Source organism: Streptomyces sp. NPDC050743 (genome assembly GCF_044456925.1).
In the GTDB taxonomy this organism is placed as follows: Bacteria; Actinomycetota; Actinomycetes; order Streptomycetales; family Streptomycetaceae; genus Streptomyces.
Map to the genome: position 1 here is coordinate 1 of NZ_JBITGJ010000055.1, position 55,342 is coordinate 55,342.

Below are 55,342 nucleotides of genomic sequence, written 5' to 3' on the forward strand. Positions count from 1 at the left end.
TGAAGTTCCGCGGCCACCGTTGGCGGCCCATCGCCGAGATGGGTGCGGCCATGTACCTGCCCTTCCTGGCGCTGTTCGTACCGCTGGCACTCAAGGTCATCGACGCCGGCGCCCTGATGCTGTGGGGCCACCTGCTCATGCTCCCGGCGATGGCCGTAGCCATGTTGCTGCGTCCGCGCGAGTACGCCCACTGCTGATCACCGGCTTCCCGGCCTCGGCGCCCTGCTCGGCGGCCGCCACCTCGCACCCAGCGCCGTACAACAGCCGACTCCTCCACGCAGCAAAGAGAAAAAGGCCGTCCGTTGGCCGGCATGGGAAAGCCCCCTGACGGGGGCTTCCTGCACGGTCGGGACCGGGCCCCTGACGCAGAGCTTCGGCGTAGTCGCGAGACGTCCGTTTCAAGAACGGCCCTCCCGACATCGCTGCCGATCGAGACAGGCATTAAGCCATACCGCCGTCGAAGTCCCCACGGGCCTGCGATGCGCGCCCACCGCCCGCTGACGGCATAAGCTCGGTGAATGGCGAAGTACTTCGACGTGCACCCCGAGAACCCGCAGCCGCGCAGCATCGCCCAGATCGCCGACGCGGTGCGCTCGGAAGCACTCATCGCATACCCGACCGACTCCTGTTACGCGCTGGGCTGCCGGCTGGGCAGCCGGGACGGCATGGACCGGATCCGTTCCATCCGCCAACTGGACGACCGGCACCACTTCACCCTGATGTGCCGGGACTTCGCGCAGCTCGGCCAGTTCGTGCTGGTGGACAAGGACGTGTTCCGGGCCGTGAAGGCGTCGACGCCGGGCAGCTACACCTTCATCCTGCCGGCCACCCGCGAGGTGCCGCGCAAGCTGCTGCACCCGAAGAAGAAGACCGTGGGCGTGCGCATCCCCGACCATGTGGTCACCCAGTCGCTGCTGGCGGAGCTGGGCGAGCCGCTGCTGTCCAGCACGCTGCTGCTGCCGGACGAGGAGGAGCCGCTGACGCAGGGCTGGGAGATCAAGGACCGGCTCGACCACGTGGTGGACGCGGTGGTCGACTCCGGCGACTGCGGCACCGAGCCGACGACGGTCGTGGACTTCTCCAGCGGTGAGGCGGAGATCGTGCGGCGGGGCGCCGGGGACACCAGCCGTTTCGAGTGAGCGCGGGGTACTCCCGGTGCGGGGCTGCGGATCTTGCATGACAGCATGGGCCACAGCCGTGGCGTCGGGGGCCATCGCCGCCCGACGCCCATGTCCCCAGGGAGGCCTGCCCACCATGACCGATGTCCAGGCAATCGATGTCGACATCACGACCGAGGACGGCGTCGCCGACGCCTACCTCGCCCATCCCGCCGACGGCCGCCCCCGCCCGGGCGTGCTGTTCTACCAGGACGCCTACGGCCTGCGGCCACACCTGAGGTCGATGGCCGACCGGCTGGCCGCCGCCGGCTACACCGTGCTGGTGCCGAACGTCTTCTACCGCCTCGGCCGCACCCCGGTCGTCGAACTGCCCGAGTTCATCGACCCGGACGCCGATCCGACGATCTGGGAGCGGCTCGGCCCGGTCGTCGCCTCGCTGACCCCGGACCTGGTCAAGCGGGACGCGGGCGCCTATCTGCGATGGCTGGCCGACAGCCCGCTGGTCACCGACGGGCCGGTCGCGGTGACCGGTTACTGCATGGGTGCCCGTCTGACCCTGTGGACGACGGCCGCGCACCCGGACCGGATCGCGGCGGCGGCCGGCTTCCACGGCGGCGGCCTCGCCACCGACCAGCCGACCAGCCCGCACCTGGGCGCCCCGGACATCACCGCGGAGCTGTACTTCGGACACGCCGACAACGACCCGTCGCTGCCCCCGGAGCAGATCGAGCGCTTCGAGAAGGCCCTGACCGATGCCGGGGTCCGGCACACCTGCGAGGTCTATCCGGGCGCCTCACACGGCTACACGCAGGCGGACACCCCGGCGTACGACCGCAAGGCCGACGAGCGGCACTGGGCGGCCCTGCTCGACCTGCTCGACCGCACCTTCTGACACCGGCCCACGGCGCCTACCGCACGGCGGGCGCCGCAAGCCGGTCCGCTCCTTGCATTGACATGCACGCGTCTCGGTACGAGTCTGAGAGCGCTCTCAAACAGGTACGGACCAATACCCGTACGACCCCGACCCCACACGGAGGCAAGAGAGTGCCGCATCAACTCACCCGGTCCGCACTGCCCCTGGCCGCCGCCGCGGCCCTGGTCGGCGGAGTCCTCGTCCTCGGCGCCCCGGACCACGCCGGTGCCGCCGTACCGGACACCATCCCGCTGAAGATCACCAACAACTCGGGCCGCTCCGAACCGGTCTACGTCTACGACCTCGGCACCCAACTGTCCTCCGGGCAGCAGGGCTGGGCCGACGCGAACGGGGGCTTCCACGCCTGGCCGGCGGGCGGCAACCCGCCGACGCCCGCCCCGGACGCGGCGATCGCCGGCCCGGCCCCCGGACAGTCCAAGACCATCCGGATACCGAAGTTCTCCGGCCGGATCTACTTCTCCTACGGCCAGAAGCTCGACTTCCGGCTGACCACCGGCGGCCTGGTACAGCCCGCCGTGCAGAACCCCTCCGACCCCAACCGGAACATCCTGTTCAACTGGTCCGAGTACACCCTCAACGACTCGGGGCTGTGGCTGAACAGCACCCAGGTGGACATGTTCTCGGCGCCGTACGCGGTCGGCGTGCAGCGCTCCGACGGCGGCGTCAGCAGCACCGGGCACCTGAAGTCCGGTGGTTACAACGGCTTCTTCAACGCGCTGCGCAGCCGGTCGGACGGCTGGGCCGGACTGATCCAGACCCGCTCCGACGGCACGGTGCTGCGCGCCCTGTCCCCGCTGTACGGCGTGGAGACCGGCGCCCTGCCGGCGAGCGTCATGGACGACTACGTCAACCGGGTCTGGCAGAAGTACACGACGTCGACGCTGACCGTCACGCCGTTCGCCGACCAGCCGAACACCAAGTACTACGGCCGGGTCTCGGGCAACGTCATGAACTTCACCAACGCCTCGGGCGCGGTCGTCACCAGCTTCCAGAAGCCGGACGCGGACAGTGTCTTCGGCTGCCACAAACTGCTCGACGCGCCCAACGACACGGTGCGGGGCCCCATCTCCCGTACCCTGTGCGCCGGTTTCAACCGCTCGACTCTACTGGTCAACCCGAACCAGCCGGACACCTCGGCGGCCGCCTTCTACCAGGACGCGGTGACGAACCAGTACGCGCGTGCGGTCCATGCGCAGATGGCCGACGGCAAGGCCTACGCGTTCGCCTTCGACGACGTCGGCAACCAGGAGTCCCTGGTCCACGACGGCAATCCGCAGCAGGCGTATCTGACGCTGGATCCGCTGAGCTGACATGCCACGGCCCCGCACCACTCGGGTGCGGGGCCGCTCGGAACGGGGTGACTCAGCCGGTCGTCAGGGCGGTGTCGTCCACGACGAAGCTGGTCTGCAGCGAGGAGTCCTCCACGCCGTTGAACTTCAGGGTGACCGTCTGGCCCGCCAGCGAGGACAGGTCGAAGGTCTTCTGGCTGTACCCGGAGGCCTTGTTGAGGTTCGAGTAGGTCGCGAGGGTCTTCGAACCCGCGGTCACCGTCAGCTTGTCGTACTGGGTGCTGGTGGTGGTCTCCGCCGTGTCGATGTGCAGGTAGAAGGTCAGCGTCGCCTTGCAGCCCGCGGGGATCGTCACCGACTGGGACAGGGTGTCGGTGTGCGTGGTGCCGTAGCCGTCGAGCCAGGCCTTGTACGAGCCGCTGTGGGCCGCCTCACCGGTGTCGTTGGTGATGACGCCGCTGGTGGCGGTCCAGCCGGAGCTGCCGGACTCGAAACCGGGGTTGCTCAGCAGCTGGGTCGAGGTGCAGCCGCCGCCGCTGGTGCTGACCGTCCAGGTGAAGGTCGCGGTGCCGGTGGCGCCGGTGGAGTCGGTCACCGTCACCGTGGTGTTGTACGTGCCCGCCGTGGTGGGCGTGCCGGTGATCAGGCCGGTGGAGCTGTTGATCGACAGGCCCGCGGGCAGGCCCGAGGCGCTGTAGGTCAGGGCTCCGCTGTTGGTGCTGCTCGCCTGCACCTGGAGGCTGACGGCGGTACCGACGGTGGAGGACTGGCTGCCCGGGTTGGTGACCGTCACCCCGTTGCCCGGCGGGGTGACATGGCTGCCGACGTTGATGCCGGCGAAGGCGTTGGCGACTCCGGCGTACTGGGTGGAGTTGGCGCCGTACAGCGCGGTGGCCGCGTTCAGGGCGGCGGTGCGGGCGCCCGCGTAGTTGGTGCTCGACGTCATGTACGTCGTCAGCGCCTTGTACCAGATCTGCAGCGCGGCGGCCCGGCCGATGCCGGTGACGGCGACGCCGTCGGACGTCGGGCTGTTGTAGGTCACACCGTTGATGACCTTGGTGCCGCTGCCCTCGGACAGCAGGTAGAACATGTGGTTCGCCGGGCCGGAGGAGTAGTGCACGTCGAGGTTGCCGACGCCGGAGTACCAGCTGTCCGCCGAGCCGCCGTCCTTGCTCGGTTTGTCCATGTAGCGCAGCGGGGTGCCGTCGCCGTTGATGTTGATCTTCTCGCCGATGAGGTAGTCACCGACGTCGGAGCTGTTGTTGGCGTAGAACTCCACGCCGGTTCCGAAGATATCGCTGGTGGCCTCGTTCAGGCCGCCGGACTCCCCGCTGTAGTCCAGGCCCGCGGTGTTGGAGGTGACGCCGTGGCTCATCTCGTGGCCGGCCACGTCCAGCGAGGTCAGCGGGTCGTTGTTGGCGGAGCCGTCGCCGTAGGTCATGCAGAAGCAGCTGTCGTCCCAGAAGGCGTTGACGTAGTTGCTGCTGTAGTGGACGCGGCTGTAGGCGGCGACGCCGTCGTTGCGGATGCCGCTGCGGCCGAAGGTGTTCTTGTAGAAGTCCCAGGTCTCCTGCGCGCCGTAGTGCGCGTCGGCGCCCGCGGTGGCGGCGTTGGAATTGGTGCCGTCGCCCCAGGTGTCGCTGCTCTGCGAGAACAGCGTGCCGGTGCCCGAGGTGCCGTGGTTCAGGTTGTACGTCTTGTGACCGCCGCGCGTCTGGTCGTTCAGGGTGTACGTCGAACCCGACTGGGTCGTGGTCAGCGTGACCTGCCCGCTGTACCGGGTGTTGCCGACGCCGGTCTCGACCGCCTGGTACCGGTGCAGTTCCTTGCCGGTGGTGGCGTCGGTGATGACGTGCAGCTTGCTGGGCGTGCCGTCGTCCTGGAAGCCGCCGATCACCGTCTCCCAGGCGAGCCTCGGGGTGCCGGTTCCGGCCCAGATCACCTTGCGGGCGCTGTCCGTGGTGGGCTTCTTGGCGAGGGACTTGGCGGCCTTCAGCGCCTTGGACTCGGCGGCCGACTTGGTGAGGGTCGCGGTGGTGGAGGCGACCTTGATCCTGTGCTTGTTGTTGTAGGTGGTGCTCACGGTGCCCGCGGCCAGGGAGGCAGGCGGGGTGTGCACGACGAGGTCGCCACCGAGGACGGGCAGGCCGGCGTAGGTGCGCTCGTACCGGGTGTGCAGGGTGCCGTCGTTGTCCTTGACGACGTCCTTGACGACCAGCTTCTCCTTCGCGCCGAGTCCCAGGGTGCGGGCGGTCGCGGCGGTCTGCTGCTGGGCGCTCTTGATCAGTGCCTGGTGCTGGGCCGGGCTGAGCTTGGCCTCCAGGCCGCCGGTGCGCAGCGGGCTGGGGTGGGGAGCGGCAGGCTTGGCGAGGGCCGGGGTGGCCTGCATGCCGAGGGTGAGCAACGCCGCGGTGGAGACCAGGGCGGCTCCGACCGTGGCACGCTTGTGGGGAAGGCGTCTGTGGGGTCTCACTCGTACTCCTCCTGCTGCGGCCGCCGGGTCGCGACCGGTGACAGACGGGCAGACGGGTCTGCTGCCCGGGCGAGCTGAGCTGTGCGGGACCGTGATCCTTGAACACACCGGGGATGTGCAGTGCGTGGAGGAAGGATTCCAGCCTTGTCCCGCGCATGTCAGTCATAGGGAGGTCATTCGAGGGTTTTCCCTATGCCGGTGGGCGCGGGGTGAGCCGACCGCGGCTGGTCGAGCGGGGTCGTACGGCGGTCCGCCTACGTGGCGTCGGGTGAGCGGAGAGGTCCGGGATCGGGCGGCGCCGCTGCCAAGTGGCGCCGCAGGAAACGCGCCTGGTGCCGCAGCAGGTCGTGCGTGACGTCAGTGCCGACCGGCTGGTGCCCCGTGCCGGGCAGGAGCAGGACCTCGTGCGGCCGGCCCGCGGCGAGCAGCGCGTCCGACAGGCGGAGGGTGTGGGTGGGCGGGACCTTGCGATCCGCGAGGCCGTGCACGAGCAGCAGGGGACGGGTGAGCCGGGGCGCCTCGCGGAGCAGGGAGTTGGCCTCGTACCGCTCGGGATAGGCCTCCGGATGACCGAGGAACCGCTCACGCCAGTGCGCGTCGTAGAGCCGCTGGTCGCTCACGCCGGCGCCGGCCACGGCGGCGCGGAAGACGTCCGGGCGGCGCAGCACGGCGAGCACGGCGAGCGAGCCGCCGAAGGACCAGCCGCGGATGCCGACCCTGCGCAGGTCGAGCACGGGGTGCGCGCGGGCTGCCGCCGGCAGCGCGCTCACCTGGTCGTCGAGCGCGGGCCCGAACAGATCGCCGTACACCTCGCGCTCCCAGTCCGGCCCGCGCCCCGGGGTGCCCCGGCCGTCGGTCACGAGCACCGCGAAGCCCTGCTCGGCGAACCACTGCGACACCAGCGTCTTCCAGTCGTGGGCCGCGGTGACCCGCTGCCCGCCCGCGCCGCCGTAGGGGTCGAGCAGCACCGGAAGCGGGCCGTCCTGGGCCGGCCGGTGCCAGGACGGCAGGTACAGGGCGGCCCGCAACTCCCGCGGGCCGAGCCGCAGCATGGTCCTGCGCACGCCGAGGACGGGCGACTCCGCGTACGACGGGACGGACACGGCCCGCCGCCCGGCGCGCAGCACCTCCGCGGCCGGGGTCGGGCCCGTGGTGCCAGTGCCGGTCCGGACGAGGGTGCCGCCGCGCAGCACTCCCCCGTGCAGCCCCGGGCCGGTGCTGCGCCGGCGCGGTTCGGTCCCCGGCCGCCAGGACCACAGATCGACCTCGGTGGGCTCGTCGGACGCCGTGAACAGCACCTCGTCCCCGTCGACGGCGAGGACGGCGCGCAGCTGACGGCCCGGCGGCGTGACCCGTTCGCCGTCGGCCGTGAGGTGCCGGGTGCCCCGCAGGTCCGCGTGGGCGAGGACGGCACCGGAGGCGGTGCGGGCCGGCAGCCCCGGCACCAATTCCACCCAGTGGGCGTCCCGTTGCTCCTGCAGGACCGTGGTGCGGCCGTCCGCCGGGTCGATGCCGAGCAGCCGGACGGTGCGCTGGTCACGGGACTGCACGACGGCGAAGGGACCGTGCGCGTCCCAGCCGGCGCCGACGACGTACTCGAAGGCGTCGCGGTCCCAGCGGACCGGCGTGAGCGGGCCGTTGGGCTCGACCGGGGCCAGCCAGAGGGTGACGTCGGGGCTCGGCGTGCCGGCGAAGGCGTGGTGATGGACCGTCGGCGGGCTGTCCGGCGTGGCCGGGTCGGTGCTGAACCAGCGCCGCACGCGCCGGAGATCGGTCCGGGCGCACAGCAGGGCGGTGCCGTCGGGCGCCCACCAGTGCCCGCGCGGACCGTCGGCGAGCGTGGCGGCGGTGTGCGCCGCGACCCCGAACTCCACTTCCGCCGCGTCAGGTTGGGCGATCGCACGGTCCCCCCTCCCGTCCGCTCCGATGACGCGGAGCGCACCGCGGCAGAGGTAAGCGATACGACGACCGGTGGGATCGGGGCGCGGATCGGCGGCGGGGCGAGCGGCCGGCAGCCGCCGGGGTTCGCCGCCGCCGATCGGCACGGTCCACAGCCCGCCGCCCAGCGGGAAGACGACGGTCCCGGTGGCCTCGTCGGTGGCATACCCCTCGATCCCGCGCGGTCTGCGCCCGGCACCGAGCAGGCGCACCGGATCGGCCAGCAACCGCTCCACACCCGAGTCGAGTTCGAGCCGCCACAGACAGGCGGCGGGGTCGTCCCCCGTACGACCCCGCAGATACAGCACGGTCCCGCCGTCCGCGGTCACGGTGAACCGGCCGGGGACACCACGGGTGAAGCGGGCCGTGCGGACGAGTTGGGCGGGGAGGAGATCGGGGCGCACGTTCCGGTGTCTTCCCCTAGACCCGTTCTCGTACACATATTCGATTTTCGGCTTGGCTCGAACTGCGGTCCCGAGACAGCGTCCTGCCGGCTGCGGACCACTCCGGACGAGTGAGAGGGACGTCGTGCGGGTTCAGGTACGTGGGCAGCGTGCTCGCCGGTGGCTCACCTTCGGGGTGACGCGTTCGGGGCCCGAGGACGTTCCGGGACTCCACGGGCAGCAATCCACCGTCGTATCGGGCTTCTCGCCGCCGGGATCGGGACGGCCGTCGCGCTGGCGACCCGGGGGCGTTCCCGGGCCGTGCGGTCAATGCCAGGTCCGTGATCCCGAACGGTTCTCCCCCGTTCGTGAGCGTGGCACCATGGACGCCATGACGACCAACCGAAAGGCCTGTGCCGCGTAGACGGCCGGGACAGCTCCGGGGCCGCCTTCGCGACCACCGGGCACGAAACGCGAGAACGGACATCGACGGCCTGCCGTCCCGTGCGCTGTTCGAGATCCGCCGCCTCGAACACACCCGCAACTACCTCCAGCCAGGAGACGTCGGCGCGGCCCTGCGCCTGTAGCGGGACTACGTGCACCGCCCCGAGCGTGAACTGTGGCGGGACTACGAGTGGGGCAACCCGTACTGGTACTGCTGCGAACCCCGACCCCCTCGAAGCCCGCGCTCTCCTCGACACCGTGATGCGGGCGATGTCACCCCGAAGCGCACGCGAACTCCGGCGGATCGTCGGCCGGTTCGACGCTGTCTGGAACCGGACGCCGCCGTACGACCCGGGCTGAGACCGAAGGAGACTCCGGGGCACGGCTCCGCGCGCGGAGCCGTGCCAGAATCGTGATCATGGCGATCCATCGCTCTTCGGCTCAACGCCGCGCGGAGCTGCGAGGAGCGACGGACCGTCAGGTCACGCGTCAGGGTTCGCCGAAGGCCTACAGACGTACGGTCATCGCGACGCTCACCTCGTCACCCGCCGCGAGCCCCTCCGGCCGGCGCACGGCGCTCTTGAGCGGCAGCAGATACCCGCCGTCCTTGGGGAAGAGGGACGTGGTGAAGTCCGTGCCGCCGATCCTGGCCTCGACCGGGATCACGCCCCAGCCGTAACTGGCCAGCGCGGCCACGTCACGGATGTCGGCGCACTCCGCGTCCGGCACGGCGACGAAGTAGTAAGGCGCCGGACCCCGCCACTCCACGACCCGTCCGGCGAAGGCGAGTTCCATGGCCTGCCTCCTTCCGCAGCGGCTCCCCAGCGTACCCGCGCACCCGAGACGCCCCGGCCTTTCGGGAGCCGGTGGTGAACGACCAGTGTGACGCTCATGTACGCCGGGTCCCGCCAACCGCCGCCGGACGGGTCGTTGTTACCGTGCACCGCGTGTCTGACTCCTCACGCGATACCGCACAGGGTGCCGGCTGGGGCTCGGCCGAGCCCGGTACCTACAAGCAGCTGATGCCGGACCACGTCGAGAAGCTGTCCTGGCTGAGTCCACGGACTTTGTGGGCCGCCCGCAACGGCGTGCTGGCGTCCTGGTTCGGCGACCCGACCGGCCGTACCCGCAGCCGCTGGGTGGCCCGCCGGGCAGCGGCCGGGGCGCCCGCGGACAAGGTGATCGCGCGGGAGACCGCGGACCGGTTCTCGTTCATGGTCATCGGGGACACCGGCGAGGGGGACGACTCGCAATACGCCGTCGTGCCGGGATTCCTGACGGCAAGTCAGGGCACGGACTTCGCGGTGATCGCGAGCGATGTGATCTATCCGGTCGGCGGAGCGGACGACTACGGCAGCAAGTTCTTCCGGCCCTATCAGGACTACCCGGCGCCGATTTACGCGATACCGGGCAACCACGACTGGTACGAGGACCTGGGCGCGTTCATGCGCGTCTTCTGCGCCGACACCCCACCGCTCGAACCCGAACCCCGGCCGCGCCCGTTCAGCCGCGGCTGGTGGCGGGACCTGCTGTGGCACCGGCCCCGGCCGGCCGACGAGCAACGGCTCGCCGCCGCACGGAGCCTGCGGGCGGCACCCGGCCGGCGGGCCGTGCAGCCGGGGCCGTACTGGGCGATCGACGCGGGTCCGCTGCGGATCGTCGGCATCGACACCGGTCTGCTCGGCACAATCGACGCCGAACAGGGTGCCTGGCTGCGCGAGGTGTCCCGGGAACCGCGGCCGAAGATCCTGATCACCGGTTCACCGCTGTACGTGGACGGCGAGCACCACCCGTGCGCGATCGAGGGCGGTGGGACGGTGGACGACATCGTCCGGGACCCGGAGCACCGCTATGTGGCCGCGATCGGCGGCGACATCCACAACTACCAGCGCTACCCCGTCGACGTGGACGGCCGGACCATCCAGTACGTGGTCGCGGGCGGCGGCGGGGCGTTCATGCACGCCACGCACACCATCCCGCGCATCTCGGTCGCGGGTGTCACCGAGCGGGACTTCCGCTGCTATCCGCTGCGCGGCGACTCCCTGGCCTTCTACAGCCGCCTGTACGGCCACCGGCTGCGGCTGCGCCGCTTCTTCACCCTGACCGAGGCCGAGGCGACGGCGGTGGTCGCCGAGCGCCTCGGCATCGAGCCGGGCCGAAGGCCCGGCCCCGACACCCGGATCACCCGGCGCACCCGGCTGGTCGCGAGCCTCCTCGGCACCGGTGGCCGCCCGGACCGTACGTCCCGGTTCCGGCTGCCCGTGCGCAAGGTCTACACCCAGCTGTTCTCGCCCGGCTCGGCCACCTACAGCCCGCCGTTCTTCAAGAGCTTCCTGCGGCTGGACGTCACTGCGGAGACGGTCCGGCTGCGCTGCTTCGCCGCGACCGGCAACCGGGCGCAGGAAGTCCATCCGCCGGTCGAGGACGAGATCGTCATCCCGCTGAACTGATCACACGGTTGTCACACTCGCCTGCAAGAATCGTCGGAGGGAAGCGACGTACGACCGCTGGAGGAGCCCGTGCCGCCCACCGCCCGCCCGCTGCGCAAGCTGGGCTTCCTCACCATCGGCCTGTTCGACCCGGCGCGTCCGGGCCAGGGCCACGAGTCCACGCTGGAGATCATCGAGCTGGGCGAGCGGCTCGGCTTCGACAGCGCCTGGCTGCGCCACCGCCATCTGCAGTACGGCATCTCCTCCCCGGTCGCCGTCCTCGCCGCCGCCTCCCAGCGCACCCGCCGTATCGAGCTGGGCACCGCGGTGACCCCGCTCGGCTGGGAGAACCCGCTGCGCCTCGCCGAGGACCTGGCGACGGTGGACGTCCTGTCCGGAGGCCGGCTGAACCCGGGTGTCAGTGTGGGGCCGCCGATGCACTTCGAGCAGGTCAAGGACGCCCTGTACCCGGACACGGCCGACGCCGAGGACTTCGGCTACGAGCGGGTGCGGAGGCTGCTGGACCTGGTGCGGGGCAAGCCCGCCAGCGACTTCAGCGGGGTCGAGGGGTTCGAGGTCTTCTCCGACGTGGTCCAGCCGCACTCCCCCGGACTCGGCCGGCGGATGTGGTACGGCGGCGGCAGCCTCCGCTCGGCGCGCTGGGCGGGCGAGCACGGCATGAACTTGCTGACGAGCAGCGTGGTCAGGGCGGAGGACCCGGAGGGGCCCTGGGACTTCGCCGAGATCCAGCTGGCCCTGGTCCGGGAGTTCCGCGCCCATCACCCCGACGGCGAGGCGGCCCGCGTCTCGCACGGCCTCGTGGTGATCCCCACGGACTCCGCGAGCCCGGAGCAGCGCGCCAAGTACGAGGCGTACGCGGCACAGCGCCTGCCGCGCACGGCCTCCCCGCAGGGGCCGGGCCGACTGCTGTTCGCCCCGGACCTGGTCGGCACCTCCGAGGAGATCGCCGAACGGCTGCGCGCGCACGCCGCGTTCCGCGAGGTGGACGAGGTGGCGTTCGCGCTGCCGTTCACCTTCGAGCACGAGGACTACGTACAGATCCTGACGGACATGGCGACGAAGCTGGGGCCGGCGCTGGGGTGGCGGCCTGCGGGCTGACCGCCAAGTTCGATGAACGAGCAGACAGTGAGGCCGGCGCGAGATGCGGGCGAGCCTCGTCGCGTTCGTCGCCATCGTCGCGGTCGTGGTCTCACTCATCATCGGCATGCCCCTCCGGCTAACACGGATCGCGTGCGTGGCATTCGCTCCCCTCCGTGCGGACACGCGGCCCGCAGGAGGGTATGAACCCGCCCTGCCGGGCCCTTGCGCAGCGTGCACCCTGATCCGCTGTGTGGACAGGCGACCGTGGGCGAGGTGGCCCACAATGAGCAAGGTGACGACGATGCGCGCGATCAGCCAGGACGTTCTCGGTGGTCCCGATGTCCTCAAGCAGGTCGAGTTGGAGCGGCCGGCCCCGCGCTCGAACGAGGTGCTGGTCCGGGTGCGTGCCGCGGGGGTGAACCCGACCGACTGGAAGCACCGGGCCAACGGCGGCGAGCTGGGCAGTCCGCCGTTCGTCCTCGGCTGGGACGTCTCCGGCGTCGTCGAGGAGACCGGCATCGGCGTCGCCCTGTTCACGCGCGGCGACGAGGTCTTCGCCCTGCTGCCGTACCCCTTCGGGCACGGCTCGCACGCCGAGTACGTCACCGGCCCCGCCCGCGCCTTCACGCTGAAGCCCTCCGGGATCGACCACATCCAGGCGGGCGCGCTGCCGACGGTGTCGTTGACCGCGTGGCAGGCGCTGGTGGAGCTGGCCGGACTGCGGGCGGGGCAGCGGGTGCTGATCCACGCGGCGGCCGGCGGGGTCGGCCACGCCGCCGTGCAGATCGCGAAGGCGCGGGGCGCGTACGTGATCGGCACCGCGAGCGCCGGCAAGCACGACTTCCTGCACCAGCTCGGCGTCGACGAGGCCGTCGACTACCGGACGACCGACTTCGCGGAGGCCATGCGGGACGTCGATGTGGTGCTCGACACCATCGGTGGCGACACCTCCGTCCGCTCCCTGCGCGTGCTGCGCCCGGGCGGAATGGTGGTCTCCGTGCTGCCGGTCGGGCCGGACGAGTTCTACGCGGACGCCGAACGGCTCGGCGTCCGCGCCGTCAGGATGCTCGTCGACGCCGATCACTACGGAATGAAGGCCGTCGCGGACCTCGCCGAAGCGGGCACACTGCGCGCCACGATCGCCGGGACCTTTCCGCTGGCGGAGGCCGCAAGGGCACACGCCCTGGGCGAGACGGGCCACACCTCGGGCAAGCTGGTCCTCGTGGTCGACTGATCCGCCAGGCGCACGAGGGGGCTCGGCTCCGCCAGGCCCTGACCCGGACGCGATCGGCCCGGCCGACCGGCACCCGGACCTGGTAAAGCCCGAGTGCTCCCTGCCGCCGGCGAAACCGGCGGAGCCCTTGCCGTGCCTGAGGTGTCGCGACCGCGGTGATCTCCCGGCCTCCGCGACGCAGCACGGGGAGCCCAAGCCGCTGCCCTGCCCGCAGTGCAACTCGTCGGACGTCCTGCAGCGACCGCCAAGCCGCACGCCTGTACGGCACGTTTCGCTGCGGCCGGCCGGGTACCACGACGTGACGCTGATGCCCGTGGGCGGTGGTGCCGTCAAGGTGCCGGGCGGCCGGCACTACTCCGCAGCGACGGCCAGTTCCTCGGAGGGGGCCACGGCCACCAGGGGCCCGGCTGCGCGCCTGCGGACGGCGGCTCCGACGACGGCCAGCAGCGCCAGCACGATCACCACGGCGCCGTACCACATCGTCGTGGCGCGCAGACCGAGGGACGGTACGGCCAGCCCGGCCACCACGGCGGGAACGCTGAAGGCGAGATAGCTGACGACGTAGACGGAGGCGAACAGCTTCGCCCGCTCCGTGGGGCCGGCCAGTGCCGCCAGCGAGCCGAAGGAACCCAGGAAGGAGGTGCCCCAGCCGACGCCGGCGAGGGCGGTTCCGAGGAAGAACAGCGGCGTCGAGGGTCCGACGAGGGCAAGCAGGGTCAGAGCGGTCCCTACGGCGAGGGCCACGCAGCCGACGGCCATCACCCGCTGCGGCGCCAGGTTGCGCGCCAGCAGTGAGGCGACGGTTCCGGCGCTGTAGAGCGTGGTCACCACCAGGGCACCGACCAGATGGCTGCCGATGTGCAGGATCCCTACGGCCAGCGAGGGGCCGAGCGAGAGGTAGAGCCCACTGATCGCCCAGGTGGCGACGAGGCAGGGCATGGTCGCCAGGAAGGTCCGGCGCACCTGGGGCGGCACGGCGATCCGCGGCCGCAGCGAGGCCCAGGCGCCCGGACGGGGTGTGACCGGCTCGGGCAGGAAGTACACAGCCGCGGTCAGCAGCAGGAAGACGGCGATGAGCAGGACGAAGACCAGCGTCGTCGGGGCGGGGGCGTACTGCACCAGCAGTCCGGTGCCCAGCGCCCCGAGGGCCAGCCCGGCGGCCGGGCTGGCGCTGTTGAGCAGCGAGCCGAGGCGTGATGTGGGGGATGGCTGCAGGTCCATCAGTCCGGCGCTGATGGCTCCCGTCGCCGCACCCGTTGCCAGCCCCTGCAGGATGCGTGCGACCAGCAGCAGGCCGACACCGTTGGCGGTGAGGAACACGGCCATGGACGCGGCCTCGACGACCAGCGCGGCGGCGAGTGCGGGCCGCCTTCCGATGTGGTCGGAGAGTCCTCCGACGATCAGTAGCGCGACCAGCAGGGCCAGGGCGTAGACCGCGAAGATCGTGGTGAGCACGGTCGGCGAGAAGCCCCACCGGTGCTGGTACACCACGTAGAGCGGGGAAGGCGCGCTGGCGGCGACGAAGAGGGCGAACAGTGTGACGGCCTTGAGCCAGAAGCCGACCGGGCGTGAAAGGCGCCCCGGCTGGCGCCGGTGCTGGGTGTGCATGCGGGTGGTTCTCCCAGGTTGGTGGTGGGGCGATTCGCTTCGGCGAGGGTGCGGGCGGGCGCGGGGCGGCGGCGTCACCGGGCCCTGAGGACAGGACCGACCAAGTACAACGATCGCTTTACTTTGACCCTAGTGCTTCCACCCACAGAAGTAAAGCGATCGATATACTTGCGTCATGGAGACGGAGAGCACACCTGGGACGCGGCGCCGTGGCGGGCGGGGGGCGCGCGAGCGCATCCTGCAGGCGGCTGCGGCCCTCTTCTACGAAGAGGGCATTCACGCCACAGGCATCGCGCGCCTGGTCGAGACCGCCGAGGTCTCCACGCGCACCTTCTACCAGCACTTCCCCACCAAGACGGCGTTGGTGGAGGAGTACCTGCGCGACTACGAGGCCGGACTGGCGCGGCGCATCGAAGAGAATCTGACCCGCGAGGGACTCACCCCCAAAGACCAGTTGCTGGCGTTGTTCACCATGATCGCCGAGGCGACCTCGGGACCTTCGGGGCGCATGACCAACCGCGGCTGTCCGCTCCACAACGCCGCCGTCGAAGCCGCTGGACACATGCCCGCCGTGCAGGAACTGGTCCACCACCACAAGAGCGGCATCGCCCGGCAACTCACCGGCATCGCCGCGCGCGCAGGTGCCTCAGACCCGGAACAGCTGGGCCGTCAACTGACCGTCCTCCTCGAAGGCGCCACCGCTCTGTCGACCTCCCTCGACAGCCCCTGCCCCCGCCACGACGCCGTTGCGGCCGCCCGCGTACTGATAGAGCACGCCCTTCCCGAAACACAGATGGCCAACTGACGCTCAGTTGCGCCTCGTTCAGCCAGGAGGAGACTCACACGAAAACAGAGAGAAAGATGACGGCTTTCCGTGATCCTTCGATGCACGGCGCATGCGGAAATTTCGGAACTTCACAGCCGTCGAGCAGTCACCGGATGAACGCCCCCATTTCCTGAGCTGCCTCCAACAACAAGGGGGCCAGCTCGTCGACACGCGGAGGGGGAAGCCGGTCGTTGACCGCCGAGATGGTGATGGCCATATACGGCTCAGCGGTCTTCGAAGGGATCGGCGCAGCCATTCCGGAGACGCCTTGCAGCACGGTGTCCTTGTCGAAGAAGTAGCCACGCTCGTGCACTTGCCTGATCGCCTGACGTACGGCGGTGACGGTGTCCTGGATATCCGGGATCTCCACAGCCTTCATCGTGCGCCGCAGACGCTCGTTCGCCAGCAGCTGGGCCTCGACCGCTTCCGGTTCATGCCAAGACAGCAGGGCGATGCCGGCAAAAGTAACCCCCAAAGGCACCGTCTCGCCCACTTCCACGATCTCCGCCCTGATGGGGTAGGAGCCGTCGGCGCGCATCAGATAGTGCACACCGTCGAGCCGCCGCATGGCGACATACACCGCGTCTCCGGTCCGATCGGCCAGGCGGCGGGCCACCTTGTGGATACCGGCGAAGTCATTGATGGGTGAGGGGGCGCCCAACCCCAGCAAGTACAGGGCGGAGCCGAGGCCGTACCGCCGGGACGCGCGCCGTTCGACGAAGCCGGCTTCGGCCAGCTCCTGAAGGATCCGGTGCACCGTGGGCCGCGCGATGCCCGTCTCCTGGGCGAGATCCAGCAGCCGCGCGCCCTGCGCTCCGTGCAGCGCGATCGCGTTGAGAATGGCGGCCACTCGCGTGACCACCTGTGTCTTTCCCGACTCCATGAAGCCCTCCGCTGCAAACCATGCTGCTACGGCAGCGCAGCCAGAAGCAAATAAGTCCGTGCAATGGACTTTAGCATTGCCGGTGATGTGCACACTTGACAGGGACATTCTGCAGGAGTCTTATTGGGACTTCAGTGCACAGGGCAATTAATATTGAGCTCGAACTCGAAGAAGTGTGCGCTTCGATCTAGACCCGGAGTCCATTCAATGGACTTTCTGCCGGGCGTCACATTGCAAGGAGCCGTCATGAGCAGGACAGAGTTGGCCGACGGAGTCGTAGAAGGGACCGTCACTGTCGACGGGGTCGAGGTGCGCTACTTCGATTCCGTCGCAGACCGCTCCGCGGCCGGGGAGAGCAGCCGCATTCCGATCGTGCTCGTGCACGGAACCGGCGGGAGCACCAGGGCGCACTACGGCTACCTGTTTCCGCTGCTGGCCGGGCGGCAGCGGGTCGTGGCAGTCGATTTCGCCCAACCGGTCCCCCTACAGGGTTCGCTGACGTTGGAGCAGTTGGAGCGGCAGGTCGTCGCGGTCCTCGACGCGGTACTTCCCGGCCGCCCGGTCACGCTCGTGGGCTACTCGCTGGGGGCCGTCGTCGCAGCCGCGGTCGCCGCCCGCCGACCCGAGTCGGTGCGGAACCTGGTGCTCGTGGCCGGCTGGATGAAGACCGACGCACACCAGGAGCTCCGCAACAAGGTGTGGCAGCGACTGCGCACGGAGCGCTCCCAGGCCCTCGGCGACTACATGGCCTTCTGTGCCTTCTCGGGGCCGTACCTGGTGGCGGCCCAGGCTTTCGGGGGCTCCGCCCCCGCTCTCACGGCCTTCCGGCCCAGCGCCTTCACCGACGCGCAGATGGAACTGAACCGCACGATCGACATCTCCGACCTGGTGCCTTCCATCACAGCCACGACCCTGGTCATCGGCTGCACCCACGACCAGATGGTGCCGAAGTGGCACAGCAAGGCGCTGTTCGCCTCGATCCCGGATGCCCGCTACACCGAAATCCCATCGGGCCACGCCGTCGTCATCGAGCGTCCCGCCCAGCTCGTCCAGGTCATCGACCAGTTCGTCGACGCGCCATCGCGGCACGCCGGCGGCGACATCATCGCCACCTCCCGCCCGTAGCAGCCGATCGCAGAGAGAGCACCCACGTGAACCCCGGCACCGAACCGCAGCAACCCGACACCACCGACGTGGCCAAGAGCCCGACCGACCGGAAGGACGCCATGACCGCCTACGCCATAGCCCACCTGCAGGAGGCCACCCCGCACCTGGAGATCGCCGAGTACCTCGAGCGCGTCACCGCCACCTTCGAGCCGTACGGCGGCCGCTTCCTCGTCCACGCCACGCAGCACGAGGTGAAGGAGGGCAACTGGCCCGGCGACGTCGTGGTCATCGGCTTTCCCGGGGTCGCCGAGGCGCGGGCCTGGTGGGACTCGCCCGCGTACCAGGAGATCGCACCGTTGCGCTCGCGGCATGTCAAGAGCGACATCATCCTCGTCGCAGGCGTCCCCGAGGGCTACGACGCGACTGCCACCGCAAAGGCGATACGAGAAGCCCTGCCTTCCCGGGAGCCCTCGGGGTCCGGCCGCTCGCAGCAGGGCCCGGTCGCACGGCCGGGACATGCCACCGGCGACGTCATCGCCACCGCCCGTCCGTAGCAGCCCGATCGCACAGGGAGGATTCACATGAACCCCAGCACTGAACCGCAGCAGTCCGGCACCACCGACGTCGAGATCGTCATCATCGGCACCGGCTTCGGCGGCCTCGCAATGGGCGCTCAGCTCAAGCGTCACGGCCGGGAGTCCTTCGTGCTCCTGGAGCGTGCCGATGACGTCGCCGGCACCTGGCGCGACAACACCTACCCGGGAGCCGCCTGTGACGTGCCCTCGCACGTCTACTCCTTCTCGTTCCGCCCCAACCCCGAGTGGTCGCGTTTCTTCTCCCCGGGCCCGGAGATCCTGCAGTACCTGCGTGACACCGCACGCGAAGAAGGACTCCTGCCGCACATCCGGGTCGGCACCGACGTCGAGGACGCCCGCTGGGACGCCGCCGCCCAGCGGTGGACGGTCAGCACGTCCAAGGGCGTTTTCACCGGGCGCTTCCTGGTGACCGCGACCGGACACCTCAGCGACGAGGCTCTTCCCCCGATCAAGGGCCTGGACGGCTTCACCGGCGAAGTCTTCCACTCGGCCCGCTGGAACCACGAGGTCCCCTTGGAAGGCAAGCGGATAGGCGTCATCGGGTCAGGAGCCACGGCGGTGCAGGTCGTGCCCGAACTCGCCAAGACCGCCTCCGAGCTGGTGGTGTTCCAGCGCAGCGCCCAATACATCGTCCCGCGCCCGGACCGCGCATACACCGAGAGCGACAAGCGGCTCTTCCGCCGCGACCCGGACGCCATGGCCCACCACCGTGCGGAGATCTTCTGGTTCCTGGAGTCCAGGTACGCGGAGCGGCGTGCCGTTCCCGGCGTCCTCGACAAGGCGAGATCAGAGGCGCTGGAGCACCTGGGGCGGCAGATCGAGGACCCGGAGCTGCGCGCCAAGCTGACACCCGACTACGAGTTCGGCTGCAAGCGCGTCCTGATCTCCGACACCTACTATCCGGCGCTGACCCGGGACAACGTCACGCTGGAGGCGTCGGCCCTCGACCACGTCGAGGGCAGCAAGGTGGTCTCCACGGACCGTCGCGCGTACGAACTCGACGTACTGGTCTTCTGTACCGGCTTCGAGACCTCCGAGCCGCCCTACGCGCGCCTCGTCCACGACGCGGACGGCATCTCCCTGTCGGACCACTGGGCTCACGGCATGGAGGCATACGCGTCGACCACGGTCGCCGGCTTCCCCAACCTCTTCATCATCAACGGGCCCAACACCGGCCTCGGACACAACTCGATCGTCTACATCATCGAGGCACAGGTCGACTACATCCTGGGCGCTCTCGACTGGAGCCGAGCAGGCGGCAACCACGTCCTGGACGTGTCCGCCGAGGCCCAGGAGCGCTACGTGGACGAACTCCAGCAGCGCAGTGACGGTACGGTCTGGCTCGGAAGCGGCTGCAAGAGCTGGTACATCGATCCGCGAAGCGGCCGACTGACCCTGATCTGGCCGAACTTCGCACACGAATTCCGTTACCGCAACGGCACGTTCGACTCAGCCCCGTACACCCCGTCCCAGACCGCAACAGCACGATAGCCGCCCGCCCTGTTCCAGGCCGGGCCGCCCAGAGCTGCCGACGCGCCCGTCGACCGCTCACCAGCGGCCCGGCTCCGTGCCCACCACCGCCTCCGAAGGCTTGCCGTCCACCCCCACCGGTACGTCCCCCGCGAGCATCACCCGGTGCATGATCCGGGGAAAGCCCAGGTGGGCGTTGTCGCCGGGGGCGAGGTGGATGGTGGCCCGGTTGTCCCAGAAGGCGACGCTGCCCGGCTCCCAGCGGAAGCGGACGGTGTACTCAGGGCGGACCGCCTGCTCCACCAGCATCTCCAGGATCGCCGTGCTCTCCGGACGGGAGAGGCCGACGATCTCCTCCACGTAGTAGCCGTTGACGAACAGCACCCGCTCCCCCGTCTCCGGGTGCACCCGTACCAGGGGGTGCTCGGAGACGACCTGGTGGTCCAGGAGGTGACGGACGTAGGCGTCGTCTCCGGGCCGGGGCTGGTAGCCCACGCCGAGGCGGTGCTCGGCGCGCAGACCGTCCACGAATGCCCGGACCGGCGCCGACAGGCCGGCGTAGGCGGCGGCCAGGTTGGCCCAGGTGGTGTCGCCGCCGTAGGGCGGGACGGTCTCGGCGCGCAGGATGGTCGCGGCCGGCGGGTCGATGCGGGTCCCGTAATCGCAGTGCCAGCCCCGCAGCAGGGTGTGCCGGCGGCGGTGCAGCCACTCGTCGTGCCCCATGCCGTAGCGTCCGGCCAGTTCCAGCCGGTCGGCCGTCGTCTCGACCTCCGGGAAGTCCGGCGGCGAGTGCGGACCGCGGCGCGGCAGCACGACCGGCTCACCGAAGCGGCGGGCGAAGGCGACGTGCCCGGCGTGGTCCAGGTCCTGTCCGCGGAAGAACACCACCTTCCAGCGCAGCACGGTCTGCCGGATCAGCGCCACCACGGCGTCGTCGAGCGGCCCGGCGAGGTCGACGCCGGTGATCTCGGCCCCGATGTGCCCGGCGACCGGCTTCACCTCCACGCCTGGAACCCTCACCGCCACGCCCTCGACCCGCTCCGTCTGTTCCGCGGTGGCCCTGTGCGTCGTCATGCGCGCTCCGATGCTCGTCCGAACCGGCTCCGCATCGATCCTGGCAGCCCGGGCCTCACACGGCGAACTCCCGCACGACCGTGTGCCGGAACACCGCCGTGCCGCCCGCCGCGAACAGGGCCGGCCGGTCCTCGACCAGGAACATCCGGTAACTCAGGCAGGCCCGAGACGACTTGGGCTTCCGCACCGGTCCGGCCCCGGCGGGCACCGTGGGCAGCAGAGTCGCGGCGGTGTGCGAGACGCCGGCGCGCCGCGCGACGTCCCGCGAGGTGGGCCGTCCGCCGCCCCTGCCGTCCGCTGCCCTCTCCCCGCCCGTGCGGTTGATCACCGCTCACCCTATCCGTGAGGCTGGGAGGACGACACAGTCGAGGGAAGGTCCCATCTTGAAGGCTCCCCTCCCTGAAGGGAGGGGATGCCTCACCCTCCAGGGCTGAGCGGGGATTTACGGCTCAGGCCGCCGCCGGAGCCGGCGGCCCCGGTGGTCTTACGCCCTCGGCACCGTCCGGGTTCCAACCTGCCCGGACCAGCATCACGCGGGCGGAGTTCTTGTCCCTGGGGGACACGGCTGCGCACGCGGTGCAGGTATACGTTCTCATCGACAGAGGTAGTGCGTGCTTGGTTCTCGCTCCGCACCGCGCACAGTCCATCGTGGTGTGCGCCGGGTGCACGAGACGGACCTCCCGCCCGTGCTTGCGGCCCATCTCGACCAGGGCACGCTTCGTCGCGGCGATGGCGGCATCGGCCGCCTTGCGGGCCATGGTGGTCTTCGTGAGGAACTTCGCCCTGAAGTCCTCCACCGCAACCCCGTCGTGGCCGCGCATCACGGACTTGGCCCACTTGCGGCCGGTGTCCTCCCGCTGCCTCGCCACCTTCTTGTGCAGCTTCGCCGCCTGCGCCTGCGCCTTCCGGTAGCCGGCGGATGCGGGCTGTCCCTTCGGACGCCGACGCCGGGCCATCATCCGCTGATACCTCGCCAGCCGCTGCGCGGCCCGCTTGCCGTGCTCGGCATGCGGCAGATCGTAGGCGTCGTCCGTGGTGGTGGCGGTCTCCGTCACACCCCAGTCCACCCCGAGCACGCGCCCCGTCGGGGCGAGCGGTTCGCTCTGCGCGGCAACGACGAAGGACACGTACCAGTGGCCAAGGCTGTCCTGGTACACGCGCACACTCGACGGGTCGGCCGGAAGGTCCCGCGACCACACCACCCTCAGCACGATCTGGCCCGCAAGGTGCAGGCGGCCGTCCCTGAGGCGGAAACCGCGCTTGGTGTAGTTGAGGCTGGGCCGCGCCTGCCGCTTCTTCTTGAAGCGGGGCATCTGGGCCCGGCGCTGCTGCGGCAACCGGTCCCCGATGTCCTTCAGCGCTTTCGCCCTCGACCTGGCGAAGTCCCGAATCACCTGCTGCTGAGGCACGCTCGCGCCCTCAGCCAGCCAGGGCGTCACCCCGCGTGCCTCGGTCAGCATCTTGTCCAACTGCCCCGGACCGCAGGTCACCTTCTCGCCCGTCGCCCGGCTCTGCGCGTGGGCCTGCTGGGACTTCGCGACGCACTCATTCCAGATCCACCGGCAGCGCGCCCACTCCGCTTCGAGTGCGCGCCGCGCAGTAGCCGACAGGCGCACACGGAAGGTGTACCGGGCATGCCCGGCGTCCTTCGTGGTCGCCTCTGTCGTCATACATCCGAACCTACCCGAGAGCACTGACAGTTGAGAGTTCTTGATCATGGTGGGCGACGTCACCGCCGTGCGGGGCGGACGCCGGACCGCCCTGACAGCGATCCGGCTATCCCTGCCCTGCTCCGCAGGAGTCCGATTCCTCCCCGGCCTGAAGGCCGGGGCATCCTCGGAGGAACCCGGTGAACGGCATTCCGGCGCACACGCTCAACGACGGTACGACGATCCCGGCCATCGGCCTCGGCACCTGGCCACTGGACGACACGGCCGCCGAGCAGGCCGTACGCTCCGCGCTCGACCTGGGCTACCGGCTGGTGGACACCGCGACGAACTACCGTAACGAGACCGGTGTCGGGCGGGCCGTGGCGGGCAGCGGCGTGCCCCGTGAGGAGGTGGTCGTCACCACCAAGCTGCCCGGCCGCCACCACGGCTACGAGGAGACGCTCGCCTCCTTCGAGGAGTCCCGGCGGCGGCTCGGCCTGGAGTACGTGGACCTGTATCTGATCCACTGGCCGAATCCCCGGGTCGGCAAGTACGCCGAATCCTGGAAGGCGCTGATCAAGCTGCGCGAGGACGGGCTGGTCCGCTCGATCGGCGTCTCGAACTTCACTCCGGAGCACATCACGCGGCTGGAGAAGGAGACCGGGGTGCTGCCGTCGGTGAACCAGATCGAGCTGCACCCGCTGTTCCCGCAGGAGGAGCTGCGCGCGTTCCACGCGGACAAGGGCATCGTCACCGAGAGCTGGAGCCCGCTGGGCCGGGGCACCGCCCTGCTGGACGACCCCGCGGTCGCGCAGGTCGCGGCGGCGCACGGGGTGACCCCGGCGCAGGTGCTGCTGCGCTGGCACCTCCAGGTCGGCGCGCTGCCCATCCCGAAGTCGGCCGACCCGGGCCGGCAGCGCGCCAACCTGGACGTCTTCGCTTTCGAGCTGGACTCCGACCAGCTGGCGGCCATCGGACACCGCTCCCCGCGCAGGCTCGGCGGCGATCCCGACAGGCACGAGGAGTTCTGAACCGACCGGGCCCCTACTGCTCCTCGATCCGTTCCTGCGCGCCGTCCGGGCGGGCGCGGTGGCCGGGCGGCGCGGCGAGGCTGCCGAGGATGTCCAGTAGTTCGGCGCTGCGGCTGCCGGGCTCGGCGTGGAAGACGACCAGGGTGAGTCCGTCGGTGCCGTCCACGGACAGCTTCTCCGACTGCAGGTCGAGGTCGCCGACCTGCGGATGGGTCAGGTGGCTCACCCGGCCGCGGCGGGGCCGCACCTCGTGCCGGGCCCACAGGGTGCGGAAGCGTTCGCTGCGCAGGGACAGCTCGCCGACCAGGTCGCGCAGCCGCGGGTCGTCCGCGTCCGCCCCCGCCTCGGAGCGCAGTACGGCCACGCCCTCCTCGGTGAGGTCCTCCCAGTCCCGGCGCAGCTCGCGCTCTGCCGGGTCGAGGAAGACGGCCCGCAGGAGGTTGACGCCGCGCCGGTAGTTCGGGGTGAGCGCGGTGGCGAGGGCGTTGGCGGCGAGGCAGTCGGTGTAGCGGTTCTGGACGTAGGCGGGGTTGCGGGGCCAGCCGTCGATGAGCTGGAGCAGGCTCGCCGGGACCCGCTGGGTGCGGCGCCCGGAGCGTACGCCGGGGCTGGGCCGGTCCTGGGCGAGGCCGACGAGGTGGGAGGTGGCGTCGGCGTCGAGTCGCAGCACGCCGGCGATGGCCTGGAGGACCTGCACGGACGGGTTGCGGTCGCGGCCCTGCTCCAGCCGCAGGTAGTAGTCGGAGCTGATCCCGGCCAGCATCGCGACCTCCTCGCGGCGCAGCCCCGGCACCCGGCGCAGCCCTCCGCCGGGCAGCCCCACGTCCTCGGGCCGCACCAGCGCCCGCCGGGCGCGCAGGAACTCGCCGAGGGCGTTCGTTCGGTCCATGGCCCCACCGTACGGCGGCCCGGCCGGCGGTGACTGGCCCTGTCACTCCCAGGATCGACGGGGTACTGCATCGGCGGGCGCGGGGGGTGCAGGGTGGAGATCGAGGCCGCCGGCGGGACCGGTGGCCAGGACGTCTTGAACATCATCTGGAGAGGTACGACATGACCGCACAGCTCGGCGGCACCCTCACCCCGGCCGACGGCCTGACCCTGACCCGCGTCGGCTACGGCGCCATGCAGCTGGCCGGGCCGCACGTCTTCGGTCCGCCGAAGGACCGTGACCGGGCGGTGGCGGTGCTCCGTGCGGTGGTCGAGGCGGGCATCACGCACATTGACACCGCCGACTTCTACGGGCCCGTGGTCGTCAACGAGCTCATCCGGGAGGCGCTGCACCCCTACCCCGAGGAACTGCACATCGTCACCAAGGTCGGCGCCCGCCGGGGAGCCGACGGCAGCTGGATCCTGTCCCGGCACCCGGAGGACCTCAAGGCGCAGGTGTACGACAACCTGCGGAACCTGGGCGTGGAGTCGCTGGACGTCGTCAATCTGCGGGTCGGTGACGTGGACACCCCGAACGACGACTCCCTGGCCGAGCAGTTCGGCGCGCTGGCCGAGCTGCGGGAGCGGGGGCTGATCCGGCACCTGGGGCTGAGCACGGTGACCGCGGCGCAGCTGGACGAGGCGCTGGCGATCGCGCCCGTGGTGACCGTGCAGAACCTGTACAACCTGGCCAACCGGCAGGACGACGCCCTGGTGGAGCGCACGGCGGCCGGGAACATCGCCTTCGTGCCGTACTTCCCGCTCGGTGGTTTCAGCCCGCTGCAGTCCGAGACGCTGGCGAAGGTCGCCACCCGGCTGGGGTCCTCGCCGCAGCAGGTGGCGCTGGCCTGGCTGCTGCGCCGGTCGCCGAACATCGCGCTGATCCCCGGGACCTCCTCGCCCGAGCACCTGCGGGAGAACATCGCCGCCGCGTCCCTGGTGCTGCCGGACGGCGCGGTAGCCGAGCTGGACGGCATCGCGGGCTGACCGGCGCGCTCGGGGGTACTCGGGGGCCGTGAGGCGGACGTACGGAAGGAGCCGCAGGTGGCAGCGGAGGACCGGCTGCGGACGTACCGCGGCAAGCGCGACTTCGAGCGGACCCGCGAGCCGTCGGGGCGGGAGCCCCGGGCCGGCGGTGACGAGCCGCATTTCGTGGTGCAGATCCACGACGCCAGCCGGATGCACTTCGACTTCCGGCTCCAGGTCGACAATGTCCTGAAGTCGTGGTCGATCCCGAAGGGCCCGTCCACGGATCCCGGGGACAAGCGGATGGCCGTGCCCACCGAGGACCATCCGCTGGAGTACGAGGACTTCGAGGGAGTGATCCCGAAGGGCGAGTACGGCGGCGGGGCCGTGATCGTCTGGGACAACGGCACGTACGAGCCGCTCAGCCACGACCGCAAGGGGCGGCCGGTGGACTTCGCTGAGTCGCTGGAGCGCGGGCACGCCACCTTCCGGCTGCACGGCAGCAAACTGCGCGGCGAGTACGCCCTGACCCGCTTTCGGGGCGAGCAGGGTGAAAAGGAGGCCTGGCTGCTGGTGCGTAAGGGCCCGGCGCGGTCGGCCGGGCACGGCACCCCGGATCCCCGGCGGGCCCGGTCGGTGCGCAGCGGACGCACCCTCGCGCAGGTCGCGGCCGACGGCGAGGAGTGAGGGGCGGTGCCGGGGCTGCTGGAGGCGCTGCCGGCCGAGCGCCGGGAACTGCTGCGCCCGGCCGGGCCGGGCGCGGAGCTCGCGGCGGCCCCGATGCTGGCCACGCTCAGCGACCGGCGGGACTTCGGCGAGGGCTGGCTGTTCGAGCGGAAGCTGGACGGTGTCCGCCTGCTGGCGGTGCGCGAGGACGGCCGGGTGCGGCTGCTGTCACGCACGGGTCAGCGGCTGGACGACACCTATCCCGAGATCGTGGCGGCGCTCGAGGCGCAGGAGTGCACCGACTTCACGGTGGACGGCGAGGTCGTCGCGTTCAGCGGCGGCCGTACCGACTTCGCGCGGCTGCAACGGAGGATGGGGCTGACCCGGCGCCGGGACATCGAGGCGTCCGGGGTCGCGGTGACGTACTACCTCTTCGACCTGCTGCGCCTGGAGGGCGCCGACACCCGGCAACTCCCCTTGCGCGTCCGCAAGTCGCTGCTGCGGCGGGCGCTGTCCTTTCGCGCGCCGCTGCGGCTGACCCCGCATCGCAACGCGGGCGGCACCGAGTTGCTGGCCGATGCCTGCGCCCGGGGCTGGGAGGGGCTGATCGCCAAGCGGGCCGAGGGGCCGTACCGGACGCGCCGGTCCCCGGACTGGCTGAAGCTGAAGTGCGCGCGAGGGCAGGAGTTCGTGGTCGGCGGCTTCACCGAACCGGCGGGCAGCCGCGTCGGGTTGGGGGCGCTGCTGCTCGGCTTCTACGACGGTGACCGGCTGCGGTACGCCGGGAAGGTCGGCACCGGATTCGACCGGCGCACCCTGCTGGATCTGCGCGGGCGGCTGGACGGGCTGCGCCGGGACGCCTCGCCCTTCAGCGGTGCCGTCCGCGAGGCCCGCGCCCGCTGGGTGCGGCCGGAGCTGGTCGCGCAGATCGCCTTCACCGAGTGGACCCGGGATGGGATGCTGCGGCATCCCCGCTTCCTGGGGCTGCGCGAGGACAAACGGCCACGGGACGTGGTCCGCGAGGGCGCGGCGGCCTGACACCCGCGGTCACGTACGCATACGGATCGCCGGGTTCCGCTCCCAACCCGCCTGCGGTGCCCTTATGTTCACGGCGACACCCCGCTCGCCTCCCGAAAGGGTCTCGCATGCGTACCGCCCTCCGCGCCGCCGTCACCGGCGCGCTGACCGTCGCCACCGTTCTGACCTGCGGCACCGCGCAGGCGACCCCGCCGGGGCCGGGTGTGACGGCCCGGATCATCAGCCAGACCACCATCGGCGACACCGACTACACCCTGCGGGAGATCACCGTCCCGCCCGGCCAGAGCACCGGCTGGCACTACCACGACGGCCCGCTGTACGGCGTGGTGAAGCAGGGCACCCTCAGCCACTTCGACTCCGGCTGCGCCTCGGACGGCGTGTACCGCAGGGGTGCGACGATCCAGGAGCCGGCCGGTGCGGACCATGTCCACATCGGGCGGAACCTCGGTGACACCCCGCTCGTGCTCGATGTGCTGTACGTGCTGCCGCACGGCGCCCCCTTCTCGGAGGACGCACCGAACCCGGGCTGCCCGTTCCAGTGATCGGTGCCGGGGCGGACGGTCAGGTGAAGGGCAGCGCCTGCTCGGCCCAGATCGTCTTGCCCCGGCCCGTCTGCCGGCTGCCCCAGCGCTGGGTGAGTTGCGCGACCAGCAGCAGTCCGCGGCCGCCCTCGTCGTAGACGTGCGCCCGGCGCAGGTGCGGTGAGGTGGAACTGGCGTCGGAGACCTCGCAGATGAGCGCGCGGTCGCGGATCAGCCGGAGCTGGATGGGCGGTTCGCCGTAGCGGATGGCGTTGGTGACGAGTTCGCTGACGACGAGTTCGGTGACGAAGGCGGCCTCGTCCAGTCCCCAGGCGGCGAGCCGTTCGCCGGCGGCCTGCCGGAGGACGGCGACCTGGGCGGGGTCGGACGGGACATCCCAGGTGGCGACCCGGTCGGCGCCGAGGGCGCGGGTGCGCACCAGCAGCAGGGCGACGTCGTCGCCGGGCTGGTCGGGCAGGACGGCCTTGAGGACGTCGTCGCACAGGGTCTCCAGGGAGCCGGCGCGTACGCTGAGGGCCCGGCGCAGCTCCTCGGTGGCTCCGTCGACGTCCCGGTCGCGGTCCTCGACCAGGCCGTCGGTGTAGAGCGCGACGACGGAGCCCTCGGGCAGTTCCAGCTCCGTCGCCTCGAACGGCAGCCCGCCGACGCCGAGGGGCGGTCCGGCGCTCATGGGGATGGCCTGGGCGGTGCTGCCCGGCAGGACGACGGCCGGGGCCGGGTGGCCGGCGGCGGCCAGGCCGAGCCGCCGGGAGACGGGGTCGTACACGGCGTACAGGCAGGTGGCGCCCAGTTCGGCGATCTCCTCGCGGCAGTCCTCGGCGGCGAGGTGGGTGACCAGGTCGTCGAGGTGGGTGAGGAGTTCGTCGGGCGGCAGGTCGACGTCGGCGAGGGTGCGGACGGCCGTCCGCAGCCGGCCCATGGTGGCCGAGGACTTGATGCCGTGGCCGACCACGTCACCCACGACCAGGCCGACCCGGCCGCCGGAGAGCGGGATGACGTCGAACCAGTCGCCGCCGATGCCGGCCAGCGATCCGCACGGCAGATACCGGTGGGCCACCTCGACGGCCGCCTGCCGGGGCAGGCCGCTCGGCAGCAGGCTGTGCTGCAGGGCGAGGGCGGTGCTGCGTTCGCGGGCGAAGCGGCGGGCGTTGTCGATGCAGACGGCGGCGCGGCTGCCGAGTTCCTCGGCGAAGACGGCGTCGTCTGGGCCGTAGTCCTCGGGGTGGGCCATGCGGACGCAGACCGCGACGCCCAGGGTGGTGCCGCGGGCCCGCAGGGGCACCGCGATCAGGGAGTGGGCGCCCTGCCGGTACGCACGGCCTTCGGGTGAGCGCGCGTTGCGCTCGGCCAGCCACTTGACGAACTCGGGCTCACCGGCCTGGCTGAGCACGGCCCGGCCCTCGCGCAGGGCACGGGTGGGCGGGGAGTCCGGCGCATAGACGTCGGTCTCGCCGATGGGGACGGCCGCGCCGGGGTCGCCCTCGCGGGTGGAGCCGTGGGCGATGCGGTGCAGGACCACACCGCCGCCGGGGACCATCGGCGGCTCGTCCGCGCCGAGCACCCAGTCGAGCAGGTCGACGCTGGCGAAGTCGGCGTAGCCCGGGACCAGGACGTCGATCAGTTCCTCAGCGGTGCGCACCACGTCCAGGGTGGTGCCGATGCGGGTCGACGCCTCGTTCAGCAGGGCCAGGCGGCGCCTGGCCCAGTACTGCTCGCTGCTGTCGAAGGTCGCCATGGCGACCCCGGTCAGCTCACCGGAGCCGGCGCGCAGCGGCCACATCTCGATGCTCCAGAGATGTTCCCGGTTCAGTGCGGGGGCGCCGGCCACGCTCTCGTAGCGAACCGGCCGGCCGGTCTCGACGACTTCCCGGAGGTGGCGCAGGAAGCCCACGTTGTATTCGGCTTCCTCCACGGTGTCCAGGAAGAACCGGCCCGTGAGCGCGGACTCGGGGACGCCCATCACCTTGCAGGCGGCCTCGTTGAGCCGCAGATAGCGCTGCTCCAGGTCGAACACCGACATGGACATGGAGGCCTGCTCGAAGGCCTCGCCGGCCAGGGTGCTGCCGGGCGGGCAGGCGGTGACGACGAATCCGGTGGGCTCTCCGTCGGCTCCGGCGACGGGGCAGGCGGTGAGGGCCACCTCGACGCGGTGGCCCTCACGGTGGCGCAGCGCGACGGTGCCGGCCCGCGCGGCGAGTGCGTCGTCCGGGAGGTCCCCGGCGAGCAGTCCGGCCGCGGGCCGGCCCACGACGTCTTCGGCCGGGTGGCCCGTGAGCCGCCGCGCGCCCTCGCTCCACCCGGTCACCGTACCCAGGGCGTCGATGATCGCCACGGCGGCGCCATGCTTCATATGCCCAAGCATGTTCTGATTGGTCCGCCTCATCAAGCGCGCGGATGTTCCCGTGCGCCGCGCGGGGCGGGCGCCGTTCAGCCCCGGTGGGCGCGCAGGGCGGCGAGAGCCCGGTCGGCGTGGGTGTTCATGCGCAGTTCGCTGCGGATGACCTCCAGCACCGTACGGTCCTCGGCGATCACGAAGGTGACGCGTTTGGTGGGGGCGAGGGAGAAGCCGCGCTTGACGCCGAACCGCTCGCGGACCGCGCCGTCGACGTCGGAGAGCAGCGGCATGCCGAGGCCATGCCGTCCGGTGAACTCCTGCTGCTTGTCGACGGTGTCGCCGCTGATGCCGACGGGCCGGGCGCCGACGGCGGCGAACTCGGCGGCCAGGTCGCGGAAGTGGCAGGCCTCGGCCGTGCAGCCGGGGGTGAGCGCGGCCGGGTAGAAGAAGAGGACCACCGGCCCGTCGGCCAGCAGCTCGGTGAGCCGGCGGGTGGTGCCGGTCTCGTCGGGCAGGGCGAAGTCCTCGGCCTTGCCCCCGACCTCGATGCGTTCCGTCATGACCGTCCCTCTCCGTTCCGGGCGACTCCACGGGCCCACAGCACCAGCGGCAGCTGCAGCGGCAGCCGCGCGAGGGCGGCCGTGCGCAGCGGCGCGGGCCGGTGCCGCCAGTCCACGGCCATCTGCACGTTCGCCGGGAACACCCCGACGAAGAAGGCCGCGGCCGCCTTCGCGGCGACCGCGCGTGTCCGGGGTGCGGCGATCCCGGCCGCCAGCGCGAGCTCCACAGCGCCGCTGCCGTACGTCCATGCCCGGGGCGAGCCCGGCAGCGCACGCGGTACGAGCGCGTCGAAGGGGCGCGGCGTGGCGAAGTGGGCGACCCCGGCCGTGGCCAGCAGGCCGGCGAGCAGCAGGGGTGAGCGTTCGGACCGGGACACGGTTTCTCCTCTGATGGCCTGCCGCCGGATATTACTGGACGGTACGCGCGAGGGTGGCCCGTTGCCGCAGGACGTCGGAGGTCACGCCGTGGCGACGGTGTCGTCCGCCTCCCGGCCGGAGTCCTCGTCGGTCGTGTACGCGAGGAAGTCGTCGACCATGCGGTGGAAGAGGGCAGCCATCTGCCGCAGGTCCTCGGGCCGCCAGTCGGCGAGGGCGAGCTGCATGCCCCGGGCCCCGGCCTCGCGGACCCGCTCGACGGCGTCGCGGCCCGCGTCGGTCAGCCGGATCCGCTGGGCGCGCCGGTCGACGGGGTCGGGGACGCGTGTGACGTACCCGGCCTTCTGCAGTTGCTGCACGGTCCGCGTCACATGGGAGGCCTCCACGCCCAGGCGCTGTGCCAGCTCCCCCGGGCGCAGCGGCTCGGAGTCGGCGATCTGCCGCAGCAGGGCCACCGCGGCCCGGTCCAGCGGCACCCCCGCCAGCGCCATCAGCCGCTCGTGCTGCCGGGCCCGGCTGCCGAGGTAGGTGATGCGCGTCAGGGCGCGCTCTATCTCGGTGACCTCGGGGGACGCGACGGGCAGGTCGGACAGCGATTCCGTGGGCATACCCGCCAGTTTAGCAGCTCGTTGCGTAAGTCAAGTAAGTTCCAGCCCGCCTCTCGGTTCCCTCGGCGGCCGGCCGTCCGCGGGACATGGCCGCCTGACGTACGGCCGCGTGTCGTACGGGCCGCACCGCGGCAGGAGCGTGCTGGAATCGGCGAGTCCGCCCGCCTCAGGAACACCGGAGGAATGCCATGGCCTTCGCCGTCGTCGCCCAGTACCAGTGCGCCCCCGCCGACGCCGACACCGTGCGTGCCGCGCTGCGGAAGATGCGCGAACTGGTCTCGTCGGAGCCCGCGAACCTCGCCTACGAGGCACATGAGGTCGTCGACCGACCGGGGGCGTTCGTGCTGTACGAGCGCTACACGGACCGCGCCGGCTTCGAGGCGCACAAGGAGACGGACCACTTCGCGGAGCTGATCCGGGGAACGGTGTTCCCGCTGCTGAAGGAGCGGACCATCACCTTCGCCGAGACGCTCTGACCGCCGCGGATGCGCGCGCCCGCCGGGACACGTCACCCGGACGTGCACGGAGACGGCCGGGCACGGCGGGACGCCTCCGCGCCGCGGACCGGGCGGGCCCGCGTGCGCCGCGGGCGCCCGTCCCGCTGGACGTCCCGGCCGTCCCCGGGGACGGCCGGAACGGCATTCCGGCGGCCCGTCACGGAAACCCTGGCTGGCGTGATCACTGCTCGTGGTCACGAGAACGACAGCCGGAGGCTTCCATGATCCGACGGACCCTCAAAAGCGGAATCCTGGCCACAGCGGCGGTGCTCGCGTTCCTGCCCACGGCGGCCGGTGCCACCACGGCGAGCGCCGCCGCACCGCGCCCGGTCCCCCGAGCCGCCACCCAGCACCACGCCCACCTCGCCCAGCACCGCACCGGCCGAGTGCACCGGATGCGCCGCCTCACGGCCCGGCGAGCGGCGTACCGCTTCATGCAGCGGACCCCGGCCCACCGTCTCGCCGCGCACGCCGCCCCGTACCGTCTCGCCGCGCGCACCGCCCGCAGTACCAGCTCGCGGCGCCGCCCTCGACGTACCGTCGTCTCCTGCCCGTCACCGGCCGCGTCGCCACCCGCCACGCCCCGCTCAACGTCCGCTCCGGCCCGGGTACCGGCTACCGGATCGTCGGCCATCGCAGCACGGGCCCCCACCTGATGCTCGTCTGCAGGACACGCGGCACCGCGGTGCACGGCAACCGCACCTGGTACCGGCTGCGGCACCACGCAGGCTATGTCTCGGCCCGCTACGTGCGCACCCACCGCCCCCTCCCCTGGTGCTGACGGCACGTCACCGCGACACCACCCAGCCGCCGAAGGCCCGTTCGACGACCCCCGAACGGGCCTTCGGTACGCCCACACCTCACCTTGCTCCTACCTCACCGCGTGTTCCAGTCGCCGTCCTCACGGGAAGCCATTCCGACAACAGGGGCGAAACCGCCCATATCGGAACGGGAGTCGAGGACGCACGATGCGGCACCCCCAAGCGCCGACCACGCCGGACGAGGCACTGGTGGTGGGACTGCGCGAGCTGAAGGACCGTACGGGGCTGAGCCTGGCGGCATTGGCCGCGCGCACCCCGTACAGCAAGTCCGCGTGGCACCGCTATCTGTCCGGCGGCACACCGCCGCCGAGGCCGGCCGTGGAGGCGCTCTGCCGGATCGCCGAAGCCGATCCCGAGGCCGTGCTGGCGCTGTGGGACGCGGCCGACATCACCCAGCCCGCCGTCGTGCCGGAGCAGCACGGTCGAAAGCGGTGGTTCGGGCGGCTCCCCTCGTGGCTTGCGCTGTCAGTGTCCGCGCTGTTCGGCACGGTGACGGCGGTGGCCGCCGCCGTCACCTTCTCCGGGCGGCCGGGTACCGCTCCCGCCGCGCAGACCCTGCCGGATGTGCACCGCTGTCACGGCCGGTCCTGTCAGAGCCAGTTGCCCGACGCCTCGGTGTGCGCCCGGGACGCGCGGACCACGAGCACGGTCACCGGTCCCGCTTACACCGTGCGGCTGCGCTGGTCACCGGCCTGCGGGACCGCCTGGTCCGAGGTGCGGCCCCGGTCGCCCAGGGCCCATGAGGTGTCGGTGCGCGCGGGTCAGGACTTGAAGGCTCCCCTCCCTGAAGGGAGGCGATTCCTCGCCCTCCAGGGCTGAGCGGGGATTTACGGCTCAGGCCGCCACCGGAGCCGGCGGCTCGGGTGGTCTTACGCCCTCGGCACCGTCCGGGTTCCAACCTGCCCGGACCAGCATCACGCGGGCGGAGTTCTTGTCCCTGGGGGACACGGCTCCGCACACGGTGCAGGCATACGTTCTCATCGACAGAGGCAGTGCGTGCTTGGTTCTCGCTTCGCACTTGGCACAGTCCATCGTGGTGTGCGCCGGGTGCACGAGACGGACGTCCCGTGCGTGTTTGCGGCCCATCTCGCACAGGGCACGCTTCGTCGCGGCGATGGCGGCATCGGCCGCCTTGCGGGCCATGGTGGTCTTCGCCAGGAACCTCGGCCTGAAGTCCTCCACCGCAACCCCGTCGTGGCCGCGCATCACGGACTTGGCCCACTTGCGGGCCGTGTCCTCCCGCTGCCTCGCGATCTTCTTGTGCAGCTTCGCCGCCTGTGCCTGGGCCTTCCGGTAGCCGGCGGATGCGGGCTGTCCCTTCGGACGGCGCCGCCGGGCCATCATCCGCTGATACCTCGCCAGCCGCTGCGCGGCCCGCCTGCCGTGCTCGGCATGCGGCAGATCGTAGGCGTCGTCGGTGGTGGTGGCGGTCTCCGTCACACCCCAGTCCACCCCGAGGACGCGGCCGGTCTCAGAGAGCGGCTGAACCTGAGCCGGGACGACGAAGGACGCATACCAGTGGCCAAGGCTGTCCTGGTACACCCGCACACTCGACGGATCGGCCGGAAGATCCCGTGACCACACCACCCTCAGCACGATCCCGCCGGCAAGGTGCAGGCGGTCGTCCTTGAGGCGGAAACCGCGCCTGGTGTAGTTGAGGCTGGGCCGCGCCTGCCGCTTCTTCTTGAAGCGGGGCATCTGGGCCCGGCGGTGCGTCGGAAGCCGGTCCTTGATGTCCTTCAAGGCCTTGGCACGGGACGTGGCGAAGTCGCGTATCACCTGCTGCTGCGGCACCGACGCGCCCTCAGCCAGCCATGGCGTCACCCCGCGTGCCTCGGTCAGCATCTTGTCCAACTGCCCCGGACCACAGGTCACCTTCTCGCCCGTCGCCCGGCTCTGCGCGTGGGCCTGCCGGGACTTCGCGACGCACTCATTCCAGATCCACCGGCAGCGCGCCCACTCCGCTTCGAGTGCGCGCCGCGCGGTAGCCGACAGGCGCACACGGAAGGTGTACCGGGCATGCCCGGTCTCCTTCGTGGTCGCCTCTGTCGTCATGCATCCGAACCTACCCGAGGGCACTGACAGTTGAGAGTTCTTGATCATGGTGGGCGGCATCACCGCTGTGCGGGGTGGACGTCGGATCGCCCTGACGGCGATCCGGCTATCCCTGCCCTGCTCCGCAGGAGTCCGATTCCTCCCCGGCCTGACGGCCGGGGCATCCTCGGAGGAACCCGGTGACCTTCTCGCCGCGCGCCGCGGCCAGGGCGATGGCGCCACCCGCGCGCCACACGAAGTCCCCGGCGTGCGCGGTGACGACGAGGGTCGAACGGGGTGGTGGGGCAGGCGCGTTGGGGTGGGTCATGGCGGAGTTCTCCCTTGTCGGTCCCGGTGCGCCGCAGACATGCGTCTCTGCGGCGCCCGCGCCTCGGTGGACAGGTGCGCGCCCGGCCCGCGTCCCGCGCGCTCAGTCCTGGAGCGCCTCGATCACGCTGGCGAGGTGGGCGCGGGCGGCCGCTTCGGCCGCCTGCGGATCCCTGGCCCTGATCGCCTCGATCATCGCCAGGTGCTCGCTCAGGGATTGGTGCGGACGCCCGGGCCGGAGCGCCAGCTGGAAGCGGTGGCGGACCAGTTGGGCGTTCAGCCGCTCCAGCAGCTCGACCGCGGTCCGCTGCCCGGAGATGGCCCGGATCCGGTCGTGGAGCTGGTGGTTGAGGTCGGAGTACGTCACCGGCTCGCCGTCGGCGACGGCCTTCTCCATCGCCGCGCCGAGGTCGGCCAGCTCGGTGAGCTGCCCGTCACTGGCCGCGACGGCGGCCTTGGCCGCGCACAGTCCCTCCAGGACCATGCGGCACTCCGTGATGGCGACCGCTTCCTCCACGGTCACCACTCGCACCCGCGAACCGCGGTTGCGGATCCTCTCGACCAGTCCCTGCGCCTCCAGATCGATCAACGCCGCGCGGATGCTGGCCCGCGTCACACCGAACTGCTCGGCGAGTTCGTTCTCCACCAGCCGCTGGGCCGGTGCCATCTCGCCGTGCAGGATCGCCTGCCGCAGCTGCGCGAGCGCATGCTGTTTGGCCTGCTCTCCGGTGGTCGGACGGGCTTCCTTCGGCATCGTGCTCTCCCTGAGTGAGTGCCTGTCGAACCTAAATCTAGCCAGACGATATTGTCAACAATTTTGTTCGCGCTTCTCGGTCCCCTCCCTCCGGCCCCTCAGCTCGTGCGGTACAGCTCGCTGAGCAGTTCGAGGACCGCCTGGAGGGCCGGGTGCGGGTCGTCGCGCCACCAGGCGAGCCGTACGGCGACGGGCTCGGCGTCCCGGACCGGCCGGTAGACGACGCCGGGTCGCGGGTACTGGTTGGCGGTCGACTCCGCGGTGACGCCGATGCCGCGTCCGGCGGCGATGACGGTGAGCCAGTCGTCGACGTCGTGCGTCTCCTCGACGGCGGGGCGGGAGTCCGGCGGCCACAGCTCGGGGGTGGTGGTGCCGGTGCGCCGGTCCACCCAGAGGGTGCGGCCGGTGAGTTCGCCGAGCCGTACGGACCTGCGGCGGGCCAGCGGATCGTCGGCGGCCAGCGCGCACAGGCGCCGCTCCAGGCCCACGATGGCGGTGTCGAACCGCCGGTCCCGCAGCGGTCGGCGCACCACCGCGAGGTCGCAGGCGCTTTCGGCGAGTCCGGCGGACGCCGTGTTGACGCGGACGAGATGCAGATCGATCCCGGGGTGGGCGGCGCTCCAGCGCCGCTGGAAGGCGACGGTGTGTCGGCCGACGCCCGACCATGCGTAGCCGATCCGCAGCCGGGTGTGCCCCGAGGTGGCCTCCTTGACGAGGGTGTCGACGTCCGCCAGCACCCGCCGGGCCTGCGCTACCACCCGCAGCCCGGTCGCCGTCGGGGTCACCTCACGCGAGGTTCGCCGCAACAGCCGTACACCCAGGGCTCGTTCGAGCCCGGCCAGGGTGCGGGAGACGGCCGCCTGGGACACCCCGAGGGCGATCGCCGCGTCGGTGAAGGTGCCCTCGTCGACGATGGCGACGAGGCAGCGCAGCTGCCGTAGCTCGACCTCATCCATACGCTCAGCGTATAGATGGCGAGACGCATGCATTTTGCGCAAGCACCCGACGGGCGGACGCTCCTCCCATGCGACGCGCTCTCGGACACCCCGCCGCGACGGCACCACCCCTGGTCCACAACCCCGCGCCGGGGCGGCTGGCCGGCGTTGCGGCCATGTTCGGCAGCGGCCTGTCGAACCAGACCGGCGCGGCGATCGGCGCGCTGGCCTTCCCGGTCCTCGGTCCGCTCGGCGTGGTGGCGGTGCGCCAGTACGTCGCCGCGCTGGTCCTGGTGGCCGTCGGCCGGCCGCGCCTGCGCGACTTCACCCGGCGGCAGTGGTGGCCGGTGCTGCTGCTCGCCGGGGTCTTCGGCACTATGAACCTGACCCTCTACAGCGCGATCGACCGGATCGGCCTGGGGCTGGCGGTGACCCTGGAGTTCCTGGGCCCGCTCGGCATCGCGCTGGCCGCCTCGCGCCGCCGGCTGGACGCCGCGTGCGCGGCACTGGCCGGGACCGGCGTCGTGGTGCTCATGCGCCCTCAGCCGTCCACCGACTACCTGGGCATGGGCCTGGGGCTGGTGGCCGCCTGCTGCTGGGCCTCGTACATCCTGCTCAACCGGATCGTCGGGCGGCGCCTCCCGGGGGCCCAGGGGCCGGCCGCGGCCGCGTGCGTGTCGGCGCTGACCTTCCTGCCGATCGGGATCGTCCTCGCCGTACGGCACCCGCCGACGGCCGGGGCCCTGCTGTGCGCGGTGGCGGCGGGTGTGCTGTCGTCCGCCGTGCCGTACCTCGCCGATCTGCTCACGCTTCGCAAGGTGCCGGCCCAGACCTTCGGCCTCTTCATGAGCGTCAATCCGGTGCTGGCCGCGGTGGTCGGCTGGGTGGTGCTGGGACAGAGTCTGGGAGTGCCGGAGTGGGCGGGGATCGGTGCGGTGGTGGCCGCGAACGCGGTGAGCATCGCGAGCACGCAGCGCTGAGGACGACCGACCCGGCCGCCCCGTCCTCCGGGGCGGCCGGGCGCGCTGATCCACGCCCATGTGCCGCACGTCGTCCACGCCGCCGCCGCCGACGGATGGCGCGGCATCAAGCGGATTCCGGAGGTGGGCGGCGCGATCGCGGTCCGCTGGGCGCGGCGCGAGGACCCGCTGGAGGGGCCGTTGCGGCCGCTGCCACGGTTCGGCGGGCTGCTCATGCGGCCGCGGGAGGTGCGGTACGGACCGCAGCGGTCGCCGGAGAGCGCGGACGCGTCGCTCACCAGGCGGGGCGGCGAGGCCGGCCTTGCATTGCCTTGCCCGGGTCAGGCGTCCGGGCGCAGGCTGGTCCTATGGGTGCTCAGGACGGCCCCACGCTCATCACGTCCGTGCAGCGGGCCTTCCGGCTGCTGGAGGCGGTGAGCGCGCACGAGAACGGCGCGCCGGCGAAACAACTGGCACGCGAGACGGGGCTGCCGCTGGCCACCGCCTACCACCTGCTGCGCACTCTCGTGCACGACGGATACGTGCGAAAGCTGGACGACGGCGGCTTCATCCTGGGCGACAGGCTGAACTCCCTGCACACGGCGGGCCGCACGCAGACGCTGCTCAGCCGCGTGCGCCCGACGCTGGCCGCCCTGCGGGACGAGCTGTCCAGCCCCGCCTACCTCACGTTCTACGAGGAGGGCGAGATCAGGGTGGCCGAGATCGTGGACAGCCCCCGTATGCCCCGGGTGGATCTCTGGGTGGGATTCGAGGACGCCGGACACGCCACCGCGCTGGGCAAGTCCGTGCTGCGCGAGCTGGACGAGGACGCCCGCAAGGACTACCTGTCCAGGCATCAGCTCGCCGAACTCACGCCGCGCACGATCACCAGTCTTCCGGAGCTGCTCCGCAGGATCGAGGCGCCCCCCTTGGCGCCGGCCGTCACGGACTTGGAGGAGTACGCGCTCGGCACCGTGTGCGTCGCCGTTCCCGTCTACCGCGGGTGCACGCCCGGATCGCTCGGCGTCTCCCTGCCGGCGGAGCGGCGGGCCCGGCTCCAGGAGATCCGGGCACGACTCCTGCCGATCGCGAGCCGGGTGACCAGGAGCCTCTCACTCACTATCTGAAATTCCGCTCCTTGTGGCTGCCTCGCCCAGCCCGGTTTTCTTGATGAAACGGACATTCCGGGCGTGTGCCCCGTACCGACGAGGACTGCTGACCAACCATGAGCCAGACCGGACACCATGACGGCGACCGTGCGCCGATGCGGCTGTTCAGGAACCGAGTGGCCGGCGCCCGGAAAGCGGTCCGCCGGCGCGCGGCCGGGCAGCCGGCCGCCGGGCCGCACGTGCTTGCGGTGCTGCCCGTGCTGGTCGTCGCCGTCGTCGCTCTCATCGGCGCCGCCCTGGGCGGCGGGCTGATCTGGCTGCCGCTGCTGGCGACCGGACCCGCGCTGGCGGCCGCCACCAACGAGCCGCGCGGTGTGCTGGGGGTCGGTCTCCTCGCCATGGCGACGGGTGCGGCGCTGGGCATCGGGTACGGGGTGCCTGCCGGCGAACTCGCGGCCGTGCTCGCCGCCCTGCTGGCCGTCACCGGGGCGAGCGGCCTGGCCGGTGCGCTGCGCGGCCGTCGTGAACGGGTCCTCGCGGCCGTCCGCTCGGTCGCCGAGGCCGCCCAGCACGCCCTGCTCCAGCCGGTCCCGGACACCGTCGGCCCGTTCCAGGTGGCCGTCCGCTACAGCGCCGCGGCGGCCGAGGCGCGGATCGGCGGGGACCTCTACGCCCTGGTGGCCACGCCCCACGGGATCAGGCTGATCGTCGGCGACGTGCGCGGCAAGGGCCTGCCCGCCGTGGGAACCGCCGCCCTCGTGCTCGGGGTGTTCCGCGAAGCCGCCCATGACGAGCCCGACCTGCTCGCCGTCGTCGCGAGGATCGAGCGGAGCCTGGCACGCAACCTTGGTCCGGACGACTTCGTGACCGCCGTGGTCGCCGGATACCCCCGGTCGGGAGACCTGGAGATCGTCAACTGCGGACATGCTCCGCCGCTTCTGGTGTCCGCCTCCGGAGAGGTCGGGGCGGTGGAGTCCGATCATCCCGCTCCGCCCCTCGGGCTGCGGGCCCTCTCGGGCCAGGTTCCCCGCCTGCAGCGGCTGCCCTTCGCGGTGGGCGACCAGTTGCTGCTCTACACCGACGGGGTCACAGAGGCCCGGGACCACGCGCGTGCCTTCTATCCGCTGGCCGAAGGGGTGGCCCGCCATGTGTGCGACGAGCCGGCGCGCACCCTGACCGCGCTCCACGACGAACTGCTGGCACATGTGGGCGGCCGGCTGCACGACGACGCCGCCCTGCTCCTGCTCAAGAAGACGACCGAGGACGAGCCGGCGTACGTGCCGTCATGGTGCGAGGCCGCGCTGTAGGTCGTCCGCTCCAGGCCGGCCGGCTAGGGCGCGACGAGCTCGGCCCACCGGGTGACTCCGCCGAGGTGGGTGCGTATGCCGTGGCGGGTCGCCAGGGCGTGGACGATCGCCTCGCCCCTGCCGTGCTCGTCGGGGTCGATCCCGTCGAGCGCCCCACCCGCCGCAAGGGCCGGTCCCGCGTCGCTGACCTCGATGCGCAGGGTGCGGCCGCCGGCGCCCTGCACCCACGACAGCCGCAGCACGGCCGGGGGCCGGGCGTGCACGATCGCGTTGGTGACGAGCTCCGACACCATGAGCAGCGCGTCCTCGACGAGGCGCGGACACACGCTCCAGTCCGCGAGGACCGCCGCCGCACGGCGGCGTACGGCCGAGACGGCGCCGGCGGCGGGCGGCACCGGACACACGTGTTCGCCTGCCGCCTGAAGCAGCGTCTTGAGCTGTGCCGCCATGTTCTCTCCCGGTGGTGTACGACCGGTCCAGCGCCGCCATTTCGGCGTGTTCCGGGCTGGCAAGCACGTTATGGAGACAAATCGGGCCGGTCAATGAATGGGGGTCGGCATTACCGAACGCCCCCGCTCCCCCGCCCCACGGGCAGGGCGTTCGCGCGGGTAATAGGCTCAATTCATGGCCGGCCCAGTCCAGTCCATCGAACGGGCGGCGGCGATTCTGCGTCTGCTCGCCGGCGGTCCCCGCCGACTCGGCCTCGGCGAGGTGGCGGCCTCGCTCGGACTGGCGAAGGGCACCGCCCACGGCATTCTGCGCACGCTCCAGCACGTGGACTTCGTGGAGCAGGACGCGGCGACCGGGAAGTACCAGCTCGGAGCCGCCCTGCTGCACCTCGGCACCAGCTACCTCGACGTCAACGAGCTGCGCTCACGCTCGCTCAACTGGGCCGACGCCCTGGCCGCCCGCAGTGGGGAGGCGGTACGCCTGGGGACGCCGCTGGAGGGCAGCGTCCTCGTCGTCCACCACGTCTTCCGGCCGGACGACACCTTCCAGACCCTGGACGTGGGCGCGCTGCTGCCCCTGCACGCCTCCTCGCTCGGCAAGGTGCTGCTGGCGTACGGGACCGCGAGTGTCGAGCCGGGCCAAGGGCGGGGGCTGGAGGCGTACACCCGGCACACCCTGGTCGATCCCCAGCAGCTGGCCCGGGCGCTCGCGGAGGTGAGGGAGGTCGGGTGGGCGGCCGAGACACAGGAAATGACCATGGGCGAGGCGGGACTCGCCGCGCCGATCCGCGGGCACGGCGGCCTCGTCGTCGGCGCCATCGGGCTGTCCGGGCCGGTCGAGCGGATCTGCGACAGCCAGGGCCACCCCCGCCCGAGTCTGATCACGCTGATCCGGGAAGCCGCACGGGTGATCTCCAGGGACCTGGGGGCCGCCCGCTGGTAGGACAGCCGCCCATCGATCCGTCGGAAGGCAGACCCGATCATGGCCGAACGGTATGTAATGTCCATCGATCAGGGCACCAACTCGACCCGATGCATCCTGTTCGACCACCGCGGGCGGCTGGTCTCGGTCGCACAGAAGGAACACCAGCAGCACTTCCCCCGGCCCGGCTGGGTCGAGCACGACGCCATGGAGATCTGGCAGAACCTGCGGCACATCGTGCCCGAGGCGCTGTCCGACACCGGCGTCGGCAAGGAGCAGGTCGTCGCCATCGGCCTGGCCAACCAGCGCGAGACCACGGTGCTCTGGGACCGGCGGACGGGCGTCCCCCTGGGCCGGGCGATCGTCTGGCAGGACACCCGCACGGCTCCGCTCGTCGACGACCTCATGCAGCGCCCCGGGGAGGGGTTCTTCCTCAAGCGGTGCGCTCTGCCGCCCTCGACCTACTTCTCCGCGCTGCGGATCCGGTGGCTGTTCGACCACGTCAAGGGGGTCGAACAGCGCGCCAAAGACGGCGAGGTGCTGTTCGGCACGATGGAGAGCTGGCTGATCTGGAATCTCACCGGCGGCGCCGACAGCGGCCTGCACATCACCGACGCCACCAACGCCAGCCGCACCATGCTGATGAACATCCGCACGCTCACCTGGGACGACGAGCTGCTGGCCTTCTTCGGGGTGCCCCGCGCGATGCTGCCCGAGATCCGGTCCTCCGCGCAGACGTACGGCGAAGCCCGCTCGCTGCTGCCCGGGGTCTCCATCACGGCCGCCCTCGGCGACCAGCAGGCCGCCCTCTTCGGCCAGACCTGCTTCTCCCCCGGCGAGGCCAAGTGCACCTACGGCACGGGCAGCTTCCTGCTGCTCAACACCGGCACCGAGCTGGTGCGGTCCCGGCACGGGCTCCTCACGACCGTCGCGTACAAGATCGGGGACCAGCAGCCGGCCTACGCCCTGGAAGGGTCGATAGCCGTCACCGGCGCGCTCGTCCAGTGGTTCCGTGACCGGCTGGGCCTGATCAGCAGCGCCCCGGAGATCGAGACGCTCGCGCGGACGGTCGAGGACAACGGCGGCTGCTACATCGTGCCCGCGTTCTCGGGTCTGTTCGCGCCCCGCTGGCGCAGCGACGCACGCGGGGTCATCGTCGGCCTCACCTCGTACATCACCAAGGGGCACCTGGCACGTGCCGTGCTGGAAGCCACCGGATGGCAGACCCGGGAGGTCGTCGACGCCATGAACGCCGACTCCTCGGTCTCCCTTCGGCAGCTCAAGGTGGACGGGGGCATGACCGCGGACAACCTGCTCATGCAGTTCCTGGCCGATGTGCTCGACGTGCCCGTGGTACGGCCCATGGTCGCCGAGACGGTCTCCCTGGGCGCCGCCTACGCGGCCGGGCTCGCCGCCGGCTACTGGCCCGATCTGGAGGTGCTGCGCCGCAACTGGCACCGGGCCGCCCAGTGGCTGCCCGACATGGACCCCGAACTGCGGGAGACGGAGTACGACAACTGGCAGCGGGCCGTCGAACGGTCACTGGGCTGGGTCAGGCCGCCACGCTCCCCCTGATACGGCCCCGCCAGGGCGCCGAAAGCACCGGACTGCCGTAGCGCGCAATCACTTGCTTGACTCAAGTAAGCCGAATATGGTTGCCTAACTCAAGCAAGCCGTAGGCTCGCCCGGGTGGCCACGAGCGGAGGCCACCCCGTGCGCCGCCTCCCGTGGGGACGGGGGGCGGCGCCGCCCCCGGACCGGACGCCGGGCAACTCCCCCCGCCCGGCCCCGGTCCGGGGCACTCCCCGAGCCGGCCCGCCCCGACCTGTCGAAAGCGAGTCACCCCATGGCCACCATGAAGTCCGTACAGACCGGCGCCGCGGGGCGGATCGCGGTGGTGGACGTCGAGCGCCCCGAGCCCGGGCCGAAGGACGTGCTCGTCAAGATCCGCGCCTGTCGCATCTGCGGCACCGATCTCACCTTCCTGCACATGGGCGGCATGCCGGCCCGCGCCCATCTGGGCGGCGAGCTGGTCCCGGTGGCCCTGGGGTACGAGCCGGCCGGGGAGATCGCCGAGGTCGGCGCGGAGGTCACGGGCCTGAAGGCCGGGGACCGGGTGGTCGTCAACCCGCAGGACGCGCCCACCGGGATCATCGGCTGCGGCGGCAGACACGGCGGCATGAGCGAGTACCTGCTGATCGAGAACGCCGTCGTGGGGCGCTGCGTGGCGGTGTTCCCCGACTCCGTGCCCTTCGACGTGGCCTCGCTCAACGAGCCGATGGCGGTCGCCCTGCACTGCGTCAACCGGTCCGAAGCACGGCCGTCGGAGAAGGTGGTGGTGTTCGGTGCCGGGCCCATCGGGCTCGGTGCCACGATCTGGCTGAAGCTGCGGGGTGTGCGGCACGTGGTCGTGGTGGACGTGCTGCCGGACCGGCTGGAGAAGGCCCTCGCCGTCGGCGCGGACGCGGTGATCGACTCGCGCACGCAGGACGTGGCCGCCCGGCTGACCGAACTGCACGGGCAGAGCGCCAACGCGCTCGGCCAGCCCCGCCCGGCCACCGACGTCTACATCGACGCCGCCGGTGCCGCGGCCGTCTTCGACACCGTGGTCGGCGCGGCCAGGTGGGGTGCGCGGCTGGTCATGGTGGCCGTACAGAAGAAGGGTTCGGAGATCGACATCGGCGGGATGCTGCGCAGCGAGCTCACCCTCATCGCGTCACAGGGGTATCCCACCGAGATCTTCGAGGTGACGCCTCAGCTGGCCGAGCACCACGAGCGCTTCGCGCAGTTGATCAGCCACCGGGTGCCGTTCGCCGAGGCGGACCGGGCCTTCGGGCTGGCGCTGACGCCGGGGGCGGCGGAGAAGGTCGTGGTGACCTTCGATGCGTGAAGCCCGGGGCTCAGCGAGCAGGCCCGACCGGGGCCAGCCACAGCCCCAGGATGGCGTCCGTGAGGCCCGTGGCCGCCGCCGACCAGGTGGCTCGCGGGGTCGGGGCGCCCTCGGCGAGGGAGCGTTCCCGCTCGGCGCAGGTGTGCAGGATCAGCAGGCGGACCATCTGGCCCCGTTCGGCGCGGACCTCGGGCGGCAGTTCCGGAAGGGTGCGGTTCAGCCCCTCGATCGCCTGTCGCAGCGCCGGCGAGGCCATGGACTCCTCGACCATGATCTCGTGCAGCGCCGGGTCGGTCATGACCTGGGCGCAGAACCTGGCGTACCAGGTCGGACCGCCGAGCCCGGCCAGATGCTCGGTCACCGGACGCACCAGGCAGTCGACCCAGTCGCGTACGTCGCAGGAGTCGGCGGCCGCGGCGAGGGCCCGCTCCCTGAGCACCTCGATGCGCTCGGCGTGCCGGCGGGCCACCGCGCGGACCAGGTCGGCCTTGGTGCCGAAGTGGTAGCCGACCGCCGCGTTGTTGCCCTGGCCGGCGGCCTCGCTGACCTGGCGGTTGGAGACGGCGTACACGCCGTGTTCGGCGAACAGCCGTTCCGCGGCGGTCAGGATGGCCTCCCGCGTCGCGCTCACCTGCTCCGCCCGCGCCGTCCTGCGCGCCATGCCCACCACCGCTCCGGGACTGTGCACCACCCCGGGGCGGCCGGTCCCGCGCGACCCCCCGGGAGCCTCGACCGGGGCGGCGAGGTCCAGCCGAAGAAGCCTACGGTGCGCGCGCACCCCGCCGGGGACGGCCCCGCGCACGGCACCTTTTCGGCTCGCTAAAGTAAGTCAAGCGCTTGACTTAAAACTTGGCCGGTCCCCCGGCCGGTGTCCGTTCGTCCATGAACCGCTCCTCGGAAGGTCCCTCTTCTCATGTCCGACGCCCCCGCCCGGCCCGCCGCGGCCGGCAGATCCGTTCCGTCGCGGCCCGGTGCCGTGGTCGCGGTGCTGGCCCTGGCCGGTATCACCGTGTCGCTGATGCAGACCCTGGTGATCCCGATCGTCCCGGAGCTGCCCGGCTATCTGCACGCCTCGGCGTCCGACGCCGCCTGGGCGGTCACGGCCACCCTGCTGGCGGCCGCCGTCGCCACTCCGGTGGCGGGCCGGCTCGGCGACATGTTCGGCAAGCGGCGCCTGCTGCTGGTCAGCCTGGTGCTGCTGGCGGCCGGTTCGGTGGTGTGCGCGCTCAGCGACGCCCTGGTCCCGATGATCGTCGGGCGTGCCCTCCAGGGCCTGGCCGCGGCCGTCGTGCCGCTCGGCATCAGCATCATGCGGGACGAGCTGCCGCCGGAGAAGCTGGCCGGCTCGACCGCTCTGATGAGCGCCTCGCTCGGCGTCGGCGGTGCGCTCGGTCTGCCCGCCGCCGCGTTCATCGCCGACCACTTCGACTGGCATGTGCTGTTCTGGACGTCCGCCTCCCTCGGCGTCGTCGCCTTCGCGTTCGTCCTGACCCTGGTGCCGGAGTCCAGCGTGCGCATGGGAGGCCGCTTCGACCTCGTCGGGGCGCTCGGCATGGCCGTCGGGCTCGTCTCGCTGCTGCTCGCCGTCTCCAAGGGTGCCGACTGGGGCTGGGGCAGCGGCACCACCCTGGGTCTGTCCGCGCTGGCGGTCGTCGTCCTGGCGTCCTGGGGCGTCTTCGAACTGCGCACAAGCGCCCCGCTGGTGGACCTGCGCACCACGGCCCGCCGCCAGGTGCTCTTCACCAACCTGGCGTCCGTCGCGTTCGGCTTCTCGATGTTCGCGATGTCGCTGGTCCTGCCGCAGCTGCTCCAGCTGCCCACGCAGACCGGCTACGGCCTCGGCCGGTCCATGCTCACCGTGGGGCTGGTCATGGCCCCGCAGGGCCTGGTGATGATGGCCATGGCACCCGTGTCCGCCATGATCACCAAGGCGCGGGGTCCGAAGACCACCCTGATGCTGGGAGCGCTGATCGTCGCCGCCGGGTACGGCCTCAACATCGTGATGATGAGCGAGGTCTGGCAGCTGGTCCTGGTCTCCTGCGTCATCGGCGCGGGCGTCGGCTTCGCCTACGGCGCCATGCCGGCCCTGATCATGGGCGCGGTCCCGCCGTCGGAGACGGCCGCCGCGAACAGCCTCAACACGCTGATGCGCTCCATCGGCACGTCCGTGGCCAGCGCCACCGCCGGGGTGATCCTGGCGCAGATGACGATCAGCCTCGGCGGCCACACGCTGCCCTCCGAGAACGGCTTCAAGGTCGTCATGGCCATCGGCGCGGGCGCGGCGATCCTGGCCTTCGCCCTCGCGTCCTTCCTCCCCCGCCCCCGCCCGGCCACCCCGGCCCCCGCGCCGGCGCCCACGGAGCCCTCGGCGGAGACGGTCGGCTGAGGCGGTCGGCCGAGGCGGGCCGGAGTCGCCGACAGGGGCCCTGAGCCAGGCGCTACGCGTCTTCGAGGATTCGGCGCAGGTGGGCTGCGATCCGGCAGCGATGCCCCCGGAGGGGAGGAGGCGCGTGAGCCGGCCGAGGCGGTCGGCACGTGCCCGCCGGGAGGAGCCCGTGCGGCCGCACTCCCCCGGCCACACTCCCCGCAACGGTTCCCTTCGACCGGTGCCCGGCCCGGACCCACGGCGGTCCCGCGCCGGGCACCGCTCACTGCCCCGTGGGTTCTGCTGTGACCGTCCGCCATGCCATGGCCGGACTGGCTGGACGGTGGCCGTCGCGGCGGCTCGAAGTCCGCTGTGCGACGGATATCGCCGGAGGCCGGGCGTCGCCGTCCGTGTCCGCGGCATGCGCAGGCGACCCGGGCCCGTTCAGGGGAACCGGCGGCCGAAGGGGCGTGAGGGCACCGGGAGCGGTCGAGATCTTCAGCCGTGACCGCCATGCCCCTGCCACTCATCGCGCCCATGCTCGCCACTCCCGGCGCCCTGCCGCCGGCCGCCCAGGACCAGCGGTGGGCGTACGAGACCAAGCAGGACGGCCAGCGGGTGATGGTCTATCTGCCCGGCGACGGCAGCCTGCTGCTGCGCGCCCGCTCGGGTGAGGACATCACCGCGGCCTACCCCGAACTGCGGCCGCTCGGCGGCGCGCTGGGCACCACGCCCGCCGTACTGGACGGCGAGGTGCTGGCCCTCGACGAACGGGGCCGGGCCGACTTCCAGCTGCTGCAGAGCCGGATGGGCCTCGCACACGCCCCCGCGTGGGCGGCACGCCGGGCCGCCCAGGTACCGGTGCATCTGGTGCTGTTCGACGTGCTGTACCTCGAGGAGCCCCTGCTGCGGCAGCCCTACGTACGGCGGCGGGCCCGGCTGACGGAACTGGGTTTGGCCGGGCCGCACTGGTCGACTCCGGGTGCGGTGACCGGCCATGGCGCCGAGGCGCTCGCCGCGACCAGGGAACACGGCCTGGAGGGTCTGGTGTGCAAGCGGCTGGACTCGGTGTACGAGCCCGGGGTCCGCTCCCGTGCCTGGATCAAGATCCGGAACATGCACGCCGAGGACGTGATCGTCGGCGGCTGGCTGCCCGGCAAAGGACGGCTGAGCGGGCTGCCCGGCGCGGTGCTGGTCGGACAGCGCGACGCGGCCGGCCGGCTGCGGTACGTCGGCGGGGTGGGCACCGGCTGGAGCGAGGCCGAGCGGACGGAGCTGGCCACGCTGCTGCGGGACGCGGCGAGCGAGCGGTGCCCCTTCGATCCGGTGCCGCGTGTCCCGGGCGCCCGCTGGGTACTGCCCCGGCTGGTCGGCGAGGTCAGCTACAGCACCCGTACCCAGGCAGGACTGCTGCGCCAGCCGTCCTGGCTGCGGTTCCGCCCGGACCTCGCCCCCGAGGAATCCGCAGCGGACCTGCCAGAGGGCTTCGGCTGAGCAGACACGCCGGCAGCCGCCCTGCCACACGTGCGCCGCCCTGCCGCTCGGTGCGCGCCGCGTCCGGGACGCCGCCATGGACGCCCGCGCACCGAGCCCCCATCATGGCCGGATGGATCTTCACGTGGAGCTGCCCCCGGCGATCGACGCGGCCGGACTGCTAGCCCTCGCCGAGGGGCATCACGGCCGTACCGCCCGGGCGCTGGGTGTCCGGGAAGCCGTCGGTCACCTCGTCAAGGTGTACGCGCTGCACGCGCCGGGACGTACGGTCGGTCCGCAGGCCGTGGACACGGCGCTGGACCTGGCCGCGGGCCATCTGACCCTGGGACGGGTGCGCGGCTCGCTGGGCCTCGCGGTGCTGATCGTGCACGCGGGCGGCGACGGCGACTACGTCCTCGTGCACAGCTGGATCGAGGGACACATGTCCGACCTGGCCGTGTTCACGGGCCCGGCCGGGCGGCCGGCCGAGCTGCGGCCGGGCCGGGCGGGGCTCGCGCCGTGCGTCTGGGAGGCCGCGCTGCTGGCGCACGAGCGGGAGGCGTTCTCCCGGCACGTCCTGGACGGCACGGGCCCGCTCGCCGAGCGCCTGACCGCCTGGGGCACAGACACCCTGGAGGGCGAGGTCCGGTGACCGGCACTCCGCTGGTGCGGCCCGCCGGCCGCGCCGATCTGCCGCGCGTGGCCGAACTGGCCGCCCAGCACGCGGAGTACGAGCGCGCCGCCCCGCCCGTGCCGGACCTCGCCGCCCGGCTGGCCGCCCTGCTGTTCGACACGCCCACCCCGCGGCTGCGCTGCCTGGTCGCCGAGGCCCCGGACGGCGAGATCGTCGGCTACGCCACCTGCGCGCCCGAGCTGTCCACCCGGGACGGGCGGGAGTTTCTGCACATGGACTGCCTGTTCCTGGCCCCCGGCCACCGCGGTCTCGGCCTCGGCCCGCTGCTCATGGAGGCGGTGGTCGCCGAGGCGCGGCGGCTCGGCGTCGCTCAGGTGCAGTGGCAGACGCCCGCCTGGAACGAGGGCGCGGTCCGGTTCTACGACCGGCTCGGCGCCCGCGCGAAGGAGAAGCTGCGCTACACCCTTCCGGTCGGCGAAGCCGGCGCCTGAACCGGGCACCGGCCGCCGCCCGGGAGCTGTGTCCACGGCTCATCGGGGCCGCGGGTACCGGGACGGCGTCCTTCGAGGAGACCGCGGTGTTCGACACGGTCCCTGACCGGACGTCGGGTCCGAAGGTCTATCGTGTCCCCATGTCCGTCCCGGAATTGATCCGTATCGTCTCCCGCGACTCCCCCATGGCCCTGGCCCAAGTCGAGCGGGTCCGCGCCGAGTTGGCCGTGCTGCACCCCGATGTGCGCACCGAGGTGGTGCCGGTGAAGACCACCGGCGACAAGTGGCTCGGCGACCTGTCCCAGGTCGAGGGCAAGGGGGCGTTCACCAAGGAGGTCGACGCGGCCCTGCTGGCCGGGGAGGCCGATCTCGCGGTGCACTGCGTCAAGGACGTGCCCGCCGACCGGCCGCTGCCCGCCGGGACGGTCTTCGCCGCGTTCCTGAAGCGGGACGACATCCGGGACGCGCTGATCCACCCGTGCGGGCTCACCCTGGACGAGTTGCCGGCCGGCACCCGGATCGGCACCTCCGCGGTGCGCCGGGTGGCCCAACTGGCGGCCACGCACCCGCATCTGGAGTGCGTGCCGTTCCGCGGCAACGCCAACCGCCGGCTGGAGAAGCTGGCCGCCGGGGATGCCGACGCCCTGCTGCTGGCGGTGTCCGGTCTGGAGCGGATCGGCCGCACGGATGTGATCAGCGAGGTGCTGTCGACCGAGACGATGATGCCGCCGATCGGCGCGGGCATCCTCGCCCTGCAGTGCCGGGAGGACGACACCGCCCTGATCGACGCCGTCAGCGGGCTCGGCGATCCGGACACCTACCGGGAGGCGACGGCCGAGCGGATGTTCCTGCATGTGCTGCAGGGCCACTGCAACAGCCCGATCGCCGGCTACGCGCGCGTGGATCGCGGCGGGGAGCTGTCCCTGCGGGCCTGTGTGTTCACCCCGGACGGCAAGACCAGGCTGAACGCCCACGAGTGGGCGGGCCGGCTCGACCCGGCCACGCTCGGCACCTCGGTCGCGGTGGCGCTGCTACGACAGGGCGCGCGGGAGATCATCGACGGCATCCCGCACTGACCGTACGGCACCGAGGTCGGCGCCGCCCGGGTCAGGCGGTGCCGGGCTCCGTCTGGTCCTTCAGGAAGGCGCTGACCTGGTGGGCCAGGCTGCCCTGCCCGGCGGCCGCGGGGGCGACCGCCGTGGACGCCTCCAGGACACCGATGCCGCCGGTCCACAGCCGGCGGTCGGCCCACTCCTCCTCCACCCGCAGCTGCACCTGCACGTCCACGTGGCTCAGGGCGGCCTCGGGGGCGGCGGCGTAGATCACGGCGGTGGCCCGGCGCAGCGGGTAGACGTCGAAGCCCTCGATGAACTGCGAGTTGCGCCAGTCGATGAATGCGCCCTCGCCGTCCGGGCCGACCCGGACGTCGATCTGGCCGTCCTCCAGGTGGATGCCGTAGTGCCGGGCGCCACGGTTCTCGACCGTCACCCGGACACTGAAGTACGCCAGCCCGGCGGCGGCGTCGTCGCGTCCGCGCGGCGGCTCGGCTGCCTCCAGACGGTGGACGCGGATCCGCAGACCGGCATGCTCGTCGTACTCGTGCCAGTCCCCGACCACGTTCGGCTCGTACACAGTGCCCCTCTCGACCTTCGAGAGTTGCTGTCTATCTGTGCGCTGAGCGCACTGTCAAATGAGCAGAATGCGCTGTGGCCAGCGGGTTCGCCCGCTTTGATCGGTGATCAAGCGCTGCGCAGGAACGATGCGTTCGCGACCCTTTCGACGGGGGCAGGGGTGCGTGCCGCACATCACGTCCGCGGCAAGATCACCGGGCCAGCCGGCCGAGCAGCGCGGAGGCCGCGGTGATGCCGAGCGCGGCGGCCAGCGCCAGGACGGCGAAGTCGGTGCCGAGGTGCGCGGGCGTACCGAGCAGCAGGCCACGCAGCGCGTCGACCTGATAGCTCAGCGGATTGACCTTGCTGACGGCCTGGAGCCAGCCCGGCATCACCGAGATGGGGTACAGGGGAACAGCGGCATGGTGATCGCCTGGCCGAAGCCCATCAGGCGGTCGCGGCTGAGCACGATGCCGGCGATGGTCATCGACAGACAGGAGAAGAACGCCGAGGCGAGGACGACGGCGAACGCGACGCCGAGCAGCTTCAGCGGGTTCCAGGTGAGGGCGACGCCGAGCGCGGCGGCGATGACGATCACGACGATCGCCTGGATCAGCGACTTCACCCCGGCGGCGAACGCCTTGCCGGTGATCAGTGCCGAGCGCGGGGTCGGGGTGACCAGGAGCTTGTTCAGGATGCCCGCGTCGCGTTCCCAGATGATCTGGATGCCGTAAAAGATCGCGATGAACATGGCCGACTGGGCGATGATGCCGGGCGCCATGAAGTCGATGTACGGCACGCCGCCGGTGGGAATCGCCCGGATCCGGGTGAAGGTCTGACCGAAGATCAGCAGCCACAGGGCGGGCTGGACCGCGCGGGTGTACAGCTCGGTGCGGTCGTGCCGCAGCTTCTGCAGCTCTACGGCGCACATGGCGCCGACCCGGGCGGGCAGCAGCCGCCAGCCGGCGCGCGGCACGGGCGGGCTGAGCAGCAGGGCGGCGTCGCTGCCGGGGGCGCGGTCAGCCGACTCGGCGCGCGGTGCGGCGGGTGCTGCGGACATCGCGGAAACCTCCTCCGGAGTGGGCGTCGAGGCCGCTGCCGGCGACGTCGCGGAAGACGTCCTCCAGCGTGGGCAGGGTGTCGGTGCCCTGGCGTTCGGCGAGGCCGCGGCGCAGCTCGGCGGGGGTGCCGAGGGCGCGGATGCGGCCGCGGTGCATCAGGCCGACCCGGTCGCAGTACTGGTCGGCCTCGTCCATGTAGTGCGTGGTGACGAGGACGGTCATCCCGGTGGCCGCGCGGACGGCGTTGATGTGCTCCCAGACGCCGGTGCGGGCGATCGGGTCGAGCCCGACGGTCGGCTCGTCGAGGATCAGCAGCCGAGGCGCGCTCACCAGCGCCTGGGCCAGCTCCAGGCGGCGGACCATGCCGCCGGAGTAGGTCCCGGCGAGCCGGTCGGCGGCGTCCGCGAGGCCGACGGCGGCCAGCGCCTGGCCGACCCGTGCGGCACGCTCGCGGCGGGGGACGTCGAAGACCCGGGCGAACAGGGCGACGTTCTCCCGGCCGGTCAGCCCGCTGTCGGCGGACAGCTGCTGCGGGACGTAGCCGAGCAGCCGACGCACCGCCATCCGCTCCTTGGCCGCGTCGTGCCCGAAGACACCGACCATGCCGGCGGGGACGGGCAGCAGGGTGGTGATGCAGCGGATGGCGGTGGTCTTCCCGGCACCGTTCGGCCCGAGCAGCCCGAACACCTCACCTTCCCGGACGGCCAGATCGAGCCCGTCGACGGCATTGGTGTCCCCGAAGGCATAGGCGAGCCGGGTACAGCTGACGGCATCGGCGACGGGCGCGGGCGTGACCCCGTGAGGTGCGGCTACGGGGTCGGCCCTGGGCGCGGAGGCGGCCGGGGGACGCGCGGCAACACGGTCGGCGTCGGACGCCGAGCCAGCCGGCGGACGCGCGGCTTCGGCGCCAGTACCGACGCCGTCGGCGGGCTCGGCAGCCGCGCCGACGGCTCCCGCGGAGCCCATAACAGCGGTGGGTGCGCCGGACGCTTCGGCAGGCGCACCAGGGGCCGCATCGGCGCCGACGACTTCGGCGGGTACGTCGGTGGCTGGGGCCGAGGCATCGGGGCTGCCGGCGGTGTCCATGGAGTCGTCGGTGCCGGGCGCGTTGTCCGGGGTTTCGGTGCTGTTTCTCGTCATGCCCTCTGGACCTCCGTCATGCTTCCTCGGCCTCCTCGTGCAGGCCGGCCGCCAGCTTGCGCAGGGCCGGGAGGGCGGCGCGGAGGGCCTCGCGGTCGGTGTCGTCAAGGCGGGACACGTGCCGGCCGACCAGTTCGGCCCGGCGCCGCTTCCAGTCGCCGAGCCGTTTCTCGGCTGCCGCGGTCAGCTGCAGCCGGGCCGCGCGCCGGTCGGCGGGGTCGGTCTCGCGGAGCAGGTATCCGCCCCGGACCAGCTGGTTGACCAGGGTCGACACGGAGTTGCCCGCCAAGTGGAGAGCCTTCGCCGCGTCCGAGACGCCGATGCCGGGCCGGGACTCGACGAGCCGGAGCAGTTCCACCTCGGCACCGCGCAGCCGGGGCACGCTCAGACCGCCGCGCAGCCGTCGCCGGATCAGCCGCTGGATGCGCACCAGCGCGTCCGCCAGCTCCTGCGGGAAGGTCTCGGACTCCGTTGCCGCTCGCTGCGCCGCCCTGTCGGGTTCCACGCCAGAAGATTACCTCTGTTACAGAGATATAGGCGCCAAGCGGAAGTCAAAGATCGACCTGACTTCATCCCATTTGTACTTAATTGGTTTGCGATGTCCGTGAGGGGGAATGCGATGGACAGTGCTTCGGACCGTAGGCACGTCCGTGGGAGTCGGCTCTTCGCCGTACGCCCCGCTTCCCCTTTCTCTGGTCCGAGCGCGCGCCTCCCACGGTGTCTGTACACCCAGCACCTGCTGAGAGAGGTGCGCATCATGCCTGTCACCGGCAGCACGACGTCACGTCCCCACCCACACGACGACGCCCCCGACACGGCGGAGTCCTTCGAGCGGCTCGCACAGCTGCCCGACGGCCCCGAGCGGCGGGCGTTGCGCGATGAGCTGGTCGAATTGTGGCTTCCCATGGCCGAGCGGATCGCCGTGCGGTTCCGTGGCCGCGGGGAGACCCTGGAGGACCTGTACCAGGTGGCCGCCCTCGGTCTGGTGAAGGCCGTCGACCACTACGACCCCGGGCGTGGCCGTGCCTTCGAGGCGTATGCCGTGCCCACCATCACCGGTGAGATCAAGCGGCACTTCCGTGATCACATGTGGACCCTGCACGTGCCGCGCCGGGTGCAGGACCTGCGCAACCGGGTCCGCTCCGCCGGCAAGGAACTGGCCCAGAGCACCTCGGGGCGCCCGCCCACCGTGGCGGAGATCGCCGAGTGCACGCGGCTCAGCGAGGACGAGGTGCGCACCGGCATGGAGGCGCTGGAGTGCTTCTCCGCGCTGTCCCTGGACGCCGAGGTGGCCGGCACCGACGGCTACGCCCTCGGGGACTCCCTGGGCGGCCCCGACCCCGGATACGACCTGGTGGTCGACCGGGCCGCGGTCAAGCCGTGTCTCGCGGCGCTGCCGGAACGCGAGCGGATCATTCTGTACCTGCGGTTCTTCCGCGGGATGACGCAGAGCCGGATCGCCCAGCAGCTGGGTATCTCGCAGATGCACGTCTCGCGGCTGCTCAGCAGCTGCTTCGACCGGCTGCGCGAGGAACTGCTCGCCGAGGCCCGCTGAATCCGGGCCCGCCGAGATCCGCCGAATCCACGCCCGCCGAATCCGCCGGCGCGTCCCCCGCCCCCGTCGCGGCTCACCCCTCGAAGGTCCCGGGCACCTGCGTGGGGCCGTACCGGTCGAGGGCGTACTCCAGCTCGGCGCGGACCTCGGGCGGGATGTCGCCCCGGCGGCCCCAGACGAGGATCAGCTCCGCGATGTTGCGCAGCTTGATGTTCGTGTGCTGCGAGACCTCCCTCAGCACCTCCCAGCCCTCGTCCGGCGACACCCTGCCCAGGGCCACCACCATCCCGATCGCCTGGTCGACGACCGCGTGGGAGATCACGGCCTCCTTCATCTGGTCGACCTCGGCCTGCAGCTCGGAGAGGCGGTCGGGCTCGTTCGCTCCCATGTCCCCATCGTGCTCGC

51 protein-coding genes and 5 pseudogenes are annotated in these 55,342 nt (G+C 71.8%); 32 read left to right on the forward strand and 24 right to left on the reverse strand.

The window, feature by feature from the left end; genetic code table 11:
* The 4 genes from ACIBJF_RS35440 to ACIBJF_RS35455 all read left to right on the forward strand — a co-directional run.
* On the forward strand, positions 1–197 hold a 197-nt coding region (locus ACIBJF_RS35440), incomplete at its 5' end, for a hypothetical protein (RefSeq protein ID WP_399180032.1).
* A gap of 321 nt (positions 198–518) precedes the next feature.
* Positions 519–1,139: an L-threonylcarbamoyladenylate synthase gene (locus tag ACIBJF_RS35445; protein WP_399180033.1), complete on the forward strand. Its 621-nt coding sequence runs from the start codon at positions 519–521 to the stop codon at positions 1,137–1,139.
* 115 nt (positions 1,140–1,254) lie between these two features.
* A complete protein-coding gene (locus ACIBJF_RS35450) occupies positions 1,255–2,010 on the forward strand; it encodes a dienelactone hydrolase family protein (protein ID WP_399180035.1) in 756 nt (251 codons plus the stop codon).
* 179 nt (positions 2,011–2,189) lie between these two features.
* Positions 2,190–3,362 carry a glycoside hydrolase family 64 protein gene (locus ACIBJF_RS35455; protein ID WP_399180127.1) on the forward strand — a complete coding sequence of 391 codons (1,173 nt, stop codon included), beginning with the start codon at positions 2,190–2,192 and terminating at the stop codon, positions 3,360–3,362.
* Positions 3,363–3,414: 52 nt separating this feature from the next.
* On the opposite strand, the gene ACIBJF_RS35460 is transcribed toward ACIBJF_RS35455, so the two are convergent.
* Both ACIBJF_RS35460 and ACIBJF_RS35465 read right to left on the reverse strand, forming a co-directional pair.
* Positions 3,415–5,814: a M4 family metallopeptidase gene (locus tag ACIBJF_RS35460; RefSeq protein WP_399180037.1), complete on the reverse strand. Its 2,400-nt coding sequence runs from the start codon at positions 5,812–5,814 to the stop codon at positions 3,415–3,417.
* Between the two features lie 254 nt (positions 5,815–6,068).
* Positions 6,069–8,156, reverse strand: a complete 2,088-nt coding sequence (locus tag ACIBJF_RS35465) for a prolyl oligopeptidase family serine peptidase (RefSeq protein ID WP_399180038.1) — start codon at positions 8,154–8,156, stop codon at positions 6,069–6,071.
* Positions 8,157–8,548: 392 nt separating this feature from the next.
* Here ACIBJF_RS35465 and ACIBJF_RS35470 point away from each other — a divergent pair, with 392 nt between their 5' ends.
* Positions 8,549–8,722: a hypothetical protein gene (locus ACIBJF_RS35470; RefSeq protein WP_399180040.1), complete on the forward strand. Its 174-nt coding sequence runs from the start codon at positions 8,549–8,551 to the stop codon at positions 8,720–8,722.
* 364 nt (positions 8,723–9,086) lie between these two features.
* Here ACIBJF_RS35470 and ACIBJF_RS35475 read toward each other — a convergent pair whose 3' ends face one another.
* Positions 9,087–9,374, reverse strand: a complete 288-nt coding sequence (locus tag ACIBJF_RS35475; protein WP_356306898.1) for a DUF1905 domain-containing protein — start codon at positions 9,372–9,374, stop codon at positions 9,087–9,089.
* A 152-nt stretch (positions 9,375–9,526) separates the two neighbouring features.
* Between ACIBJF_RS35475 and ACIBJF_RS35480 the strand changes: the two genes are divergently transcribed.
* From ACIBJF_RS35480 to ACIBJF_RS35490, 3 genes are all read left to right on the forward strand, one after another.
* Positions 9,527–11,029: a metallophosphoesterase family protein gene (locus ACIBJF_RS35480; RefSeq protein WP_399180042.1), complete on the forward strand. Its 1,503-nt coding sequence runs from the start codon at positions 9,527–9,529 to the stop codon at positions 11,027–11,029.
* A 69-nt stretch (positions 11,030–11,098) separates the two neighbouring features.
* A complete protein-coding gene (locus tag ACIBJF_RS35485) occupies positions 11,099–12,127 on the forward strand; it encodes an LLM class flavin-dependent oxidoreductase (protein WP_399180044.1) in 1,029 nt (342 codons plus the stop codon).
* Between the two features lie 265 nt (positions 12,128–12,392).
* Positions 12,393–13,343, forward strand: a complete 951-nt coding sequence (locus ACIBJF_RS35490; RefSeq protein ID WP_399180046.1) for an NADP-dependent oxidoreductase — start codon at positions 12,393–12,395, stop codon at positions 13,341–13,343.
* Positions 13,344–13,694: 351 nt separating this feature from the next.
* On the opposite strand, the gene ACIBJF_RS35495 is transcribed toward ACIBJF_RS35490, so the two are convergent.
* Complete coding sequence (locus ACIBJF_RS35495; RefSeq protein WP_399180048.1) at positions 13,695–14,951, reverse strand: MFS transporter; 1,257 nt, start codon at positions 14,949–14,951, stop codon at positions 13,695–13,697.
* Positions 14,952–15,126: 175 nt separating this feature from the next.
* Here ACIBJF_RS35495 and ACIBJF_RS35500 point away from each other — a divergent pair, with 175 nt between their 5' ends.
* Complete coding sequence (locus ACIBJF_RS35500) at positions 15,127–15,756, forward strand: TetR/AcrR family transcriptional regulator (protein ID WP_399180050.1); 630 nt, start codon at positions 15,127–15,129, stop codon at positions 15,754–15,756.
* Positions 15,757–15,883: 127 nt separating this feature from the next.
* Here the strand turns inward: ACIBJF_RS35500 and ACIBJF_RS35505 are convergent, their stop codons facing one another.
* Complete coding sequence (locus ACIBJF_RS35505) at positions 15,884–16,660, reverse strand: IclR family transcriptional regulator (RefSeq protein WP_399180052.1); 777 nt, start codon at positions 16,658–16,660, stop codon at positions 15,884–15,886.
* 246 nt (positions 16,661–16,906) lie between these two features.
* Between ACIBJF_RS35505 and ACIBJF_RS35510 the strand changes: the two genes are divergently transcribed.
* From ACIBJF_RS35510 to ACIBJF_RS35520, 3 genes and pseudogenes are all read left to right on the forward strand, one after another.
* Positions 16,907–17,785 carry an alpha/beta fold hydrolase gene (locus tag ACIBJF_RS35510; protein ID WP_399180054.1) on the forward strand — a complete coding sequence of 293 codons (879 nt, stop codon included), beginning with the start codon at positions 16,907–16,909 and terminating at the stop codon, positions 17,783–17,785.
* Between the two features lie 101 nt (positions 17,786–17,886).
* Positions 17,887–18,225, forward strand: a pseudogene (locus ACIBJF_RS35515) (DUF1330 domain-containing protein); the annotation flags it as partial.
* 123 nt (positions 18,226–18,348) lie between these two features.
* The gene (locus tag ACIBJF_RS35520) at positions 18,349–19,854 is read left to right on the forward strand and encodes a flavin-containing monooxygenase (RefSeq protein ID WP_399180056.1); all 1,506 of its coding nucleotides are present in this window, start codon (positions 18,349–18,351) and stop codon (positions 19,852–19,854) included.
* 57 nt (positions 19,855–19,911) lie between these two features.
* Here ACIBJF_RS35520 and ACIBJF_RS35525 read toward each other — a convergent pair whose 3' ends face one another.
* The 3 genes and pseudogenes from ACIBJF_RS35525 to ACIBJF_RS35535 all read right to left on the reverse strand — a co-directional run bounded on the left by ACIBJF_RS35525 (position 19,912) and on the right by ACIBJF_RS35535 (position 22,577).
* Positions 19,912–20,907, reverse strand: coding sequence for a TauD/TfdA dioxygenase family protein (locus ACIBJF_RS35525; RefSeq protein ID WP_399180058.1), 996 nt, complete (start codon positions 20,905–20,907; stop codon positions 19,912–19,914).
* Positions 20,908–21,121: 214 nt separating this feature from the next.
* Positions 21,122–21,235, reverse strand: a pseudogene (locus ACIBJF_RS35530) (transcriptional regulator); the annotation flags it as partial.
* Between the two features lie 121 nt (positions 21,236–21,356).
* On the reverse strand, positions 21,357–22,577 hold the full coding sequence (locus ACIBJF_RS35535; protein ID WP_399180060.1) for an RNA-guided endonuclease InsQ/TnpB family protein: 1,221 nt from the start codon (positions 22,575–22,577) through the stop codon (positions 21,357–21,359).
* A 179-nt stretch (positions 22,578–22,756) separates the two neighbouring features.
* On the opposite strand from ACIBJF_RS35535, the gene ACIBJF_RS35540 reads away from it, so the two are divergent.
* Positions 22,757–23,587, forward strand: coding sequence for an aldo/keto reductase (locus ACIBJF_RS35540; RefSeq protein ID WP_399180061.1), 831 nt, complete (start codon positions 22,757–22,759; stop codon positions 23,585–23,587).
* Between the two features lie 13 nt (positions 23,588–23,600).
* On the opposite strand, the gene ACIBJF_RS35545 is transcribed toward ACIBJF_RS35540, so the two are convergent.
* Positions 23,601–24,476, reverse strand: a complete 876-nt coding sequence (locus tag ACIBJF_RS35545; protein WP_399180063.1) for a helix-turn-helix domain-containing protein — start codon at positions 24,474–24,476, stop codon at positions 23,601–23,603.
* Positions 24,477–24,637: 161 nt separating this feature from the next.
* Here ACIBJF_RS35545 and ACIBJF_RS35550 point away from each other — a divergent pair, with 161 nt between their 5' ends.
* The 4 genes from ACIBJF_RS35550 to ACIBJF_RS35565 all read left to right on the forward strand — a co-directional run bounded on the left by ACIBJF_RS35550 (position 24,638) and on the right by ACIBJF_RS35565 (position 27,726).
* Positions 24,638–25,501: an oxidoreductase gene (locus ACIBJF_RS35550; protein WP_399180065.1), complete on the forward strand. Its 864-nt coding sequence runs from the start codon at positions 24,638–24,640 to the stop codon at positions 25,499–25,501.
* A 57-nt stretch (positions 25,502–25,558) separates the two neighbouring features.
* Positions 25,559–26,167: a DNA polymerase ligase N-terminal domain-containing protein gene (locus ACIBJF_RS35555; protein ID WP_399180066.1), complete on the forward strand. Its 609-nt coding sequence runs from the start codon at positions 25,559–25,561 to the stop codon at positions 26,165–26,167.
* A gap of 6 nt (positions 26,168–26,173) precedes the next feature.
* The gene (gene ligD, locus ACIBJF_RS35560; RefSeq protein ID WP_399180068.1) at positions 26,174–27,184 is read left to right on the forward strand and encodes a non-homologous end-joining DNA ligase; all 1,011 of its coding nucleotides are present in this window, start codon (positions 26,174–26,176) and stop codon (positions 27,182–27,184) included.
* Between the two features lie 107 nt (positions 27,185–27,291).
* On the forward strand, positions 27,292–27,726 hold the full coding sequence (locus tag ACIBJF_RS35565) for a cupin domain-containing protein (RefSeq protein ID WP_399180070.1): 435 nt from the start codon (positions 27,292–27,294) through the stop codon (positions 27,724–27,726).
* A gap of 19 nt (positions 27,727–27,745) precedes the next feature.
* On the opposite strand, the gene ACIBJF_RS35570 is transcribed toward ACIBJF_RS35565, so the two are convergent.
* The 4 genes from ACIBJF_RS35570 to ACIBJF_RS35585 form a co-directional block, all read right to left on the reverse strand.
* Positions 27,746–30,076, reverse strand: a complete 2,331-nt coding sequence (locus ACIBJF_RS35570) for a SpoIIE family protein phosphatase (RefSeq protein WP_399180071.1) — start codon at positions 30,074–30,076, stop codon at positions 27,746–27,748.
* A gap of 77 nt (positions 30,077–30,153) precedes the next feature.
* Positions 30,154–30,621, reverse strand: a complete 468-nt coding sequence (locus tag ACIBJF_RS35575) for a peroxiredoxin (RefSeq protein WP_399180073.1) — start codon at positions 30,619–30,621, stop codon at positions 30,154–30,156.
* Positions 30,618–30,998: a hypothetical protein gene (locus tag ACIBJF_RS35580; RefSeq protein ID WP_399180075.1), complete on the reverse strand. Its 381-nt coding sequence runs from the start codon at positions 30,996–30,998 to the stop codon at positions 30,618–30,620. Before ACIBJF_RS35580 ends, ACIBJF_RS35575 begins: the two co-directional genes overlap by 4 nt.
* 81 nt (positions 30,999–31,079) lie before the next feature.
* Positions 31,080–31,604, reverse strand: a complete 525-nt coding sequence (locus ACIBJF_RS35585) for a MarR family winged helix-turn-helix transcriptional regulator (RefSeq protein ID WP_399180077.1) — start codon at positions 31,602–31,604, stop codon at positions 31,080–31,082.
* Between the two features lie 188 nt (positions 31,605–31,792).
* On the opposite strand from ACIBJF_RS35585, the gene ACIBJF_RS35590 reads away from it, so the two are divergent.
* The 3 genes from ACIBJF_RS35590 to ACIBJF_RS35600 all read left to right on the forward strand — a co-directional run bounded on the left by ACIBJF_RS35590 (position 31,793) and on the right by ACIBJF_RS35600 (position 33,741).
* Complete coding sequence (locus ACIBJF_RS35590; protein ID WP_399180079.1) at positions 31,793–32,080, forward strand: putative quinol monooxygenase; 288 nt, start codon at positions 31,793–31,795, stop codon at positions 32,078–32,080.
* Positions 32,081–32,322: 242 nt separating this feature from the next.
* Positions 32,323–32,757, forward strand: coding sequence for a hypothetical protein (locus ACIBJF_RS35595; protein WP_399180081.1), 435 nt, complete (start codon positions 32,323–32,325; stop codon positions 32,755–32,757).
* A 312-nt stretch (positions 32,758–33,069) separates the two neighbouring features.
* Positions 33,070–33,741 (forward strand): helix-turn-helix domain-containing protein, encoded by a 672-nt coding sequence (locus ACIBJF_RS35600; protein ID WP_399180082.1) that lies wholly within the window; start codon positions 33,070–33,072, stop codon positions 33,739–33,741.
* 15 nt (positions 33,742–33,756) lie between these two features.
* Here the strand turns inward: ACIBJF_RS35600 and ACIBJF_RS35605 are convergent, their stop codons facing one another.
* From ACIBJF_RS35605 to ACIBJF_RS35620, 4 genes and pseudogenes are all read right to left on the reverse strand, one after another.
* Positions 33,757–34,977 carry an RNA-guided endonuclease InsQ/TnpB family protein gene (locus ACIBJF_RS35605; protein ID WP_399180084.1) on the reverse strand — a complete coding sequence of 407 codons (1,221 nt, stop codon included), beginning with the start codon at positions 34,975–34,977 and terminating at the stop codon, positions 33,757–33,759.
* 178 nt (positions 34,978–35,155) lie between these two features.
* Positions 35,156–35,284, reverse strand: a pseudogene (locus ACIBJF_RS35610) (PIG-L family deacetylase); the annotation flags it as partial.
* Between the two features lie 102 nt (positions 35,285–35,386).
* Complete coding sequence (locus tag ACIBJF_RS35615) at positions 35,387–36,037, reverse strand: GntR family transcriptional regulator (protein ID WP_399180086.1); 651 nt, start codon at positions 36,035–36,037, stop codon at positions 35,387–35,389.
* A gap of 98 nt (positions 36,038–36,135) precedes the next feature.
* On the reverse strand, positions 36,136–36,993 hold the full coding sequence (locus ACIBJF_RS35620) for a LysR family transcriptional regulator (RefSeq protein WP_399180088.1): 858 nt from the start codon (positions 36,991–36,993) through the stop codon (positions 36,136–36,138).
* A gap of 155 nt (positions 36,994–37,148) precedes the next feature.
* Here ACIBJF_RS35620 and ACIBJF_RS35625 point away from each other — a divergent pair, with 155 nt between their 5' ends.
* From ACIBJF_RS35625 to ACIBJF_RS35635, 3 genes are all read left to right on the forward strand, one after another.
* A complete protein-coding gene (locus tag ACIBJF_RS35625) occupies positions 37,149–37,952 on the forward strand; it encodes an EamA family transporter (protein ID WP_399180129.1) in 804 nt (267 codons plus the stop codon).
* Positions 37,953–38,299: 347 nt separating this feature from the next.
* On the forward strand, positions 38,300–39,058 hold the full coding sequence (locus ACIBJF_RS35630; protein ID WP_399180089.1) for an IclR family transcriptional regulator: 759 nt from the start codon (positions 38,300–38,302) through the stop codon (positions 39,056–39,058).
* Positions 39,059–39,156: 98 nt separating this feature from the next.
* On the forward strand, positions 39,157–40,347 hold the full coding sequence (locus tag ACIBJF_RS35635) for a PP2C family protein-serine/threonine phosphatase (protein WP_399180091.1): 1,191 nt from the start codon (positions 39,157–39,159) through the stop codon (positions 40,345–40,347).
* A 23-nt stretch (positions 40,348–40,370) separates the two neighbouring features.
* On the opposite strand, the gene ACIBJF_RS35640 is transcribed toward ACIBJF_RS35635, so the two are convergent.
* Positions 40,371–40,796 (reverse strand): ATP-binding protein, encoded by a 426-nt coding sequence (locus tag ACIBJF_RS35640; RefSeq protein WP_399180093.1) that lies wholly within the window; start codon positions 40,794–40,796, stop codon positions 40,371–40,373.
* 175 nt (positions 40,797–40,971) lie between these two features.
* On the opposite strand from ACIBJF_RS35640, the gene ACIBJF_RS35645 reads away from it, so the two are divergent.
* The 3 genes from ACIBJF_RS35645 (at position 40,972) to ACIBJF_RS35655 (ending at position 44,608) form a co-directional block, all read left to right on the forward strand.
* Positions 40,972–41,739, forward strand: coding sequence for an IclR family transcriptional regulator (locus tag ACIBJF_RS35645; RefSeq protein ID WP_399180095.1), 768 nt, complete (start codon positions 40,972–40,974; stop codon positions 41,737–41,739).
* A 39-nt stretch (positions 41,740–41,778) separates the two neighbouring features.
* Positions 41,779–43,293: a glycerol kinase GlpK gene (gene glpK, locus ACIBJF_RS35650; RefSeq protein WP_399180097.1), complete on the forward strand. Its 1,515-nt coding sequence runs from the start codon at positions 41,779–41,781 to the stop codon at positions 43,291–43,293.
* A 271-nt stretch (positions 43,294–43,564) separates the two neighbouring features.
* Positions 43,565–44,608: a zinc-binding dehydrogenase gene (locus ACIBJF_RS35655; protein ID WP_399180099.1), complete on the forward strand. Its 1,044-nt coding sequence runs from the start codon at positions 43,565–43,567 to the stop codon at positions 44,606–44,608.
* Between the two features lie 10 nt (positions 44,609–44,618).
* Here the strand turns inward: ACIBJF_RS35655 and ACIBJF_RS35660 are convergent, their stop codons facing one another.
* Positions 44,619–45,269, reverse strand: a complete 651-nt coding sequence (locus ACIBJF_RS35660; RefSeq protein ID WP_399180101.1) for a TetR/AcrR family transcriptional regulator — start codon at positions 45,267–45,269, stop codon at positions 44,619–44,621.
* A gap of 252 nt (positions 45,270–45,521) precedes the next feature.
* Here ACIBJF_RS35660 and ACIBJF_RS35665 point away from each other — a divergent pair, with 252 nt between their 5' ends.
* The 5 genes from ACIBJF_RS35665 to hemC all read left to right on the forward strand — a co-directional run bounded on the left by ACIBJF_RS35665 (position 45,522) and on the right by hemC (position 50,647).
* Entirely contained in the window at positions 45,522–46,994 is a 1,473-nt protein-coding gene (locus tag ACIBJF_RS35665) for an MFS transporter (RefSeq protein WP_399180103.1), read from the forward strand.
* Positions 46,995–47,486: 492 nt separating this feature from the next.
* The gene (locus ACIBJF_RS35670; RefSeq protein WP_399180131.1) at positions 47,487–48,467 is read left to right on the forward strand and encodes an ATP-dependent DNA ligase; all 981 of its coding nucleotides are present in this window, start codon (positions 47,487–47,489) and stop codon (positions 48,465–48,467) included.
* Between the two features lie 112 nt (positions 48,468–48,579).
* Complete coding sequence (locus tag ACIBJF_RS35675) at positions 48,580–49,098, forward strand: hypothetical protein (protein ID WP_399180105.1); 519 nt, start codon at positions 48,580–48,582, stop codon at positions 49,096–49,098.
* Positions 49,095–49,571 carry a GNAT family N-acetyltransferase gene (locus ACIBJF_RS35680; RefSeq protein ID WP_399180107.1) on the forward strand — a complete coding sequence of 159 codons (477 nt, stop codon included), beginning with the start codon at positions 49,095–49,097 and terminating at the stop codon, positions 49,569–49,571. The genes ACIBJF_RS35675 and ACIBJF_RS35680 overlap by 4 nt, the downstream gene beginning before the upstream one ends.
* A gap of 140 nt (positions 49,572–49,711) precedes the next feature.
* Positions 49,712–50,647 carry a hydroxymethylbilane synthase gene (hemC, locus tag ACIBJF_RS35685; RefSeq protein ID WP_399180109.1) on the forward strand — a complete coding sequence of 312 codons (936 nt, stop codon included), beginning with the start codon at positions 49,712–49,714 and terminating at the stop codon, positions 50,645–50,647.
* A gap of 31 nt (positions 50,648–50,678) precedes the next feature.
* On the opposite strand, the gene ACIBJF_RS35690 is transcribed toward hemC, so the two are convergent.
* The 4 genes and pseudogenes from ACIBJF_RS35690 to ACIBJF_RS35705 all read right to left on the reverse strand — a co-directional run bounded on the left by ACIBJF_RS35690 (position 50,679) and on the right by ACIBJF_RS35705 (position 53,887).
* Positions 50,679–51,203, reverse strand: a complete 525-nt coding sequence (locus ACIBJF_RS35690; RefSeq protein WP_399180111.1) for a hypothetical protein — start codon at positions 51,201–51,203, stop codon at positions 50,679–50,681.
* A gap of 190 nt (positions 51,204–51,393) precedes the next feature.
* A pseudogene (locus ACIBJF_RS35695) lies at positions 51,394–52,241 on the reverse strand (ABC transporter permease).
* Positions 52,201–53,019: pseudogene (locus ACIBJF_RS35700) on the reverse strand (ABC transporter ATP-binding protein); the annotation flags it as partial. The pseudogenes ACIBJF_RS35700 and ACIBJF_RS35695, both read right to left, overlap by 41 nt.
* A 379-nt stretch (positions 53,020–53,398) precedes the next feature.
* Complete coding sequence (locus ACIBJF_RS35705) at positions 53,399–53,887, reverse strand: MarR family winged helix-turn-helix transcriptional regulator (protein ID WP_399180113.1); 489 nt, start codon at positions 53,885–53,887, stop codon at positions 53,399–53,401.
* A 252-nt stretch (positions 53,888–54,139) separates the two neighbouring features.
* On the opposite strand from ACIBJF_RS35705, the gene ACIBJF_RS35710 reads away from it, so the two are divergent.
* Positions 54,140–54,937, forward strand: a complete 798-nt coding sequence (locus ACIBJF_RS35710) for an RNA polymerase sigma factor SigF (RefSeq protein ID WP_399180115.1) — start codon at positions 54,140–54,142, stop codon at positions 54,935–54,937.
* A 73-nt stretch (positions 54,938–55,010) separates the two neighbouring features.
* Here ACIBJF_RS35710 and ACIBJF_RS35715 read toward each other — a convergent pair whose 3' ends face one another.
* Entirely contained in the window at positions 55,011–55,325 is a 315-nt protein-coding gene (locus ACIBJF_RS35715; RefSeq protein ID WP_399180117.1) for an ANTAR domain-containing protein, read from the reverse strand.
* Between the last annotated feature and the right edge of the window lie 17 nt (positions 55,326–55,342).

Bases quoted from the DNA above. Each gene is read 5' to 3' on its own strand.
- ACIBJF_RS35445 (WP_399180033.1), top strand. From the start codon at position 519: ATGGCGAAGTACTTCGACGTGCACCCCGAGAACCCGCAGCCGCGCAGC.
- ACIBJF_RS35450 (WP_399180035.1), top strand. From the start codon at position 1,255: ATGACCGATGTCCAGGCAATCGATGTCGACATCACGACCGAGGACGGC.
- ACIBJF_RS35475 (WP_356306898.1), bottom strand. From the start codon at position 9,374: ATGGAACTCGCCTTCGCCGGACGGGTCGTGGAGTGGCGGGGTCCGGCG.
- ACIBJF_RS35490 (WP_399180046.1), top strand. From the start codon at position 12,393: ATGAGCAAGGTGACGACGATGCGCGCGATCAGCCAGGACGTTCTCGGT.
- ACIBJF_RS35495 (WP_399180048.1), bottom strand. From the start codon at position 14,951: ATGCACACCCAGCACCGGCGCCAGCCGGGGCGCCTTTCACGCCCGGTC.
- ACIBJF_RS35500 (WP_399180050.1), top strand. From the start codon at position 15,127: ATGGAGACGGAGAGCACACCTGGGACGCGGCGCCGTGGCGGGCGGGGG.
- ACIBJF_RS35505 (WP_399180052.1), bottom strand. From the start codon at position 16,660: ATGGAGTCGGGAAAGACACAGGTGGTCACGCGAGTGGCCGCCATTCTC.
- ACIBJF_RS35510 (WP_399180054.1), top strand. From the start codon at position 16,907: ATGAGCAGGACAGAGTTGGCCGACGGAGTCGTAGAAGGGACCGTCACT.
- ACIBJF_RS35520 (WP_399180056.1), top strand. From the start codon at position 18,349: ATGAACCCCAGCACTGAACCGCAGCAGTCCGGCACCACCGACGTCGAG.
- ACIBJF_RS35525 (WP_399180058.1), bottom strand. From the start codon at position 20,907: ATGACGACGCACAGGGCCACCGCGGAACAGACGGAGCGGGTCGAGGGC.
- ACIBJF_RS35535 (WP_399180060.1), bottom strand. From the start codon at position 22,577: ATGACGACAGAGGCGACCACGAAGGACGCCGGGCATGCCCGGTACACC.
- ACIBJF_RS35545 (WP_399180063.1), bottom strand. From the start codon at position 24,476: ATGGACCGAACGAACGCCCTCGGCGAGTTCCTGCGCGCCCGGCGGGCG.
- ACIBJF_RS35550 (WP_399180065.1), top strand. From the start codon at position 24,638: ATGACCGCACAGCTCGGCGGCACCCTCACCCCGGCCGACGGCCTGACC.
- ACIBJF_RS35565 (WP_399180070.1), top strand. From the start codon at position 27,292: ATGCGTACCGCCCTCCGCGCCGCCGTCACCGGCGCGCTGACCGTCGCC.
- ACIBJF_RS35570 (WP_399180071.1), bottom strand. From the start codon at position 30,076: ATGAAGCATGGCGCCGCCGTGGCGATCATCGACGCCCTGGGTACGGTG.
- ACIBJF_RS35575 (WP_399180073.1), bottom strand. From the start codon at position 30,621: ATGACGGAACGCATCGAGGTCGGGGGCAAGGCCGAGGACTTCGCCCTG.
- ACIBJF_RS35585 (WP_399180077.1), bottom strand. From the start codon at position 31,604: ATGCCCACGGAATCGCTGTCCGACCTGCCCGTCGCGTCCCCCGAGGTC.
- ACIBJF_RS35590 (WP_399180079.1), top strand. From the start codon at position 31,793: ATGGCCTTCGCCGTCGTCGCCCAGTACCAGTGCGCCCCCGCCGACGCC.
- ACIBJF_RS35595 (WP_399180081.1), top strand. From the start codon at position 32,323: ATGATCCGACGGACCCTCAAAAGCGGAATCCTGGCCACAGCGGCGGTG.
- ACIBJF_RS35600 (WP_399180082.1), top strand. From the start codon at position 33,070: ATGCGGCACCCCCAAGCGCCGACCACGCCGGACGAGGCACTGGTGGTG.
- ACIBJF_RS35605 (WP_399180084.1), bottom strand. From the start codon at position 34,977: ATGACGACAGAGGCGACCACGAAGGAGACCGGGCATGCCCGGTACACC.
- ACIBJF_RS35615 (WP_399180086.1), bottom strand. From the start codon at position 36,037: ATGCCGAAGGAAGCCCGTCCGACCACCGGAGAGCAGGCCAAACAGCAT.
- ACIBJF_RS35620 (WP_399180088.1), bottom strand. From the start codon at position 36,993: ATGGATGAGGTCGAGCTACGGCAGCTGCGCTGCCTCGTCGCCATCGTC.
- ACIBJF_RS35625 (WP_399180129.1), top strand. From the start codon at position 37,149: ATGTTCGGCAGCGGCCTGTCGAACCAGACCGGCGCGGCGATCGGCGCG.
- ACIBJF_RS35630 (WP_399180089.1), top strand. From the start codon at position 38,300: ATGGGTGCTCAGGACGGCCCCACGCTCATCACGTCCGTGCAGCGGGCC.
- ACIBJF_RS35635 (WP_399180091.1), top strand. From the start codon at position 39,157: ATGAGCCAGACCGGACACCATGACGGCGACCGTGCGCCGATGCGGCTG.
- ACIBJF_RS35640 (WP_399180093.1), bottom strand. From the start codon at position 40,796: ATGGCGGCACAGCTCAAGACGCTGCTTCAGGCGGCAGGCGAACACGTG.
- ACIBJF_RS35645 (WP_399180095.1), top strand. From the start codon at position 40,972: ATGGCCGGCCCAGTCCAGTCCATCGAACGGGCGGCGGCGATTCTGCGT.
- glpK (WP_399180097.1), top strand. From the start codon at position 41,779: ATGGCCGAACGGTATGTAATGTCCATCGATCAGGGCACCAACTCGACC.
- ACIBJF_RS35655 (WP_399180099.1), top strand. From the start codon at position 43,565: ATGGCCACCATGAAGTCCGTACAGACCGGCGCCGCGGGGCGGATCGCG.
- ACIBJF_RS35660 (WP_399180101.1), bottom strand. From the start codon at position 45,269: ATGGCGCGCAGGACGGCGCGGGCGGAGCAGGTGAGCGCGACGCGGGAG.
- ACIBJF_RS35665 (WP_399180103.1), top strand. From the start codon at position 45,522: ATGTCCGACGCCCCCGCCCGGCCCGCCGCGGCCGGCAGATCCGTTCCG.
- ACIBJF_RS35670 (WP_399180131.1), top strand. From the start codon at position 47,487: ATGCCCCTGCCACTCATCGCGCCCATGCTCGCCACTCCCGGCGCCCTG.
- ACIBJF_RS35675 (WP_399180105.1), top strand. From the start codon at position 48,580: ATGGATCTTCACGTGGAGCTGCCCCCGGCGATCGACGCGGCCGGACTG.
- hemC (WP_399180109.1), top strand. From the start codon at position 49,712: ATGTCCGTCCCGGAATTGATCCGTATCGTCTCCCGCGACTCCCCCATG.
- ACIBJF_RS35710 (WP_399180115.1), top strand. From the start codon at position 54,140: ATGCCTGTCACCGGCAGCACGACGTCACGTCCCCACCCACACGACGAC.
- ACIBJF_RS35715 (WP_399180117.1), bottom strand. From the start codon at position 55,325: ATGGGAGCGAACGAGCCCGACCGCCTCTCCGAGCTGCAGGCCGAGGTC.